Below are 57,671 nucleotides of genomic sequence, written 5' to 3'. Positions count from 1 at the left end.
GCCGGCGGTAAAGTTGTCGGCGCCGCCGGCGCCTCCCTCGGCGGCCTCATCGGCAGCGTGGTGCCCGTACTCGGCACCGCGACAGGTGCAGTGATCGGTGGTATAGTGGGCGGCGTGATCGGCGGCGCACTTGGCTACTTCGCCGGCAGTGAAGCGGGTGGTTTCGCCTTTGACCAGGCGAGCGGTTCACAGGACTAGCGCCGATTCACAAGGCCGGCATTACCATCTCTCCATCTACCGACAGCTGGGGTTGTTAATTGACTGACTTGGCAATGGATTTTTCATTCCTGGAAAATCCGGTTTTAGTGGGGCCGAACAACGAGGTTTACTGTGTAAACACAGGCGGCGCACTGAATCGCATCGCCGGTTTTGGCCCCGATCAACCACTGATTGCGATTGAATGTGGGTCCAGCGCCATGGTCAACTGGCTGCTGGCGAACAGGGCCCTGGGTCTGTTCGACAAAACCAGCGGCGAGTGGCATGTCAAAGACCTGAGCACTTTAAATAAACAAGGCGAGTGCAGAGTCAGACAGTTCCAGGCGGACTGCCCACTCGTTTTTTGGTTGTGCATCAGCTTTGGCGACGATCTCTACACCCTGTCAGTTTCAGCGCAGGGGATACAGGAGTTCGTGATTGAGCGCCCCCTCAAGCTGGGTTGCTTCTGGCAGGTTGGCAAGTCTGTGATCTCTTATCTCGGCTATGCCGACAATGCCGTGCAACAGCTCATCACCACGGCCGATACCGGTGAGGCCAGTCTTGTTTTTGGCGATGGTGACGAGGCGTTTTTCGAGTGGCTGGGCGGGCAACTGTCGCTGCGAAACAGCCTGCATTTCCCGCTCGCTGCTGCAACGGAAAATATCGTGGACTGCCTGGCAGGCTTCACCAAAACCGGTGACAGAACTGTCCTCCTGCAGGTTAAAGCAGGTGAGCAAGCGCAGGGAATCCTGCTGGTCAAAATCGGTATCGACAACCTAAAACACCCGCTGCAGTATTTTCCCGATACCCGCTTTATCAGCCAACTTGACATCGATGCAAAGCTCTGCTTCTTCTACCTGGCAAAGGAAAACACCAATAACATACTTTGTATTAAGTACGATAGTGGCGACTATCAGTGGGGAGACTGCCATATCGATGGTGAACCAAACTGGGATCTTAGTATCGACAGATTCCTCCATGCAGAAAGCGTAGGCATTTTCGCTCTCGCCATCCCGAAAACGACACGACCAGACCCGTCCGGAGAAAAGCTTTCCGAAAAAATGGCCATCGTAAAAAGCAACGACGGGCTTGATTTTGAGACTGTTTTAAAATTGCCTCGGACTGACCATTGATTCCAGGTGCGTATTCCACCCGCAACATCCAAAAAAATTGACACTATGAAACAGACAAAAGATGAGCTTGCAAGAATCTACGGCGATGTTGAGAAGCGATGGAGAGAGACGCTAAAAGAGGAAAAAAAAAGCCGTCCCTCAGACACCTACCCGAGCGTGCGTTTAATACACGACGGCTATACCTTGGCGGTTGGCGCCTATTTACTCGAGAACAACATCGCGGCTTTTGTAGAAAAAGTCAACTTGGTTTTACAGACCATTGCGAAATTGTATCAGCGCCACGAAGCAGGTGAAGTGATCGATTTAGTGCGCGACTGGCCGTTCCAGCATGAATTTTTCTTCTACGCGCTGTGTATTAACGACCTGGATTTTGCGACAGAGCTGGCAAACAAGTGTGACCCGGAACAGTTACAGCCTACCGAACAACAACACCCCTTTAATGAAGAGTTCACTTACGCGTTGCGGCTGTTACTATTGGACAACAATACCGAGGCAAAGGCCTGGATAGATAAGTTCGAAAAACGGTGTCAACACAAAAAGAACGCCATGTATGCGGGCTACGCTGCGGCCTTTCGCGCAATTAGCGATAAAGATCCCAAGGCACTCGATAAAGCCTTACAGAAAATGGTCGACGACTACCCGAGGCAAAGTAAAAGCGGGGAATTCTTTCACCACGTGCACAAAGCGCTCCTGTGCTTCTATGGGGTTGGTATGATACATCTGGCCCGCCACCATGGGCTGTCCGTATCATTTGATCACCCATTGATTCCCAAAGCACTTAGTGACCTGCCGCCACACGTCTACGTGCCGCCTAAAACGGGGTTGTTCAACACTCTGCTAAAGGGCTCGTAACCGCTGGCATTCACCGCGGAGGTTACGCGGTGCACCCACAGCAAATCACTGAGGTGATCGAGTGCCGCCTCAACGGTCACGCAGACACTGGCGATCAGGTTGTGGCCGCCGGCATTTTCAGGTGCGCGGCTCAGTGAATGCATGTCATGCCAGCGCTGGCGATACCAGCTCAAATCGGTGATTTCAATCGAGGCGCTTTCATGCTTTACCGCCCGCGTGTACTCCGTCTTCTATATATCTCGACTTTGTCGGCACGGCCCTGCACCTTGTGACAAGCCGTGATACTACCAAATATAGGCATTTAAATCCTTAGTTGTTTTGAGTGCAAAAGACTTTTTGCCGTTTGCTACTGCTCAACTATAGTCCTATTATGTAACGGCCTGGTCACTATTACGGACCGGCGTGACGTGCAGTCAGGTACCTAGTCAAAAAGAATAATCATGGAAGCGATTCTCAGTTTTATCGAAAAGCATTTCCGGCATCCAATGGTTCCGCTGTTTTTTATGCTGGGAGCCGCCCTGAGCTTGTTGGGTATCACCTCGGGGCTACCCATAGAGGGTTATAAAGAGCTGGTTACTACCAATGACTTTCGCTATCTCAGCGTGGCCCTGGGTGTCATCTGTATTGCAATAGCCATATTCATATATTACAACCCCCCGGGTGCACCTGCGGCCGGCGAAGGCGGCCCCGCGGCAAATCCTGCCGGCGATATCAACTCCCCGATTGCCCTGCCCTCCGAGCTGCTGCTGCCCTGGCCCGCTCGCAGGGACTATTTGACCCAGTATCAACGCCGCCTGCTGACTTATCTGGAAGAATCCGGAGATATCAGGTTTTCAGCGATATTAGAAGCATTTCCCGAACGAGCGAGTGAGGAACTGTTTTACCGCCTCGAGCAGCTCCGCTTGCTCGGATTTATCGTCTACGAACAAATAGGCGCTAAAAAAGCTGATCCCGATGCGCATTGCTATCGCCTGAGTGAAGCCTATGCGGCTGAAGTCCGCGAAATGTTATCGGGAATGACGGTGCGGGCGACCAAAAAATAGACTGACAAAGTTGCTGACAGCCCCCGTTGTTATCTGCCTGTCTCTTGTGTGCTTACACCACCGGGTATCCGGTGTGGCGTTTCTATTCGTTAACCAGCCGAACCTGAAACGCCTATCGGGCCTTGTGACACCGGCGTCCAGCTGCTCTCCAGCTTGGCCCTCTCAACCCGTTTTAGGTATCCTACGACAAATACTGGAGATCATAGATGAGAGTCGCAATCATCGGCGCAGGACTCGCAGGTCTGGTCGCCGGCGCCGAATTAAAAAAACGCGGTGCGCAGGTAGTGATATTTGAAAAATCCCGCGGTAACGGCGGCAGACTCGCAACCAAGCGGCTGGATTGGGGACATTTGGATATCGGTGCCCAGTATTTCACAGCCCGGTCGGAAAGTTTCAAAAGTGAAGTGCGGCGGTGGGAGCAGCATCAGACTGTCGCCCCCTGGCCATTGACTCCTTTCAAACTGATTAATGGCGTTTTGAGCCCGTCTGGCGACGACCAGCGGCGTTATGTCGGCATACCCGATATGAACGAGATGGCGCGCTATCTGGCCGATAGCCTCGAAGTACACGTCGAAACCCGCATCGATAAGCTGCAACACCGGCATGCAGGTTGGACACTGGTCTCGGTGACGGGAGAATCCCACAGCGATTTTGACTGGGTTATTTTAAGCTTGCCGGCGGAGCAATCGAAAGCCCTGTTGACAGATACGAGTGATGTGGCCGACCTAATTCCCGCCACTGTTCACAGCCCCTGCTGGGCACTGGGTTTGGCGACCCGGGGAGCGGTCGCGGAGCATATTCAGGGTATCTTTGGCGACGACACCATCTCCTGGGCCTCGCGGCTCTCCTCACGGCCGCAGCGGCAAGCGCACCGGGGTTACGACGATCTGTGGATGCTGCACTTCTCGCCGGCCTGGTCAACCGCTAACGGCAAAGATACAAACCTGGATATCGCCGACATCGGACTCGACTGGCTGCAGTCGGTTTTGCAAACGCCGTTGACCGCCGCGCACGACTACCGCCACTTCTGGCGCTACGCCAATATCAAAGATACCGCGCTGTCGATACCTCCGCTTGTGGACAGTCATCAACAGCTTGCGGTCATCGGCGCCTGGTGCCGCGGCGGACGTGTGGAGGGCGCCTATTTGTCCGCCATGGATTTGGTTGAGGACTGTTTTTTGAAGGTATGAGATTTGGAAAAATACGCCGCCGGCGACGCCATCCCCACGGCTGGAACAACATCAAAATCATTTATTTATCATAAGCTTATGCCCTTTAACAGCAACAGATATCCCTGTCTGACGTCACCTGACCCAGCATGGTTCCAATGATATAAACACAACCCTTGTATGACACCGTCATACGGTATATAGTGACTGCGCAAAGATCGACGAGTCGGACAGGAGAAAGCAAGATGCGCGTCAATGCCAGACTGGATGAAGAGCATCAAAAAAAGCTTGAAGCGCTGAAACAGATGGATGGGGTTAGCGTGACTGCGGTAGTTGTAGAAGCTATTGATTTGCTCTACGAAAAAAAGGTAAACAAGGCAAAAAAGATGAAAGATTTTTTGGCGAGCGACTTTATTGGCTGCGCGGAAGGTGCCGAAGATTTGTCGGAAAACTATAAAGACTACCTGGACCAAACGTTGAGCAACAAGCATGATCATAGCTGATACGGGTTACTGGCTGGCCCTGGCCAATCCGAAAGACAGGTATCACCACTTGGCTATTGATGTGAGTCACCAGATTACAGTCCCCCTGGTGGTTACCTGGCCGGTACTCACAGAAACTTGCCACTTACTCATGAGCAGACTGGGGGTTAGCGCACAAATTAAGTTTATGGCTCAGCTCCAACAAGTTGCCAAACTGTTTCAGTTGGAATCGAAGCACCTTAATTTTATGCAAATACTGATGGAAAAATACCGGCAACTGCCGATGGACTTGGCGGATGCCTCACTGGTCATAGTGGCGGAAACACTGGGACATGGAGAGATTCTCTCTACAGACCGAAGAGACTTTGAGACGTACCGCTGGAAAAACCATAAGCCCTTTAACAATCTCCTGCTTTCAAGTACCTGACGCGCACGCGCCGCCAAATGTTGTGTACCCGAGATTTTTAGCACATAAACATTAATGAAATCAACCTGCTGTCGGCGATACCCATAAGACGGTATGACAGCAGAGTTGCCGCCAACCGCCCTGCCCGTTGCGCAAAACGCAATAAGATTGACCCGGTTCCGTTATTGTTACCGTCAGGTAAAACTGGTCGAATACCCAAAAAGTATGGGGTAAACGCATGTCCAACAAGCCTGCTTCCAAGATTCTGCTCTCCGTATTTATTTTTTTCTCGAGCTTCTCGCTCAACGCTGGTGCGACGACCGACTTCCAGGCGTTAACAGATTCTTATATCAAATCCTGGGCAGAATTTTACCCAAGTGCCGCTTTTAGCAAGGGGTTGACATCGGCAGCATTCCAATTTGAAGACTTCTCCGGCGACAGAATTGGACACTGGTTGCAATACAACCGCGAAGTCGCCGCCCGGATTCAGGCACAGAAAAGCAACTTGTCTTTAGAACAGCGGCTCAATGCAGAGGTACTGCAACGCCAGATAAAACGCGAGTTTGAACGCTGGGAACACGATAAAGTACAGGCTAACCATCCTATCTGGTATGCGGAATTGATCTCCCAGGCACTAACCTATATTTTGGTGGGTGATCAATTAGCGCCGCATGAAAAAGCACGGGCATTGAAAAAACGCCTGCAAGGCATCGATAAGCTTTGTCATTATGCGATCAACACCCTGCGCAACGGCAGCCCGGAAAGAACGAGGAGATCGTTGCAGGTATTGGAGCGCACCCTGGCGTTTTATCAGAACAACCTGCCGCAGTTAACCCGTGATTGGGCCGGCGATGACAAACAGAAACAACTCCAGACGGCAACCCGCAATACCGCAACCCGAATCAATGATCTGCTGGACCATATTCGCCAGCAGGTTCTCCCCAAAGCCACCCTTTCAGATTACTTTGGCGTGCAGGCATACACCCGGAAATTACAGATAGATGTCGACCTGACACCCGCGCAGCTCGCAGCGCGCGCGGCACAGGAGATCGACGACGTGCGCAGGTTGATGGCAGTGGAAGCCCGGGGCTGGTGGGAGGATAACGGGAAAAAAGTCCCTGAGAAGTCCCTACTGACCGCTGCCATAACGACCATGGAAGAGAATCGTGTCGATAACCGCGAAGACTTCCTTGACTCTTTCGTTAAACTGACACACGCGGCGGAGGCGTTTGTTATTAAGCACGACCTGGCAACCGTCCCCCAGCCCAGAACGCTGTATATCGGGCTGTCTCCCGATCACTTTTCAGGTGCCGCCTACGGCGGCGTTTACCCGGCGGGGCCATTTAATCCGGAAGCTGACACACTCTTTTATCTGCCCACCATACCCGACGCTGCGCCCGAGCAACAAAAGGCAGGGTTCTATCGCTCCTTCAACACCCATTTCAATACGATGATCATTGCCCACGAGATGCTGCCCGGTCACTATATGCAGTATAAGATTGCCGTCCAGCAGGCACCGCCGGTGCGCGCACTTTTTGCCGATGGCGTATACGTTGAGGGCTGGGGAACATTCAGCGAAAAGCTGATGCTCGATGCGGGCTGGGGTGGCGGGGACCGGCTGACCAGGCTGGCACACTTGAGAAAGCGGCTGGAAAATGCAACTCGCGCCTATGTCAGCGTCAAAGTACATACAGAAAACTGGCGCAAACAACAGTTACTGGACTTTGCAACGACTCGCGGGCTGCTGGCACCACAGTTTGCCACCAATCTCTGGCATCGGGTAATAAACAATCCGCTACAAATTACCACCTACTTTCTGGGCTTTCATGGCTTCAAAAGTTTATGGCGTGAGGAGCAGGACCGGCTGGGCGAGAAGTTCAATACTAAAAGCCTTGTCGACGCCGTGTTAGCCGCCGGTCCTATTCCCATCGATGCACTGGGCGGTATTGTCCGATAGCGCTGCCTGCCGGGCTACTTGCTAATGATTTCCTCGGCAACATTGGCCTGCGCCGCCGCCACCCGCGCAATGGGTACCCGAAACGGGCTGCAGGAGACATAGTCCAAACCGAGGTGGTGACAGAAACGAATCGCCTGGGGAGCACCGCCGTGCTCACCGCAAATCCCATACTTGATGTTTTTCTTGCGTGCCCGCGATTCTTTCACGGCCATTTCCATAAGGCGCCCTACCGCTCGTTGATCAAGCGAGACAAACGGGTCGTTTTCGATAAGTTTTTTATTGAGGTACTCGGGGATAAACCGGCCGGCATCGTCGCGCGAGAATCCATAAGTCATTTGGGTCAGGTCATTCGTACCAAAACTCATAAACTCCACCTCCGAAGCCAGGCGGTCGGCCCCGAGGCAGGCCCGCGGGGTTTCCATCATGGTGCCAATCTTATAGGGAATGGAAATACCCTTGTCACGATGTACCTGGTAAACGCTGCGGTCGATGATATCCGCCAGCAACCGTATCTCGCGCACGTTAATGACCAGGGGAATCATAATTTCAGGAAACGGGCTGAAACCTTTTTCCATCGCTTCAGCGGCAGCGCCGATAATCGCTCGCACCTGCATATCGGTGATTTCCGGGTATACGACAGAAAGCCGGCAACCTCGAAAGCCGAGCATGGGATTTACTTCACTGAGATTCTCGGAGGCCTCGCGGATTTTCTCGAAGGACTTCCCTATCCGCTCGGCAAGCGCCCGCATTTCCTCGGTGCTATTTGGCAGAAATTCGTGCAATGGCGGGTCCAGCAGCCGTATCGTAACCGGTAAGCCATCCATAATCTTGAACAGCTCAAGCATATCCTCATGCTGGTACTTGATCAGCTTATCCAGGTAGTGTGTGCGCTCTTCCTGCGACTCGGAAAGAATCATAGCGCGCATATGATCAATGCGCTCGGCCTCGAAAAACATATGCTCGGTGCGGCACAGGCCAATACCCTCCGCGCCCAGTTCACGGGCCTTTCTGGCCTCCTCCGGCGTCTCGGCGTTGGCGCGCACTTTAAGGCGCCGGTGCTTATCGGCCCAGGACAACAGTATCTGAAAATCCTCGCCGGAGCTGGCCTCGATTTTCGGAATCTCCCCGAGCATCACTTCCCCGGCCGCGCCGTCCAGCGTGATAACATCGCCGCGCCTGAGGGTAACACCGCCAGCGGCTACCGCCTCGCCTTTCTGGTAGTCAATATGCAGACTCGAGCAGCCCGTGATTGCACACACGCCCATGCCCCGGGCGACCACGGCCGCGTGGGACGTCATCCCGCCATGTTGGGTCAGAATACCCTCAGCGACTTTCATACCGTGTATATCTTCCGGGGTAGTTTCCCGGCGCACCAAAATCACCTTATTGCCCTTGGCGGCCACTTCGACCGCCTCATCGGCGGAGAACACCACGACGCCGGTGGCTCCGCCGGGACTTGCGGGCAGGCCGCTGGCGACAATATCCGACTTGGCGGTGGGATCGATCATCGGGTGCATAAAAGCTTCTACATGCTCGGGAGAAACGCGCAACAGCGCCTCTTTTTCAGAGATCACCCCCTCATTTACCATCGCCACCGCAATCTTGATGGCGGCACGTCCGGTGCGTTTACCGCTGCGGGTCTGCAGCATATAAAACTTGCGTTCCTGCACGGTAAATTCGATATCCTGCATATCGCGGTAGTGCTGTTCGAGCAATACCTGCGTCCGGTGGAGTTCGTCGTAGACCTCCGGCAAACGCTCCCTGAGAGCCTCGATGGGTTCCGGCGTGCGAATACCGGCCACCACATCCTCCCCCGCCGCATTAAACAGAAATTCACCAAAGAACTCGTGCTCACCGGTGGAGGGATTGCGCGTAAAGGCCACGCCTGAGCCTGAATCATCGCCAAAGTTGCCGAAGACCATGGCCTGCACATTGACGGCGGTACCCAGCGTGTCCGGTATATTGTTCATCTCGCGGTAAACCACCGCCCGCGGGGTATGCCAGGACAAGAACACCGCCTCTATCGCCATGCGCAGCTGAATAAACGGATCCTGGGGGAAATCCGCCAATTCCTTAAATATCTTAATGATGTGTTGCCAGTCTTCGGCCTCCATGTCGGTATCCAGCTTTTTGTTGTGCTGTTGCTTATACCGGCTAATCTCCTGTTCAAACTTATCGCCCTCGATGCCCAATACCACGTCCGCAAACATCTGTATAAAGCGCCGGTAGGAGTCATAGGCAAAACGCGGATTACCGGTTTTTTTGGCCAGGCCGGCCGTGATTTCGTCAGTCAGGCCGAGGTTCAAAATGGTATTCATCATGCCGGGCATGGAGACCGGCGCCCCGGAGCGAACGGAGAACAACAAGGGGTTTTCCGGGTCCCCGAAGCGGGCCCCCATTTTCTTCTCAACCAAGTCAAGGGCTATGCGATATTCCTGTTCGAGCAAGATAGGGAGCCGATTTCCCGCCTCGAAGAACTCCCGGCAGGTCGATGTCGTAATCACAAAACCGAAGGGTACTGGCAGCCCTAATTTGGTCATTTCACAGAGGTTGGCGCCTTTGCCACCGAGTAGATCGCGATCATCCTTGCTACCCTGATCAAATAAATACACACGCTTGGCCATATCTCACTCTCAATTAAGGGTTAATTACATTGCAACGCCGCCCGCAGGCCCGGTCTTACCAGACGGGCGGCAAACCGCTATTTATACCGCGTTAACGCTCTCGAGACAGCCTTTGGTTGTCTGCCCCTGGCAGGGGGGACAAGCGCCCGGAGTGGCGTCAGTGCCGGATAGTTTACAACGGGTGCACAGTATGCCGTACAACGACGAAATCGACACATTCCTTAATGCCTGAGGCGCGGGAAATTATCCAGCAATGTGTAAGGTACTGGATGATGGCAGCGGCTGGATATGGAGGAAGATACCGACAGCCGCTGCCTGTGCGGAGTCAACTTTATTTAAAAACCCCTTATAGATCAATTATTTATAGAACTATAATAAATATTATCTGTAACCTGTCACGAGATATGGTACGCCTGCCTGGTTTGAGCACACTATTGCCTACAGTGGGAATAGGCTATTTTTTACAGTGAGGGGAAAGAAAGAAATAGTAACTGGCTACAAATACACTTCTATATATAGATTTTTACTATTTGAGTTACCAGGGCGCACGTCCTTTTGCCTCGGGACAGTTCCATATGGCACTGACTTAGGGGGTTCACATCATTTTATCGATCCCTGCTCTAGTCGTATCTATCTTGATTAAGAGTACTGCAGATAGGTCTGCCTTTGGCTGGGGCTTTCAGAAACTCTCGACAGCAGGGATGCTGTCGGGACCACCAAGAGTAGGCGCCTTAAGCGAAAGTAGGCGCTTTCGGCGAGTCCCCAGGGGTGGAGCGGGAAACAGCGAGGCGCTGCTTCGCCCCGCGCAACGCCCAAAACCTCTGGTTTTGGGCTGGACCCGCTTGCGGGGGTTCATCGAGGGGACGCCGAGTCCGTGTTTCTGGAAGCCCCAGCCTGAGGCAGACCGGTCAATTAGCACGTTTTCGCTTAAACAAGTGCAAGTCGAAACAGCCCCTCTGTGTCAGGACTGTTGTTCAAGCTGAAATGCCAACTGTAAAATTTTTTTCGATCTTTAGACCTCCATATCAGCATAACCCTCTTTTGCCAATGGATGGTGCGCCGCCGCGAACTCGTCGGAAACAAGCGCCGATAGTGTCGATAAATCTAAAGCTAACGCATAGCCGCAAATAACTTCGGCAAGCCGGGGCGACTTCCCGGCGCCTTCACAGCCGATCATTTGCAGGCATCTATTCTGCTGCGGCAGCCGGGTTCCACCGCCGACCGTACCGATCAGCAGGCTTGGCATAACGAGGCTGGCATAAACCGCATTGCCATTGTTGACAAGTTCGAGCGTCAGATGCCCTACCCCGGACTCGTGCACACTCCCAATGTCCTGCCCGGTAGAGGTAAAGACGGCAGCCACCATATTGGCAATATTAATATTGATGCCGATCATGCCGCCCGCTACCCCGCCGGCCGCGAGACTGTGATAACCCCGGACCAGTTGCTCCGGAGTAACATGCAGGATGCGCTTCATCACTTCGCCGGACACCGTGCACTCTGCGACCGCTCTTGTGCCGCGACCATAGATAAAATTATTAAATGTGACCTTCTTATCGTTTGAGAGATTGGACTCTATGATAAAGCGCTTAACTTTTAATCCCAATTTGCGATCAAGCTTATCCATAATCCAGTGGCACGCCCGCCAGGTGCATCCGGTCACCATATTCTGACCTGCCGCATCCGCGGAATCGTAGACAAAATGAAGGTGTAAATCCCGGCCGACCACCTGTGGCTCAATACTTAACAATTTTGCATGACTCGACATAAGCTGCGTCTGGCTGTTGATATCGGCAAAATGCGATTGTATCCACTGACTGACGAAAAGCGCTTCGTTGAGGTTAGCCAGTTGAAAGAGTGGCACACGGGTAATCCGTCGATTCAAAAACGCCGTTGTCATCCCTCCGCTGACTGTGACCGCAGTTGCACCGCGAGTGGCCGATGCGACCAGCGAGCCTTCGGTCGTTGCCATCGGAGCGAATATATGTCCCTGTGCATGCTTGCCATTGAATAATAAGGGTCCGGCCGCTCCGATAGGCACTTCGACGGTACCGATAAACGATTCTGTAACACTCGGCAGGCTTTCAGGGTCCACGGATGAGCTTGTGATGCAATCGAGATTGACGCCGGTGTAGTCCTGTAAGAAAGCTTCCCGTTGCCGGCGCGCTGTCTCTGTAAACAGCGCGCGTGCCGGCAAACGTGGTCGGGCACCAGGTGCAAGGGGTGTATCCTCAGGTAGAACCTGTTGGCGCAATGTGCTCCAGAACTCGTCTTCGTCTTCCGGTTCTGAGAACCTGGCGATAACGATCGACTCGTTATTGTCAGTTCTTACACAGTCAACGATATCGGTCTTAATGTTGACCTCGATATCTTTCTCGAAGAAGAAACGGGTTGACTCAGATTCAAAGTTACTTTCAGTCGAGTCAATAGTATCTTGGCAGTGCATTTTTATATGATCGGAAGTGATTTCTGCTAAGTTTAAGCGGGTTGAAAAATACGGGTGTTTCACTTGGACGGGGTAATCGCGTAGAGTACTTCCGGGATATACGTTAGTCATATAAGCCTCAATCGTGTGTACTTCACTCTGCTGGACAACTGCATTTAACGGCTATTGCCACAATAAATGCGGGGAACGCCCCTGAACCCGAAAACGCACTTACCTTCTGGCTGGTCTTGTAGCGAACAAACTCAATCTCCACTTGTGCGCAAGCACTCATTAAAACTCGACAGGTTCAGCCATTCAGTAGATGACCACGTCCTTCGGGCGGGGTTTTGATTTACGGTAAAATATAGGTTATTGGCACTTATTATAATCCCGAGAGGCCGGTAAAAGGCCTCTCGGGACCAACTGCACCTGTAAGTGGTTATTTCCTGTTATTAGTTCCACCCAGTTACAGATAAATGGCCATTTCTCTCTGAATTTAATCCGCAAATCACCCGGAGACTGTAAACAGGCCGAAATGCAGAGTTACTTAGGGTCTGCCTACACTAATCAATTGATCAGCGATAAATGAAAAGTTGATAAAAAAACCTGAAAACAGTATCTAGTGCTTCGACCAGGAAGTAATTTCACTTCGGTGGCATTAGGTTTCGATCCGAGTATGTGGTAAAGGGCTACTCTCACCAACTTGGACGCACGGATGAATTTAGGGATGTCGCCGGAAAGCAGCGCTAAACCGCGCCGCGTGGTTGAATGCCATGCCGGTGCGCCGGCTGCTCAGTTTACCAGGTATTCCTCGCGATCCAGGTAATCGACGATTTCGGCGGCGATTTTATCCGTGGTTTTATCCGCGGTTTTGATATGGATCTCGGGGTTTTCCGGCGCCTCGTAGGGGCTGTCAAGGCCGGTAAAATTCTTGATTTCACCTTTGCGGGCCTTTTTATACAGCCCTTTCGGATCGCGCGCCTCGCACTCTTGCAGCGGGGTATCGATAAATATCTCGATAAAACCGGTGGCGCCGCACAACCGGCGCGCCTGCTCGCGGTCGCGGCGAAACGGCGAGATAAAACAGCTCAGCACAATCAGGCCGGCATCGGCCATCAGGTTGGCCACCTCGCTGATACGGCGGATATTTTCCACCCGGTCGGCTTCGGTAAAACCCAGGTCCTTGTTAAGGCCGTGGCGTACATTGTCGCCGTCCATGGTATAGGTATGGTTGCCGCGGGCGAACAGTTTTTTCTCCACCAGGTTGGCGATGGTGGACTTGCCGGCACCGGATAAACCGGTAAACCACAGCACCACCGGCTTTTGCTGCTTGGCGGCGGCGCGCGAGGACTTGGTGACATCGTGGGCGTGCCAGTGCACGTGGGTGGCGGTGTCGAGGCTGTGACGCAGCATACCGCAGCCGACGGTTTTGTTGGTGATTCTATCGACCACCACAAAGCAACCGGTGCTGCGGGTCTGCTCGTAGGGGTCGAAGGCAATACTTTCCGACAGCGCCAGCTCGCAGCGCGCCACTTCGTTCAGCGTCAACACCTCGGCGGCCTGCTGCTGCAGGTTATTGACATCGACCTTGTAGTTGATGGCGGTGATATTGCCCGGCACGGTGCGGCTTTCCAGCCGGATCAGATAGGGGCGGTTAAGCACCATTTCATGCTCGTCCATCCACAGGATATCGGCGGCCAGATCGCCGCTGACTTGCGGGCGCGCCTTACAGGTAGACAGGGTATCGCCGCGGGAGATATCGATTTCGTCCTCGAGGGTGAGGGTTACCGCCTGCTCGCAGATAGCCTCCGGCAGCTCGCCGTCATAGGTGACAATACTTTTTACGCGGCTGGTTTTGCCGCTCGGCAGCGCCACCACCTCTTCGCCCACGGCCACCCTGCCGGCGGCAATGGTGCCGGAGAAACCGCGGAAGTCCAGGTTGGGGCGGTTGACCCACTGTACCGGCATACGAAAGGGCTTATGGGTCTCCTCGCGGCTCACGTCGACACTTTCCAGGTGCTGCATCAGGCTCGGGCCTTGATACCAGGGCATGGCCTGCGTCTTGCGCAGCACATTGTCGCCTTCCAGCGCCGACATCGGAATGGCTGTGATATCGCTGAAATTCAGCGCCTTGGCGAACTCGAGATAGTCGCGCTTGATGTTGTCGAACGTTTTTCGGTCGTAGTCCACCAGGTCCATTTTATTGATCGCCAGCACCACATGGCGGATACCCAGCAGCGATACGATATAACTGTGGCGCCTGGTTTGGGTCAGCACCCCCTTGCGTCCGTCGATCAGGATGATCGCCAGCTCCCCGGTGGAGGCGCCGGTGGCCATATTGCGGGTGTACTGCTCGTGGCCGGGCGTGTCGGCGATAATAAACTTGCGCTTGTCGGTGGAGAAGAAGCGATAGGCCACATCGATGGTAATGCCCTGCTCGCGCTCCGCCTGCAGGCCGTCGACTAAAAGCGCCAGGTCGATTTTATCGCCGGTAGTGCCGACTTTCCTGCTGTCGACTTCCAGTGCGGCAAGCTGATCTTCAAAAATCATCTTCGAATCGTACAACAGACGGCCGATCAGCGTACTTTTGCCGTCATCGACACTGCCGCAGGTAATCAGGCGCAGAAAGCTCTTGTGTTCCTGCTCGGTCAGATAAGTCTCAATATCGGTTTCGATCAAGTCGGATGCGTGAGCCACTAGAAGTACCCCTCCTGTTTCTTCTGCTCCATGGAAGCGCCGTGATCCTGGTCGATCACCCGACCCTGGCGTTCGGAGGTGCGGGTCAGCAGCATTTCCTGAATGATTTGCGGCACGGTCTGCGCCTCCGATTCCACCGCGCCGGTCAGCGGGTAGCAGCCCAGGGTGCGAAAGCGCACTTTTTTCATCTGTACTTCTTCGCCCGGCTGCAGCGGCATACGGTCGTCGTCCACCATAATCAACGTGCCGTCGCGCTCCACCACCGGGCGCTCCCTGGCGAAATACAACGGCACCATGGCAATGGATTCCTGGTGGATATACTGCCATACGTCCAGCTCAGTCCAGTTGGAAAGGGGGAACACCCGCATGCTTTCGCCCTTGTGAATACGACTGTTATAGGTGCGCCACAATTCCGGACGCTGGTTTTTCGGGTCCCAGCGGTGCTGATTACTGCGGAAGGAAAAAATGCGCTCCTTGGCGCGGGACTTTTCCTCATCGCGGCGCGCGCCGCCGAAAGCGGCATCGAACTGGTATTTATTCAGCGCCTGCTTCAAGGACTGGGTTTTCATAATATCGGTATGCACCGCGGAGCCGTGGGTAAAGGGGCCGACACCCTGCTCAACACCCGCGCGGTTGATATGCACAATCATCTCCAGCCCCAGTTCCTTGGCCAACCGATCGCGGAACTCGATCATCTCCCGAAACTTCCAGGTCGTATCGATATGCATCACCGGGAATGGCGGCAGCGACGGGTAAAAGGCCTTCATCGTCAGGTGCAACAGCACCGAGGAGTCCTTGCCGATGGAATAGAGCATCACCGGGTGGCGACTCTCGGACGCCACCTCGCGAATGACATGGATGCTTTCCGCCTCCAGGCGCTGCAGATGTGTCAGGGTGTTCATAGGTCACTAACCTCTATCAGAGCAGGCTCGCGGCTGGGCCGCCATTTGATTCAAACTTCTCAATAAAATCTATAGAATTATAGAAATTCTATAGAACGACAGAAATTCTATAGTTCTATTTATAGCTTGGCAAGATTTTTCTATAGGTCTATTTATAGAAAATAGTTATAGTAGCCCCGCGACTCCCGCCGGAGTTGCCTTTCCTGCCGGGGTACAATTCCCTATAATCCCCGCTGTTTTGGCCCTGGAACGGCGTTTTCGGGCACGGTGGAAGCCCTGGCGGTCAATAGTGGAGCCGGTTTTGGCAGACAAGAAATCCAAGTACGATCAGCGCTATATGGCGGCCGTGGATGCCGCGGCGGCGGTATTTGCCGACAAGGGTTACCACGGTGCCGGCACCCTGGATATCGCCGAAAAGCTTAATATCAAACAGGGCAGCCTCTACTACTACTTTCCCTCGAAAGAAGCGGCGCTGGAGGCAGTGTGTCTGGAGGGGATCAAATACGGGGTGGCTTACCTGGAGTCGCTGCTGCAGGAGGAGCGGTCATTTGCCGAGACCATTAAGGCCATTCTGCACCATACCCTGAGCTCGCTGCACGATCGGGCGGATTATATGATTGTGTTTGACGATGAGCGCCAGTGTATCCCCGTGGAGCGACGCGGGCGAATTCGGGAGCAGTCGAGTTACTACCATAAACTGCTGGAGCAGATTTTCCGGCGCGCGCAGCAGCGCGGGGAGATGAAGCGGCATTTGGATATCTATATTTCGGTGCGGGCATTTACCGGGTTGTTATCTTCGATTTCTTCGTGGTATCACACACAGCAGGATATTGATAGTGAAGCGGTGGCGGAGCAGTATAGTGAGATGTTTTTGGGGGGGAGTTGTGCGTAGGTGCGGTCGTTTGGACTCGGCTTAACCGGCCGCCAAACTCATCTCCGCCGCCTTCTCACCAATCATGATCGCCGGCGCATTGGTATTGCCGCCGATCAAAGTCGGCATAACGGAAGCATCCACAACACGCAGCGTATCAACCCCGCGAACGCGCAGCTGCGGATCAACCACTGCCAGTTCATCGAACCCCATTTTGGGCGTACTTACAGCAATTTGCAAAAAGCCCCACGCGGCAATCCATGGCCACTTGCGCCTCCACATCTACAAGAGATTGCACGAAGTTTTGAGATCGGGGCCTCGGCGTGCCTCACTCCGCTCGCAGTGCCATAGTGTTCCAGCAGGAACGGATGGTTTCTCAAGTGCGCCGGCAACTCTACCCGCTCGACAATTTCGTCTGGTGTCAGTTTCCGCTGCGACGGCTGTGTTACGCTTCAGTCCATTAATCCGGCCAGTTAGTGGGTGCCTCATACTAGTAAAGTGACCGATCGAGGACCGGTGCCAAGGCGACATCTATCGGTGTCTGGGTACCTACCGTAAGCGGGCCCGATAACAAGACGATAATAATTGAGATGACAACGCGCAGTACCACCCTCGCCACCTGGGCTGGCGCCATCGCCTCAGCACTCGAACACCGCGGCCTCGACAGTCAGGCGATCTTCGCTAGAGTCGGCCTGGATATCGCACAAACACAAGACCCCGATGCCCGTTACCTGGTCACCGATATGACCAATCTGTGGCATTTTAGGAAGGTGGTCTAACCTATCGGCAGTGCCTGAACCAGGCAAGTACAGCAAAGATCTCTTGCTGTTAAAGCGTTGTCGGGTCCGGTTTACTGGCGGTGAGCTGTACCTTGCTGCCGTTTCGATAAACCGTAATTTCCATGGTATCGCCCTCCTTCAGGCTTTTCGCATAGCGCCTCGCTCTTCGCATCCCATCGGGCGTCGCACTGACCTCCTCGCCGCCAATGCCAATAATCACATCGCCTCCCAGCAGCAGGTTTTGTCCGGCAATGACGGCGGATATGCGGCCTGGTTGAAGACCAAAGCGGTCGCCCATGGAACCATAGGCGACCTGCTGGACCAGAATACCATTGGGAAAAGGTACATTGATGGCATCGGCCAGTGTCTTCGACATAGGCACAAATTCCATTCCTGTCCATACCGGTGGGTTATCCAGCAACAGGCGCTTTACCATGTTGATACTGGCGGCAAAACCTAAGCCTTCACTGCCACCGGAAAAGCTGCGAATATGACTGACAATACCGACCACCTCACCCTTTGTATTGAACATAGGTCCACCGGAGTTACCGCGGTTAATCGGCGCGTCGGTTTGCAAAAACTCTGTTTGGATAAGAGCAGTGCTATCTTCACTTGTGCGACGGCCGCTGAGGTGGCCCACGGTCAGCGTTTGGGTCAGTCCGTAGGGGGCGCCGACAATGAAGACCTCTGCACCGATATCAATGGCATCTGAGTCACCAATCTTGGCGGTGGGCATATTTTTGAGGGGCGTTATCAGACGAATAACGGCGAGATCCGCCAGTGGAATTGAACCTACGGTCCTGGCGGGGTAGATTTTTCCATCGACGGTTTTTACTTCAATACGGTCAGCGATATGCACCACGTGGGAAGCGGTCAGAATAAACCCGTCTTCAATCAACACCCCTGAACCCAATCCACCTTGCCGGCTTTGAACAACACCTTTTTCCGTCACCTTTTCAACGTACCGGTTGGTTTTAATCAACACCACACTGGGACTGACTTTTTTATAAAGTTTGCTAAAGTCTGTAGCATAGCAAGGCCTTGGGGAGAAAAAGGCAAGTAGCAGTAGAACGAAGCCGATTGATTTCATCGTTTATATACCTTTGGAAACTGAACATTGAGAATGATTCAGCCTGACCTGCCCCTGACCGGCTGAATGAAGGCGCAGGGTGTTTAGCTGTTGTGTTGTGAGACAGGCTGCGGAAAATCGACCAGAGTTATCATATCCGTTGGTACTTACCGGCAGCGTTGCCGTTACTTTCACGGCTTGCCCGCTTCGGGGGTGAATTATAGACAGCGTAATGTGAAGCACCGCCACAAAATGAAAAGAAACGTAAAACTATAGGAACGGACCGGAATAGCCCTTGGGGCGGGTCGCGGCGCCCATTAACATTTCTTTGCATTTTGTGGCGGAGCTTCACATTCCGGCCTCTATAATCTCGCTCTGAACCCGTTGAGGAGCCAACTCATGACATACCGTCGGATCAAAACTACGATCGCGGCATGCTGCCTAAGTCTGCTTGCCGCCGCCGTCGCAGCCGATGTTCAATTCGAACAACGCCTGGCTGAAACAAAAGCGCGCCTGAACCTGAGCGACGAAAAGGTTGAGCAAATCAGGCCTGTTCTGGCATTGAGTTTCACTTCCTCACGGGATATATTGGCCAGCTATGGGATCGACCCCGCAAATCCGGACAAGGGCGCCGGCAAAGTCCAAGACAACAAGCCAAGAAGGCTCGGCTTCAAGAGTGTGCGAAAATTAGGCGAAGAGCTGGGGGCGGTGCGAGACAGCACACTCAAGGCGCTCAGCGGCATGCTCACTGACGATCAACTCGTGCAATACCGGGAACTCCAGGCGGAGCGGGCAGCGGCACTGCGTCAACATATCCGCGAGCGCCGCCAGGGTTAACCGCAGGTAAATAGTCAATGACGATTAATGAAGCCGTGACACGCATCCTGATCGTTGATGACGATAAGGAATTCGTACAACTGATCGATGAATTTCTAACCGCTGAGGGAGGTTTTGCGGTAACCGCCCGCCACGACGGCGAGGCGGGTGTAGCGGCCGCCCTGGACGGCTCTTTTGACGTTATCGTCCTGGATGTGGGCATGCCCAGGCTTAACGGCTTCGAAGCGCTCAAGTTGATTCGCCAACAATCCAGCACTCCCGTCATTATGCTTACCGCGCGGGGCGATGATATTGATCGCATTCTCGGACTCGAGATCGGCGCGGACGATTATGTGCCCAAACCCTGCAATCTGCGCGAGCTGACAGCGCGAATTCGCGCTATTCTGCGCCGCGCCCAGACCACGGAGGCTGTGGAGGAGACCGGTCTGACGGTCGGCGATCTGAGAATCGAGCCGGGCTCCCATTCGGTTTTCTGCGGCGACACCCTGGTGGCCTTGACCGGCGCCGAATTTCTGGTGCTTGAAACCCTGGTGCAAGCGGCCGGTGAAGTTGTCGACAAAAATACGATTATGCGCAGCGCCCTCGGCCGGCGCAGCGGGCCCTTTGACCGCAGTGTCGATGTACACGTCGCACATCTGCGAAAAAAGCTCGGTCCACTACCCAATGGGCAGCAACGTATCAAAACCGTGCGGGGTCGCGGTTACCTCTACGTGGCTTGATCATGAACTACGTGGCCTGATCATGAACCGTTTTTTTCGACGTATCTTCCTCGCATTTTGGGTGATGGGCGTTGCCACGGTCATCCTGGCCTACCTGGTGGCCAACCTGTTACACCTGTCGGCGGCTTCAGTAGGCAAAGACCACTATGAAAAGCAATTGGTGGCCACGATCGCCCGGGACTTGAGAGGCCAACTGGCTACCGGCCCAAGCCCCGCCGCGGCTGTCGCCACCGTGGGGCAGCGGCACCTGCTCGAGGTAGGTGACCTGTTGCGTATTTTTATCATCGACCCCGAAGGCCGGGACATTGCCGGCCGGCCGCTGCCGGCACCGGTGGCTCGCCTGATGCGTCCCGAGGGCGCTGAGCCTGCCGGTACCCTGGCGTTCTGGGCACCTCCGCTTACCGTACAGAGCGAAGGGCTGCACGGCTATCGGATCGTTGGCTACCCCATTGCCCCACCCGTCGGTCGCACCCTGCTGCAACCACACGGACGCGCATTGATGATGGTCGTCAGTATACTGGTCAGCGCAATTATCTCCCTGGTACTGGCGCGCTTCATCGCGCTGCCGATACAGCGCCTGAGGAAAGCCGGGCAACGGGTAGCGGCGGGCGATCTCAGTGTGCGCGTCGCCCATACCCTGGGCAGGCGCACCGACGATATCGCCAAGCTCGCCCAGGATTTCGATGTGATGACCGGACGGGTCGAACATCTGATCGCGTCGCAACAGCAGTTGATGCGTGACGTTTCCCATGAACTGCGCTCGCCGCTGGCTCGCATCCAGGCAATATTGTCCATCGCCCGGCAAAAAGCGCGACAGGACGATATGGCGAATATCGATCGGATGGAGCACGAAGTAGAGCGACTCAACGCGCTGATCGGTGAAATCCTGTCCTTCGCACGGCTGCAAAGCCGGCAACAGGTTGAACCCTGCGCTACCGATCTGGTCGACCTGGTCCGCACGATTGTTGAGGACGCGCACATTGAAGGCAGGGAGAGCTATAAGGATGTGCGCATGAGCGGTCCGGACCGCTGTGTCGTTTCAGTAGACACCGCACTGATTCACCGGGCCGTTGAAAATATCGTCCGTAATGCCCTGAAATACACAGCGGAGTACACTGCCGTGGAGATCGCCATCACCGTGCGGGATGACGCTGTCACCGTGACCGTCGACGACCGCGGCCCCGGGGTACCTGAAGCCGCGCTGGAAAAGCTGTATATGCCCTTCTATCGGGTCAATGAGGTGCAAAACCACTCCCCCGCCGGCAGCGGTGTCGGCCTGGCGATTGCCGAGCGCAGTGTCAGCCTGCACGGCGGCAGCATCCGCGCCAGCAATCGAGACGGCGGTGGTCTGAGCGTCGAAATTAGCCTACCCCAAGAATCCGGGGGATCGCAATCCCCTGCTTCGTGACGCCTGCCATAGGTGATAATGCCACCGTAGCAATCCACAGTATTTTCCATGCCAGTCCCTCATTAGGGCCCTTTTGTCGCTATCATGCGATAGCCTCGACCGCGAATCGTCCTGATCAACTCAGGCTCGCCATTGGGGGCTATCTTGACGCGAAGACGGCGGATATAGACCTCGACAATATTCGTCTGCGGGTCCGTGTACAGACCCCACACATTTTGCAAGATTCGGGTTCGCGTCACGACTTTACCAACCTGTGACATCAATAGCTCCAGCAGCCCATACTCCATGGAAGTCAGCTCAATCGGCGTTGCACCGCGTTTCAGGCTTAAGGCGTCACGGTCAAAAACGAGATCGTCAACGGTAAGAATCCAGTCGTTGAGAACCGCTGTCTCGCCGCAGCTGCGTCGTATCACCGTCCCAAGCCGTGCCAGGAGTTCCTTGAAATCAAACGGCTTGGTCACATATTCATCCGCACCGAACCGCAAGCCGCGTACAATGTCCTGAGTAGAGCCGAGCGCCGTCAACATCACGATCGGGACGCGTGAGCCCTCCTCGCGAAGCTTGCGACAAATCTCCCTGCCGTTCATACCGGGTAGCATAATATCGAGAATCAGCCCATCGTATTTGTTCCTCTTCAAGAGAAGGTAACCATCCTCACCGTTCAAGACGTGTTCGACGTTATATCCTTCAGCTTGCAGGGCTTTTGAGACTAAACCGGCGATCAGGGAATCGTCTTCGACCAATAGAATTTTCATGGCTTGGTGAACCCCAGCGCCTCTGATTTGGCATGTGGGCAGCCAAAGAGCACAATCGAGGCGGTGGTAAGACGTTTGCGGAACCTATTCATTCTTCGCTTTTTCCAGTCCAAGGGCCTTGAGTTATCACGTTCGTCGGCCACTGTATTTTACTGTTGCTTGACTGTGATATTACCCGGCAGATGCCGCAACATTGATTTTATGGTTGCTTGCTCTGGGGGAAGATTATAGGTGCAGGAATGTGAAGCACCGCCACAGAGTGAAAAGAAACGTAAACTTATCTTTATTTGGTGTGAGACCTGACCCTTGACCGGTGTGACCCGACCTTGATCAGACGCGCCTGCCCGCCGCTCACCGGGGTCGGGCGGGAGCAAGCGGTTAACAGTAAGACTATAGAGATACAGGCGAGGGGAAAGCGCTTCATTTTATTATTGCTCTTGTGGGCATGCCTGCTAAGGCTGCCTGAACCGACACACAAAGAAAGCTGCGAATTTGACAATGGCTGCCAAAAATTGACTGGGGACAGTGTCTCGAATCCCTAAACCGGTAAGGGCCGAATCGGTTAGCAGAGTTTTCCTTAAGGACCAACAATCGGCGCCATAGGCGAGTGCCATTCGAGATAGTGCTCCCATTAGCAAATCAGGAGAAACGATATAACTCCGCTAACGTGGCAAAGTAATCTCTGCCCTCACCGCACGCGAAGCCATTTAAAAACTTTCTGAAGTTGTCTATGCTGGTTACGCCTTGAAATTGAACGACACCATAATTAGGCTCGAAGAAAATAAGCAGGCGAAACCCGGTAGTAGGATGGACCATACTTCGAAGAGCCATCGCATGACCGACCATAAGGGAGTTTGTTGCCGCTATCAACCAGTAAGCATTGTCAGTATCAGAGTTTATATGCGGTCGAATTAACGGAATAACTTCCTCACCACTCCAGTGGAACATCTTGGATTGTTTATATTTCAAACTGACGTTCCACATACCGTCCTCAAGGGCCCGTGTTCTGCCGGCGAGTGTTGACAGAGCACCCTGGTCTTGCATGACACAACCTATAAATGTTTGCAGATCACTGACGTTATGAAAGTTACCTTTGTCTTCATAGCCACTGCTGGTGTCGTCGACAAACTCGCTAATCCATCTGAGTGGTTGTTGGTAGGAGAAACGCCTGGAATAAAGAAGGAACCCCATCGCCAAGCCTAAACAGACCCCACTATTATTATCTGGGCTCATTGCCAAATACGGATTAGTGTCCCTATTGCCTGTCAGGATGTCCGACTGGCTATAAAGCAGGTATCCTGAACCGTAGTTTCTAGCCAATGTTTCAAACCTCATACTTGCTTCTCCTACTCTTTTAGGCCTCCGCGGTGGCAGAGAGTCTGTATCGAAGTATTTACGGATAGGGTTAGAGATATTATCGCTACATACGATTGCACACGCCTTACATAAACCTGTGACACCGTTATTGATGTACGGCTTTTAACTGATTTAGTTAGAAAAATAATAACTGACTTGCATTTAGCTGGTGCGATTATAATCGCAGTCTTCACGAACTCAACTGTTATAACCTCGCGTTAATACTCTGTTAATTTTCGAATAAAAAGCGACCGCGCTTTGGCTGAATTCACTTATTATGAGGTAGATCTCACACAATAAATTAGTGTCTTCTATCAATAATTTGGTACCATAAAAATAGTTCTATGTGTTTAGTAATAGAGTAGAGACAAAACCAAACACGCCAAGACGGCTTCCACTTTGATTCGACTTCAGCGCATGTCACGCATTTTTTGAAAAACTTATGATCTTAGTCAATACCATTGATAGTCATGATCAGTGAGTTAGTGTTAGAAGCGATTTTAAAACGGATAATTTCGATACGCAGCTTGATTAGACATTTTTTAGTCGACTGGACTTAAGATAATCAAACACCAAAACTTTGGAGGTATCTCAATGGCTTTGGGTCTCAATGATTTAAATATATATGAATGCATATTAGAGGAGGAGTAAATATATGTATACTTCAATTGACTTATTCAGAGAACATTATGAACTAGCATGCGAGATAGAGCAGGAGAGAATACGTGATATAGGTCTTCCTGATATTCGCGGAACTGTAGGCAACATAAATGCAAGTGTCGATAAAGCTTGGCGTCTCTACGAAAATGCTCAAAATCCCACCCTCAGGCTTACTTTATTCGGGCGTTTCAGTCAGGCCAATGGCGGCTGGATTGATACTTCGCCGAGGGTTGTAAAGCCTGCATCTGGCCCTACAATACTCAACCCGTGCAAAAAACGCAGTGCTAAGCAAACCGCACCGGGGTGGATAGAGCATAACTTCGGTTTTGTCGATGGCCGGATTGCCCAGCCTGACGGGAGCGGGGGGCCGGGCGGTTCCGTTCAACACATGCCGGCTAGTGAATTTAACCTGCATGTCAATGATGCTTGGTTACTGGGAGGAGTGCATAAGTACCTACCGTTCTATGCGGCATCCAAACTTAGTGAAGAAAATATGTTCCGCAATAAATACAGGAGGTTGGGAATTACAGGAAGGGAGCTTTTTTGCTTATTATTGGCGGGTTACAGACCAGTGACTAATCCTAAGTTAGGAACAGTTATGACATGTAGGGATAGGCAACAGGCTGATGCACTTAATCTGGTTAACATTGAAGCTGAGATAGATGACTTAGAGAGAAAACATAGGAATGGCACATCTGAGCTAACCAAAATGGCGCGGGCAGCCGGCATAGAGCTGTATTAGGGATTTTCAAAAATTAGCAATTCGCCATGCACAGAACATGGATGGTGATGCCCTCCACCGCAGGCATCACCATCATTACCTTAGATCAAGCTGGCGACAATACCAATATAATTCCCCTTCGGATTTAACGGCTCCCCGCTCAACTCTCCAACCATCTGGTCAAGCTTGAATCCAGCGTCACTCAACTCGGCCTCAATGCTTTCCGGAGTGAAATGCTGAAACCAGTTGAAGACTTGCCACGTTTCGGTGGGTTCTACAATCAGATAGCGATCCAACGACAGGCGCTCCTCCGGATAAACAAAAGATCGCTGAATCCCAACATAGTCACCAGCGGCCCAGAACCCATCCATAAACCGATCCTCCATAATAGTCAGCTCCTCTTTGCTGGCAAAAAGCCCCATCCCTGCAACATCAATCACAATCTGCCCACCAGGATTAAGCATTTCTTTCATGCGGGAAAGTAAGGTTTTCCTTTGTTGTGACGACAGAACACAGAAGTCGCAATAAATCAGTGTTAATACATCGAAGCCAATAGGCAGGTCATCTGACAGGTAGTCAGCATGAATATAACGGATGGGCTTTTTAGTCTGGGATTTGGCGTGCTCTAATGAATGTGTTGAAAAGTCCACACCAGTTACCACAGCGCCTCTGGACGCGAAACGCTTAGTATATAGTCCGGGCCCGCAGCCAAGATCACAAACGTGTTTACCCGAAAGACTCAACTGCTCGTCAATCCAGCTAACTACACGATCGATGGTTTCAAGTTTCCGCGAGGCAAGATCAGTTTCCTGGTCAAGGTGAAAATTCAGCATCTGCCGAGCAAGGTGGGGGCGGGTCCATAACGCCTTCGCGGTGTAGCATGAGAAAGGCTCTGGACGTCGAGAAAAATCAAATAACAATTCATACATAGCAATAATCCTTCAAAGCCGTAAGGCTCTAAAATAATGGGAAAATAGGATTAAAGGAAACACAGGTCAGCGCTGCTCAATGAACTCAGATCTGAACAGGCTTGAGGGGCGTGCTACCGCATTTATGTAGATGTCATTTCATAATGCCGCGAGGATAGCAAATTCGTGTATCTCCAGCAATGGGTTGCAATGATAGCCGCGTTAAAAACTGACACTGCCGTGCTTGTCCTGGTAGTTCCTGATACCCGCTGCTTCTGCTCAGTTAAATAGCGTTTCACCCCTCGCCTCGCTGCCTATTATTTAAACAGCCAAGGGGACAAGACAACGACTCTGACAGAAGAGTGAACTTAATAGCTGAATTTACCACTTGTACAAAGCGTGTGCTTTTGCATGCCGTGTGTGGCTGAGTTGCAACACGAGAGTTGAGAAACTTTAGGTTCTTAAATATATGGCAATAAGCGCCATTATCTTTTTCGCCGTTGTCAGAAGCGATCAAGCAAACTTTTCCCCCAAAAATCCTTGTCAAGGCCTTCTTTCCAATTATTCCGAACAGTTACAATTTTTTAATGAAAATGAAAAAAATAGACCATAAGGGCCGCCCCTAGTCTGGGCGCTTTTCTAAAAAACTTATGAGGCATTTATGATAAACAACACAAAATTTCCAATTGCAGTAATTGGCTTAGGTTGTAGATTTCCAGGCGGGGTGTCCAGCCCAGAACAGTATTGGGAAATGATACTAAATAAAACGGATGCTATTTGCGAAGTACCTGAAGGTCGATGGAACCACAATATGTTTTACGACGCCAATGAGAAAAAAGTCGGTAAGAGTCATGCAAAGCTTGGCGGCTTTCTGCAAGAGGATATCTTTAATTTCGATCCTATTTTCTTTGGTCTTTCACCTCGCGAATCCGAAGCGATGGATCCACAGCAACGTTACTTATTACAAACAACCTATGAAGCACTGGAGGATGCCGGCCAAGTATTAGATAAACTAAAAAAAACCAGTACAGGCGTATTTATAGGTGGTTTCACTCTGGATAATAAACTGACCCAGTTTGGGTATCTTAACCGCGACAGGCTGGATTCAAACACTGCCACCAGTGCCACAATGACGCTGCTCGCAAATAGACTGTCTTATGTATTCGATCTCAATGGCACAAGCTTAACTGTAGATACCGCATGCTCGTCTTCTTTAGTTGCAACTCACCTGGCTTGTCAAAGTATCTGGATGGGTGAAAGCGAATTGGCAATCGCCGGCGGCGTCAATATTATGAGCCGCCCCGAGTATTCTATCGTGATGAGCAAAGGTAAATTTTTGTCTAAACATGGTCTTTGCAAAGCTTTCGATGAAAGTGCCGAAGGATATACCCGCGGTGAAGGTTGTGGCATTGCGATTTTAAAACCACTCAATAAAGCGTTAGCAGACGGTGATCATATCTATTCGGTTATTCGTAATACGGGCAGCAATCAGGATGGCGCGACCAAAGGCATTGCTATGCCTAATGGCAAGTCGCAAAGAAAATTGATGGAACGTGTTTACGGAGAGGTCGATTTAAGCTCTGCAGAGATTCACGCTGTTGAAGCGCACGGAACAGGTACACAGGCAGGAGATACGACAGAAGCCAACGCGATAAACCTCGTCATGAGTAAAGCCCAGCGCCAGACGAAATGTCTTGTGGGCTCAGTAAAAACAAATATAGGGCATCTTGAAGCTGCTGCCGGTATTGCCGGCCTAATAAAAGCAAGTTTAATGGTCAATAAGGGCAAGATACTACCCAATATTCACTTTGATACACCCAATCCAAAAATTCCGTTTGATGATATGCATATTCGTGTTCCAACCGAAGCTGAGAGCTGGCCGGTTGAAACTGACACCCGGCGGGTTGTGATTAATTCGTTTGGTTATGGGGGAACCAATGCTCATGCGATTGTAGAAAGCTTTACTGTCAATAAAGGAAAGACTCTAAATAAACAGTCTGTTGACAAAATGCTTATACTCCCGATAACAGCACAAGATGAGGCGGCGCTGAGAAAGCTGTGCGAAAAATATGCGAAACAAATTAGTGAAACGTCAAGCCTTGCTGATTTTTACGATATTCTACATTCGGCCAGTGCTCGACGTACCTTTTTTAAAAATCGTGCTTGTATTATAGGCAGAGACAAAGAAGAAATTTGTGAGAACCTACTGAGCTTGAGTAAAGGTCAGCTATCAGAGAATATCGTCCTTGACAGCAGCTCTTTGGAAGGAGAAAAAGCTACATTAGCTTATGTATTTACCGGCATGGGGCCACAGTGGTATGCAATGGGTGCAGAATTATACGAAGCCTATCCTGTTTTTAAAGACTTTGTTGATAAGGCAGATACTATTTTTACTGAAATAAGTGGCTGGTCAATTTTTTCCGAAATGCAAAAGCCGGAATCCAGCTCACTTATATCGAAAACCCATATTGCCCAACCGGCCAACTTTGTGCTGCAGGTTGGACTATTTAAGCTACTCGAACAATATGGGGTAAAACCCGATGTGATCACAGGTCACAGTGTAGGAGAAGTCTCCGCTGCTTATGTCTCTGGTATGCTGAATTTGGAGGACGCTTTACTTGTCAGTCATCATCGCAGTCGTTTGCAGGGAACTTTAGCAGGTTGCGGCAGCATGTTGGCTGTAGGGCTTTCAGAAGCTGAAATTCTCCCATATATCATTCAAGTAGACAATGTCGAAATTGCTGCGGTGAATAGCCCAAGTTCTTTAACAATAGCAGGGAAAACAGAATCTTTAACTCAATTACAATTGCTATTTAACGATGCAGGCATATTTAGCCGTCCTCTAACAGTTGAAGTTGCTTATCACTGTCCAGAAATGGACCCTATTCGCGATGATGTTTTAGATGCATTAAAAATCATAAAACCAAAGACCGCTCACACACCTTTATACTCAACAGTTACCGGAGAACTAGCTAATGAATTTGAATGGGACAATAACTATTGGTGGAAAAATATTCGCCAAACAGTCAATTTTTCAAAAACGATAGAAAACATTAGTCAAAACTACCACAATACCATCTTTATTGAAGTTGGGCCCCACCCGGTCCTGAAAAACGCAATCAAAGAGACCTTAAGTAACGCCGGGCAACCTGTGTTACAGGCACATACTCTAAATCGAAAAACCAATGAATGCATCAGCATTAGAAAGAGCATAGCAAGACTATTCACGCTGGGGCACCGGCTGGACTGGAGAAAAGCGAATAGTGTTTCTGGTCAGTATGTCAAGCTTCCTTCATACCCATGGTCATTGGAAAAGTACCAATGCCTCTCCGAGAAAACAATAGAGGAACTATTTGGTAATGAGGGACATATATTTTTCAACCGCCGTATAGACAGCCCTACGCCTATGTGGGAAGTAGAATTTAGCCATTCACTGTTTCCTTATGCGGTTGACCACAAGGTAGAAAAAAGCGTGGTTTTACCCGGGGCCGCCTACGTCGAAATCGGACTGGCTATAGCTCACTATCACCTCCAGAGCCAAACTATTGGTCTGGAAGATATCCAATTTCACAATATGTTAGCTGACCAGGAAACGGTGCAAACTTTTATCAACACGAGCTTTGAGCCTGTAAGCGGTAAGTTTAAAGTGCACAGCCGAGTTATGGGGCAGAGAGACTCTTGGAAGCTTCATGCCAGCGGGCGTATTATTACCAATGCCGCACCCAATCTCGGTGAAATATCTCTCGATTTAAGTCATGCAGAAGAAATTAATGTAACGGATTTTTACGAAAAATTAAGTGCTGTTGGTTTAGATTATGGGGCGGCGTTTCGCCCTATTACTCAACTAAAAAGGCTATCTGCAACACAAGTCGTTGCGCAGATACAGCAAACAGATAATCAAGATGACTACGACAAATATTACCTCTTACACCCAACTGTGCTGGACGCTGCTTTTCAAACGATGGCCGAAGGCAGCGAGCAGCCTTATGTACCGGTAGCGATTAAAAATATTTATGTAAACCAACCACTACCCAAAATGCTTAATAGTTTGATCGAAATTACGGAAAGAACAGATGATGCTGTTTATGGCAATATCATTCTATTTGATGAAAATAAGAATATTCTAGTTCGGTTAGATGGCGTAAAAGCCCGGAAATTTGGTCAGTCTATTAACGATAAAGACTCTCTCCACCATCATTTTTACGACCTAAAATGGGTTGAATCCAGAACAGCGGAAATAGCTCCACCAAAAATCTCTACTTGGTTAGTAATTGGTGGCGAAATGGAAGCGCACCAATATATACAGTTTTTTCAAGAGCACAAGATGAGTTGCCATAGCGCGACAGGTATGAACATGATAGATGTTGATACTGTACTGGAAACGACACCAGAAATCACCGATATTATCTACTTGGAACAACTATACGGCAGCGACCTGTTTGACAACGATAAAATCCTTGGCGCCTTGACTGCCGTTAAAAATCTTGTCCAGATCATTATAAGAAAATACCCCCAACGAGCTGTTCGCTTATTTGTGCTGACTCAAAACAGTTATCAGGTTTTACCAGAAGATTCTCCAATAAATCTATTGGGCGCTTCCTTTGGCGCCCTGGCTCAAGTGGTTGAAAATGAGCATGCAAATATTGCGTTTTATTGCATTGATGTAGACTCGGACAAAACTTTAAGCGCCAATATGGAAAACATCTTTCTATCCAAAGATACAACCAGAGAGCGTGCTTTTCGAGGCAAAAAACTATTTAGGCATGTGCTAGATAAAACACAAAAACTTACTGGTAAAAACAGCAAATCTTCCAGTTTATCCGCTCAAGAAAAGCCGATCGCTTTACGTATTGCTGAAACAGGCGACGTTATGAGCCTGCACTTTACTGAAATTGCAATGCAACCTTTGCAGGCTACTGAAATAAAAGTCCAAACTACTGCTGTAAGTCTTAATTTTAAGGATTTATTAAAGGTATATAATAAAATTGATTCTTCCATTACTGACAATACATACTATAAAGACACTTTGGGTTTCGAGGTCTCTGGCACTGTCGTTGAAGTAGGTACAGCAGTTAAAGGTTTTGAAATTGGAGAACAAGTAGTCGGCCTGGTTCCGGATGCTTTCAGAAGTTACGCCAATATCCCCGCTCACTTTGCAACCAAAATACCCAGTGCACTATCTATCTATGAAGCACCAACGCTGATTAGTTACATGACCGCATATCATAGCTTGATAACTTTGGCACAGTTGCAAGAAGGCGAAAAAGTTCTTATCCACAACGCTACTGGCGGCGTCGGACTTATAGCGTTGCAAGTTGCACAATGGAAAAGTGCTGAAATATATGCGACAGCCGGCAGCGATGAAAAACGTCAATATCTGCGCGATATGGGTATTCATCATATCTACGATTCCCGCAGTTTACAATTTGCCGAAGAAATACGTCGCGACACCAAGGGTTATGGCATTGATGTAGTGCTTAACGCCATGGCCGGCGAGGCGGTTATCCAAAGCTTTAACCTATTGGCACCTTATGGCCGTTTTATTGAAATAGGCAAGAAAAATATTGCTGACAATAATGACTTACCCATGAAAGCGTTTAATGAAAACCTGATGTTTGCCTCTGTGGATATTGATCGCATTCTGAAACACAAACCTGCGTTGGGCGCTGAGATTATTAGTCAAGTTTGCGGATGCTTTGAAAAAGGTCACTTCAAGCCCGTTCCCTCAAAAGTGTTTCCTGCCAATAACGTCATCGACGCATTCCAGTTTATGTCACATTCCAAACACATAGGCAAAGTCGTTCTTGATTTTAAAAGTCAGAAGGTGGATGTACTGCTTTCAAAAAATGAAAACAGTAAAATAAAATCTGATGCCTCTTATCTTATAACAGGAGGAACCAAAGGTTTTGGTTTGGAAATCGCGAAGTGGATCGCCTCACAAAAAGCGGGCCAGTTGATATTGGCGAGCCGAAGCGGAGCGGATGATAAATATTCACAAGAAGAAATCAATAAGCTAAGAGAGCAAGGGGCAAAAGTTGAAGTTATCGCGACTGATGTAAGCTCTGAACGAGAAGTGCAATCACTGATCAATACCATAAAACGAGAAATGCTGCCACTACGTGGCGTCTTTCACGGAGCGGTTGTGCTTGAAGACAACTTTTTGGCGCAACTAACGACCGAAAGTTTATACAAAGTATTAGGACCCAAGTTAATCGGGGCTGTCAATCTCCATAAATTCACTGAATGTATACCGTTGGATATTTTCTTTTGTTTCTCATCAGTCTCGGCCTTGATCGGCAATAAAGGGCAAACCTCTTATATTCTTGCCAATGCTTATCTGGATGCGCTATGCCACTATCGTCGCTCAAAAGGTCTGGCGGGCACCTCGATCAATTGGGGAGCCATTTCAGACGTTGGCATATTAAGCCGAAAAACAGATGTCGCTGCTTTTTTTGAAAAGTTTGGTTTATCCGGTATCAGCCCGGAAGAAGCTTTTACGATTATTGATCAAGTATTGGAAAATGACGTAACTCAAATTGGCGCATTCCGTGGCGATTGGTCAAAACTGGTGAAATCCATGCCCTCTTTAGCGTATCCGTACACTCGATTTACAAATTTTCTAAAGCAAGATAATAGCGATAATGCCATTGAAATCGCCCGTTCTGATTTTTTTGCCAAATGTCCCAAAGATGTTGAGTTACGCGATTATATTACCCACAACATTTTGGAATCCATATCCCAATTACTAAAGTTTCCTATCGATAAGCTTAACAAGAATACCAGTATCAATAATATGGGGGTTGACTCTCTGGTTGCTGTAGAGCTCGCTATGATATTCCGTCAAAAAATGGGCTTTGAATTATCGACTGTCGATATACTGGCAGATCCAACGCCGGAACAGCTATCCACTAAGCTATTGGAACTACTACCAGCAGAAGCAACTGTATAGGTTATTCATTAGTATTTAGGGCGCATTAAAACCTGTTTAATATAGCTGGTTTTAATGCTGTCCCTAATATTGTCTTTTCTGAATCTTTACATACCCACCAACTACCGAAGCGTCGTCAAACCATAAGGCAGCCTGGCAACAGTTGATGGTATTTAACTATCTGATATTCGAGGCACCGGCTCAAAACACAATCCCCTTATACGGGTTGTCGGCCCGTGCCATGGATACGGATGAAAGGGAAGTGGTTGGAGAAAGCGGGTTTGGTATTGATACGCCGGTCAAGGTTGAAGTGTCTGAGGGGCGGCTGGTGTTGATTGTGGAGTAGTTGCAACAGGACTGTGGTTTAGCCCAGACCTCTAGAAAAACACTACGATCATTTTTTAACTTAATACACCTCTGGATCAAGTGACTCCGCTCCCTTGGTTTTACTGCACATACTGGCCCGTCACTAACCACTTAGGGATATAATCCGAGTCAATCTGAGGTGCCCACCCTTTATCATCGTAAGCTAGGGATAAGACCGCCAGCAAATCCATGGAGACCCAGCCATCAATATCGTGATAGTTTTTGGGATTGTCTGCCCAAAAAACTTTGTGCAGCATAACAGCTTCATTCAGTTTTTCATTAAATTCCGCTTGATCGTTGGATAAAAAACAGCGGTATAAAGAAAGCAAGGGAACGCGGATATTTAATAGATAACCTGTACGCTCCTTACTAATACCCGGATAATCGGTTGCCTTCATAGCAGCAATCAACAATTCGCCAACATCCACTTTTTTATCAAACAGTCCTTTAATAAAGTCTACATACAAGTAGTTAGCTTCATCGGTTTTGATATTAGCATTTCTTAGAGCTTCCGTAGAAATACGTCCCATAACCCCCAGAGCATCTTGGTTACGCAAAATAATTGCTAGATAAACAACATTTAGCCATGCATCTGGGTCAGTATGAACTTTAGAAGATTTAATCGCGTAAGCATACCGCTTACCTAAATAATCAACTCCAAATTTTTCAGGCAACTCCAATGCGCTGATAAAATGGGCTACACCAAGCTCCAGTGCTAATTGCATATACTGTATCGTTAGTTCGTCGTTTTCGCCTAAGGCATCGGCTCTGGTGGCAGAGCGAAGCGCATCATTAAATTGCGTAAGATTTTTAGGACGCTCTTCTAAAGATAATAATACATCTTCAATATCTTCTTCAAAATCATTCAAGTATTCTCTTTCTGCATCAGGGCATTCTGCCTCAGGACGAATTCTTTTAACCATTTGGTTTTCTCTATTCATACTTTGAAATTTGAACATGTGGAATAACATCGTCATCATTAGCTTTTTGTACTATCTCCAGATATTCTAACTTTCCTTGTTTAACTGCCTTCTTCAAAGCACGAACAGTTTTTCTTAGTTCGGGATCTTTTTTGGCCTCTTTTTCCATATTCTCAATAATTTCGTCGCGATACTCTTCAGTGCCCTGTTCGACAGGATCTCCTTTTGAATTATTACGTGTAGTTCTTCGCCCCCCAGCTCCTTTGGCCTCGATAATATATATTTTATCGCCGTCCTGATACACACTGTCAAACTGGCCTTGCTTACCATCACCCGGCGTATCACTGTGCAACTTTTTGGCGTTAGGAAGTTGCTGATTAATTGCGGCATTCGCCGCATGTTCACCAAGCTTCTCGCTGATCTTTTTCAAATCATGATCCGCTTCCTTCCAGGCTTTAACATCCTTTATCCGATTATAAGATTGCCCGTCAATCGTGTCGCCCCCCTTTTTGAGCGTATCCTCAATAGCTTTTTTCTGTTTTCGGGCCCGCCTTCGCTCTTCTTCCAACTTCTTTAATTTACGTTGCTGCTTCTCGGGTAGGGTGTCGTGTCGAACCTTGATTTCATGAACACCATGGCGACGCGCGTTGGTATTTGAGGTGTCTTTAAGCGCAAATTCTTCTCGGCTTAGCTTGGCCCGATTCTTAATAGCACCTTTGCCGCCATCAATAAGGTTGTAGGTATGCGTTTCCGTATTGTAATAATATTGATCAGAATGATCGAGTACACTCTGGATAGGATTGCCGCCTTCTTTTCTGCGCTGCGCTATCGTTTGTCCATATTGGCATACAGCAGCGACTTCTCCGATCTCCTCTTGCCCGCCAACTATACCACGTTCATCCCCTCCCATCATAGCAATTTAGGGGCCTCCGTGTTAAAAACATTATCCTTACAGTATTGAAAAGCTGCCTCTACCCGTTGACTGAGATCGCCCAGTGCAATATTTTCAAGAAAATCACGTCTTATTACTCCATAGCTGGCTGACTCCATAAAATCCCAACCCATCAACACACACATCTCAACGCAGTAGTAGCCATCCTGACGTTTTTTCACACCCATTGACCGAAAGGTTTGCAGGGCTTGGTCAATCCGCCGGTACAGTACCGTGTTATCGTAAGCGGCCAACCTCTTCGGGTAACACCTTTGCATATCGCCAACCAGCATGCGGACAAAAGCCCGGTAAGCCGTCTTTGCCAGCAATTGAACCTGATCCTGCCGAATTCTCAATATCGAAGACGCGTCCCCTTCGCCGGCAACCTGTGGATACTGCCTCTGTGCCGAGACCACGCCCTCCCAATCCCGGTTTTCAATCCGCAGCTGCGCCGGTCCACGATCAAATTTAACCGCGTACTGACCATCTTCACTTTCCATCCACAAAGGCCCTATGGATCCCATTAGCAGGTACTGCTGGGTACCATCACTGCTGGGCAGAAAATCCCGCAGTATTCTCGGGTCATAGTAACGAAACAACCAGTTCTCCAGCCCAGGGCCTCTGACTTTATTGACCTGCCGGAAGTGCCGGAGAATCTCTACCAGGTTTTTGTCACTGGCGATATAAATGCCCCAGCTTTGTCCCCAGCCCTCGCTAAACAACCAATCGCAAAAGCCTCCCGCTTTGAGTGACACCACATGGGGAGCGACTTTTTCCAGAACCTCATCAGTGTTGCGATAAAGACACTGATGCCAGTGGCCACTGCCTTTAATGGCTGGATAGATACAGTTGTCAATCGCGCAGTCAAGCAACGCATAGTGGTGTTTAAAGCCTGGGCAGGCCCGTTGCAGGCTGGAAAAACCGGGTGTTGCTACCATTGACTGGAGTTCCTATGCTGACCCTGTTCCGATAAATGTGGAGCCGCTTTTTGACAAACTTCACAAAACGACATGGCACACCGAGCCGCCAGCACAGCCGTTTCCGCTTGCGCCACCGTGTCGGGAACCGGTTCTGTATTGGATACTATCTGCGGCGATGCTGCCGAAGGCGCGCTTGCTACCGATATTGGCGCCGATTCCACCGTCGCGAAATCCCCGAGGGAGGACGCCTTTGCCACCCGGGATCGGCTTTTCCGCGCCGGGGGTAATTTGGCTATCGCCAACTCCCGACAACAGCAACCCAGTTGCCGTAGCACTGAGATTATCTGTCCGCCTGTGGATTTAACCGCCCGGCCCCTTTCATAGAGCGCCGCCGTCAACAGCACTGCGAAGCCGGTTTCAGTCACCGGGCCCTGCCCGGTCGGGTCCCGACCCAAAGTTATATCGCCCACCAGCCATTTCAGCCGTCGCTCCAGATCTTCCCAGCACAACCGGGCGACAGCGTAAGCGTCGGCAAACACAGCCCCATGCACAAGCTTCGGATCAACCCCCAAGAGGGTCACCAGCTTTTGATAGCTAACTGACTTCAAACGGGCTTCACGGAGCACCATCTCCTGCCTAAGCCGGTTAGAGTCACGACTAGCGAGAGACAAAGTCCAGAGTTGCATGTCCATACGCCATAACTGCCGGTGCAAAAGTGTTAGTGTTTCGGAGTCAGGGCAGTCGTGCAGTAACGGCAGAGGATCGCCCCGGCCCACTGGGGCGACCCGTGCCAGAGAAGTCAGAGTGGTCAGCAAGCGGTTGATACGCAGAACCAGGCTGTCAGCGCTAGCAATCGGCGGTAAGGGCTTTGCGGCTGTTAACACGCTATAGCAGCGAAGATCACCACGAACTAGCAAACGGCAAATCAAGTCCTTATTGGCGCTTGCCAATGTGGTTGTCAGCGGACCGGGGGGGCAAAGACGTTGTGTGAGTCGGTTCAACGCAGCGCCCACATCGGGGGGAAGGCGCCGGATAAAACGGCGGGCATTGCCTTCGTCGGCCAGCCACAGACGGTGACCGATCGCCGATCTTAGGCCCGACCGATCCGTGATGGCAAAGGTCTGCCCTAGGGCGTCATAGTAAATTGGCCAAAAATGGTGATGGTGTGTCACTGCTCCGTGTATCCAATCAAATTGAGGCGACAACTGTCCTGAAAGACACCGTTGCCGCCTCGCTCTGAATATCGCTACTCCGCCTCGACATGAGTGGCAAGCGTAACTAAGGCCTTGTTTGCGGTGGAGCGAGACACTTCATTATATCCAGATTGGACAGAATCGCAGTGTCTTTGCCTTCACGCAAACAGATATAGGCACGAAGAGCCACACGGCGGCATGTCGAATATAATTTGAAATACATCTACAGTTAGGAGAATAAAAGCAAATGGAATTACTCTGCAGCTAAATAACTGACACAATAGGTGGAGCTGGGAGCGGCAAAGCAACGCTTTGCCGCGCGGAACACTCAAAGCTTATGATGCTGGGCTGGGTCTGCTTGCTGGGATTGAGAGGGGGCGCCCAGTCCGTGTTTCTGGAAGCACAGTCCAACAGCAGACCGGCAATTGGCACCTCTTTTACCTAAATATAGCGCCATGCCGATCTACCTCCAGTTTTTGAATCTGACGTACTGGTTCAGTCGATTCTTAGAAATTTTTTATAACAGGATCAACAATGGTTTTTCTTATAACCACCCCAGCCGCCGATGATACGCTTTGACTACTGCCGCTAGTACCATTCGCTAAACCAGAGATAAAATCAGTCCCTGCAACATAAGGGTTAGTCCTCACTTCATTCACCAAAGCTTTGCCTAACGAACGAGTAGAAGATATGAACCGTGAGTTTCTTAACGTATTAACGGCACGCACCGTCAACGCGCCTTCTGCGAATACAACACGTGAACCCATTTTTGGTAATGAAAAAGATGTGCTTGCGACAGCGACAGGAGGACCAATCACTGCCAATCCAATGGATCGCTCTAATTGCTGCGCTCTTTCTCTACGACTAGGGTTTACGAAAAGCGGTGGTGGATCTGTCGGCTCCAGGACATGTCGATTTGACGTCTGTGCCAACAGCATCGGGTCTGCCCCCGTTGGATTACGGGCAGTATTTACATAAGCGAGAACAAATTCTGTGTAATTTCGATCATTATCCTCTATTCTAACCGGGAAAGGAAAATCATCTGCTAACCCTGTTACCACATTCTCAACATCTCTATTCGCACCACTGAGGAATTTTCCTTCTCGGATAAGTGCTTCAGCTTCTTCAAAGGTAACAATTCGAAAATAACTATTTTCACTATCCAGGAGCCTCGGTGAGGATTCGTCGCTGGATAACTCCGCACTGGAATTGGCATTGACGGCAGTTTCCGAAGCCGCAGCGCCCGTTCTAGTGCGATCACTATTGCTTTCATCGCGCCTGTTCGTTGAATTTCGTGACCTTGAAGAAGACCCTAAATTACGAAAGAAGTTTATGACTGACTTAACGACAGCCATGATACCCGGCTCAGCGGCCTGGCTGGCGCTGCGGAGATACCCTGTAGGATCGGTATACTTCATCGGATTATTCCACACATAGCTGTAGCGATTATAGCTCTGGCTATTGCCGGCGGATTCAATATACGGATCGGCACTGATAAAGCGTGCCAAGGTAGCATCGTACATCCGACCATTCATATGAATCAGGTCCACTTCCTGTACACTTTCATGGCCGGTATAACCTTTGTTGGTATATGGAAGCTGCGTTAAGTAGAGCGGGTCGTTTACGCCCGCTTGCGCTTGCCACGGAAAATGTCGCAATTTACCCCATGCATCAAAACTGCGCCTGTCGACGACGTTTGCATAGGCATCCGTAATAAGGTCGACACTCCCCAGAGCATCTTTGTGCAAATAACGAGTCTGTATGCCATCCGTGCTGGAGACGATATGTTCTGCCACTAACTGACCCGCGGCATAGATATAGTGTCTATCTTCGGTTGCACCATCCGCCTTAATGATTTTTTCCAATAAACCAAGATATAATGTGGTATCCCCCAAGTGATTCACTTTCTTAAAGCGCGCACGATCGGGGCCGTAGCTAAAGGTCGCGGAGCGGCCCTGCTGAGTAATTCGCGTAGGCTTATTGAAACTGCTCCACTGAATCGCGCGACCATCACCATTGATCATATCGCCATTGGCATCATACGTGTAAGTATTATTGCCCGCTCGGGTCACCGCATGAAAACCTGCGCCATTTTGACCATAGGTATAATCACCCACGTCGGACTTATGGGTGATATTGCCGTAGATATCGTAGGTAAGGGCTTGCGTGGCATTCAGGCCCGCCGTGGTGTTGTAGAGATCACTACTGACGGTACTGGTGATTAAGCGATCCAGGCGATCGTAGCCGAACTCCTCTCGAATATCATTGACCATGTCATGACGCAGAGTGACATTTTGGTAAGCATCGTGTTGGTACTCCAAGTGACGAACCGCGTCAAAAACGAGCAAGCTGCTATGAATGCTTTCCAGTTGACCTGTCCCTTGATGATAGACATAGTCATTAACGATACCGTTACCGTAAACTTCGGCACTGATACGACCAGAGGCGTCAACATCCACCGCGCGCCAATACGTAATGGTATTGGTGCCGGCCTCATTGGCAAAATCGTCGTAAACACTGGCAGCGTTATTAAGTGTCGTCGTTACTTGAAAGCTATTGTCAGCAGAGGCTAGGGCCTGCTCGGCCAAGACGACGAGCTGCTCAGCAATAGCTTCGTAGCTTTGGGCCTGGGTATTGATGAGTTCGCTAATACCTTGCAGTTTATCAATCGTATTATTTAAGTGGCCCAGAAAACTTCTAGGTTCGCTTTCTCCTTGGCTTATCACGGCTGACAAAAGGTCTTGGTGAATCGCCAAATTTTCGCTCAGTATACTATCGATTTGGCCATCACCAACCAGTGCCTGGTAGTGTGTCGCTTGTGCTTGGTAGTATTCGCCTAAAACGCGTAAATTTACTGATTGGGTTACGTACTCTTCTGCCAGTGTTATCGCCTCACTCACCAAGGGAGCGAGTTGTGCATAATCGTGGGGCTCCGCCTGGCTTCTGTCACCCGCAACCGCTGAGAGAAAGCCATTACTATTGTAGATATTGGTTATTGAAAAACGCTCGGCACCGGGATATTGCACACGCTCAACACGACCATAGGCGTCGTAGCCGGTGCGCGCGGTAAAACTACCGACATCTGCAATTCGAGTGGTGGTTGCGATTGACCGGCCGAGGTTGTCGTAAGCATAGTCTTTGGTAATACCCCGGGCTTTCTCCTGTAATAGTTTACCAATACTCCCTTGAGGGGACCGGCTATCGCCATACGTCCAGGTGCTTACGCCTTCGGGTTCAGTGCGCTTAACCATCCGGCCCAACAGGTCGTATTCCATGGTCATGGTTTGGCCTTTGGCATCAGCCTGGCGGATCAATTCGCCAAAGGCATTGTAGGTGTACTGCCACTGCCCCATATCCGGGTCATCCATCCCGACTTTGCGGCCAAATTCGTCATAGTTGAGGGTAATCGTGGTAGCTGGATCACCGTTTACCCGGGTGGTCAGTAAATTGCCATCGCTGTTGTAGGTGTACTCGATAGTGCTGCCTTCTTCTTCCTCAACACGGACTTTTTGATCCAATGCATTGTTAAAGATCGTCGTCGTCAAGGCATCAGGGCCACGACGAACAGTGGTGCGTAAGCCGTGGTATTCTGTGAGTACCTCGCTCGCAGTACCCTGCGGGCCAGGCTCGCTCATGTGAGTGGCGCGACCCAGTGCATCATAGTGTGTCTGCGCCCATACGCGATGGTCGCCTTGATAGTAATCACGACTGATACGGTCTACGAGACCGCGGTTATTGTAAGTAGTGTCCCTAAAGATCAAGCGGCCGTCAAAGCCCACGTTGATGGTTCGCACTACGCGATCCAGCGCATCATACTGGGTGATCACCGGCTGATCGCCGGAGGTTTGGCTGAGAGTACAATGATAGGCGCCATCGGCCACGTCGCCACACCAGCCGCTACCGGCAAGGTAGCGATCTGTCTGCGTGCGCGTACCATCGGCACGGTTTTCAGCGACTTTGCGACCAAAGCCATCGTAGTCCCAGGTGGTGGCAATACCGTTGGGACCGGTGCTTGTGGCCAGCCAGCCTTCCGGGGTGTAGTTATGGGACTCACATTCGTTGTAGACATTACAGGTTTCGGCCAGCCGACCCGTACTGGTGTAGGCATATGTGATGTAGCGAACACCATCATTGGGAGAATGCATCTCTTTACGCGTGACCTGACCATAGCGATTGTAGGTATTGTGAGTCGCAGTCAGGGTCTCGCCGGTCTGCGATCCAGTAAGAGTTTCTGACAGGCGTAAACCGGTGGCACTATCATAACTGTAGTTTTTGATACGGCGCTCATCAGGAGCGTCCGGACTGTTATAAATAGTCTCCGACGTAAGCACGCGCCCAAGGTGCCACCGACTTTCATCATTTTGATAGTTATTGATGAGAATGGTAGAGAAAGCGTTATCCCCGGCAAAATTCACTACATCGGTGCGTTCGACGTTGCCGTAGCGGTCAATGCCACGCCGAAGCGTGACGGTTCTTTTAAAAGCTTCGGTACTGCCCAATTCATAGTGATGCTTCTCCGAGCGCGTTAGATTGAGCTGGTAGACACCGGGAAAAGTCTCCAGGGCTTCAGTCGTATCTCGCTTTAGGGTCGCACGCTGAAAGTCACGCCCATGCCTGTACTGTTCTTCCTCGCTTGAGAGACTACCCGTATAGGGAAAATCGCGCTGATCGAAGGTAAGATTAAGCCGGTTATTAACGGAGTAGCCGCTACCAGTGGCGAACGCGTGGGATTCCGTAATGCTTGCATAGCCATAGCTACCGCGACCTAAGACATGGTGCTTCAGCCCTTTGTAATGATACAGGGTTTTCTTTTGCAGGGTCCGCCCATACCGGTCGACGCCGTAATCGGTTTTAACGCTACCCACCACATGCTGCGACCCGATCTGATCAATCAGTGGATACTCGGCGTCATTATCTTTGGTGTAAATAGCTCGATTACTGAGGGGGTAATATATCAACGAGGTCCGCTTCCCCTGACCATCAACGATATACGTTATTCTGGAAACCCGGCTATTGGAATGCCTGACATCGATATCTTCGCTTCTTGTCCAAACCACATCATTGCTGCCGTCGTTATTGACATCATAGAGTCCCCTGAATGATGAGTGTTTGTTGGCAGATCTTGAACGGATAGGCCCATAAGATCCGCCGCCGATACCCAGGCTGTAGGAAATAGCCCGTGGGGGATCATACTTATTTTCATCATCGTCATACGCTTTAAGCTCCCAGAACATATCCGGCAGGCCATCGTTGTTAAGATCATAAGTACCCACAAAGCTCGATCTTCCGCTGGCAGAAAGATGTCCTCGCCCCAGGTTTCTACTGGTGACTACCGGTCGATAACGACCGTCACCCATGGCCAAGCGCGTATAAATCTTTACAGAATTTTTCCAGGTGGCACGACCGGAGACCCAAAGGCCATCCGCCAAACCATCACCATTCACATCCTGCATACCAACAAAGTGCCCTTTGATGGCGCCATGCGTATCAACAAGCAAATCACCGTAACGGCCATTGCCGAGCGAGAAGCTGGTTGCGAAACTACCAACTTTTCGCCATATCGCATCGGGTAGGCCATCACTGTTGGTATCGTACAGGCCGGCAAAAGACCACTTGCTGTAATCGCCATTCTCTGTGGTGTGCGTGTTAATCAAGTCACCGAATGACCCATTATTCTGCGACAAGCTCACCCCGACACGGGTACCCTCCTCCACAAGCTTACCCTTTTCATTAACGCCACGATAAACCCATACCGCATCCTTAGCACCATCACCATCGGTATCCTCCATACCGGCAAAGGACCAGGTACTGTAGTCGCCCGATTCAGCCACAACAGTTTCAATAAGATCGCTAAAACTGCCATCACCCTGAGCCAGTCTGGTTGCGATGCGTAAACCCTCATCTTTATGTTGGTACTGCCAGATCGCATCAGGTAAGCCATCGCTATTGACGTCATGCATTCCGGCAACCTTCCATGTTCTCTCGTTATCAACATTCGAGGCTTGCGTAATAATGCTACCGTATCTACCATCGCCTTGAGCCAGACTAACTGCCAGACTAGGACCTCTTACAGGACTGTTTAACCAAACGGCATCTACCAAACCATCCCCATTCACATCGTACATACCGGAAAATGACCAACGTGAATAGTTCCCATTTGCCACCCTACTGTAAGTGGTTTGCCGGAAAGTCCCATCACGTTGATTGAGTGCGACCCGCATAGCGATAAGTGACTTGGTGCGCTTCTGCCATACGGCATCGAGGTAACCGTCACCATCCACATCATACAGACCGGCGAGCCCATAACCACCGGTTTTGGTGGATCTCTTGAACATCCCACCCAAACTTCCGTCACCCGCATCCGACCAGCCGAAACTCGTGGCAGGAAGGCAGTTATTTTGCGCATCACAGACAGTAATAGCGGTCAATTTAGAGGGTGTTGTTACCGTGTCGCCGCCTTCGTAGGTCACCCGATAGGTTTTCAGTAGCGTCGAAGGCGAGTAGGTGTTGATTTGTTGCAGGCGTTTTTTCATAACGAGCGTCTGGCCACGGAAAAAACTGGCGGCGGCATCAGCTCTGGCATCACTGTATACCATCTCAACTCGTCCACCGCTGTAGCTGACCTCATCCAGATAATGGATATTTTGGTCTACTACGTACTGGTAGGTAACGGGATTATTACCGGTAGTGTCATTTAAACTGCGCAGAAGCCAGCTACTTGTTCCCTGAGGTAGCGTTTGGGACGCATTACCCCCGCCGCCGTAAATCAATACCTGGCCCGCTTTGGTTTTTACAACCCAGTAGTCCGGGTTGTAGTCACTACCACCATAGGCAATAATTTGCGAGTAGCTATCAATTTCTGTTCGATATTCCGTGCCCACCTCGCCACTATCACCCTCGATTGGAACCAGGCGTTGTCCATCGAGACAATAGCGATCTCTCGCGCCAAAACTGATGCCGCCCCAAAAACCATCTTGCGCTATGGTCGCCGCACAGCGGGAAATGGCTGATAAACCACCCAGGCCCCAACCCATACCCAAAACCCCGTTACCACCTGCATCAGAATAATGTAGAGATAGCTCTGGCTGCATTCCACCGCGGCCCGGCGCCACCTCAATAGGCACTGAATAGTTGGCTGTGCCGTTAGCGACGGTCAAATCACCGCCGAGGGTACCCACCGTTGCATCTTGGGCTGCAACATTATCCGTCAGCAGAAAAAGGCAAATAGAAATAAGAGAAAAAGCGTGGAGATTCATGGAGTTCCTTCCCAGAGATTTCAACGGGGCACCCGCAGTGCCAATGGTATTGCGGTCTAAAGCGAACTGTGTGTATTGATTAATCAAACAAGCCTAATTACTTTACGGTTACCTTCTATTTGGACACGCACACAAAAACTGATTGCGCGATCTTACTGACTCTCACAGGGTAAAAGCCACTACGCGATCTCGTAGTTTTAATGGAGTGTAACAACGCTGGCGTTTTTGAAGACACGATCAACCGGCCAGGTTTGAAGACGTCAACCATGGAGAAGTAAATCGCAGGCTCACGATAGATTCGAGATGGTTCTCATACTTCTCAAAAATCATTCTTTCTCTGAGAGCTTCTGGAACGTGGTCTTTTCTGCAACTATTTCAGCCGCAGTTGCAGTAGTACCCGGCAAGAACCACACCCTTGACAAAAGCTTTCAGCCGATAAAACCCGGATGTCACCGGCAGGCTCCATTTTGAAAAATAGTTAGCATCATTTAGTGAATGCCCGGAAGACCATGAATAGTCATAGTTTAAGAAGACTCTGTGCAGGTTGATAACCGCTAGTCGCGCTTCTTGGCGGCACTCTGCTAATTTTCCTTGGCGTCTATTTGATTATCGGGAGTTTCACAACGCATCGGGGTCTGGCTTTCAAGGCGATTCAGTACCCGACTCTGGCTACGTATGGTGTTTTATACAGCGCCCGCTTTGGTGCACCGGTAGCTATCCACTCTCTTCCTTCTCGAGATTTCCGCCATTGGCAGGTAAAGCTTTTCAACGGGTATTCTGTACTTCCTTTTCAAGGTTATGCATCAGCCGCTGCTATGGGTTTTTCAGAGGCCTAGGCCGACTGCAGGATGAATTGTGACTTATACGTAGCAAAAAGGTTATTCTTCTACCTAAAGATACGTCAATAAAAGCCATATATAGATAATATATTTTTTGCCTTATACGCGGCCTTTTCCTAATGTAAATATTGGTAATACCGCTCAATAACGTCCCTTCAATACAAAGCGGATAGCATATAAATAAGACAGCTTGATGAGAAAATTTTTGTGGCGCTGACCTGAAGGTTGCACTCGGTTCCGACGCCGGGTCTCAATCCTGGGATCTTAGCCAGGCAGGTGAATTCCAACCTCTACAAACCCATGCAGGTATGCCTGCAATGGAGGCGATCCAGAGTGGAACTCACGTTGCCACCTCTCTTTTAGGGCAGGAAGAGAAACTAGGTTCAATAAGACCCGGCATGCTTGCCGATATAGTGGCTATTAAGGGTGACCCTTTGCAGGATATAGGCGCTTTGACAAATTTCGACTTCGTTATGAAAAACGGCGTCGAGATTTCTCTACATTAGAAGAGCAGTAATGGCTCCGATGTTTCAGTTTAATTTAGTAAAACCATCTATAAATTGAATAGAAGAGATGGCTGCCATTTGTGTGGCGGGGGACTAATTCCTTTGAGTGTAACGGAAATGTCAAGTGAAAAAAAAGTAATTCGATTGACCATCCTGTCCGGTAAAGAGTTCAACTTTTTCTACCAAAGTTGCACCTTTGAGATGTTCGTCAGAGCAATGCCCAATGAGAGGGATTATTACGCCGTTGATGTTATCGACATAAATTCTTTGAGGAAGCGAAAAAATAAGGGTGCCTGCGGCCGTTTTAGAGATATCGGCACTCTAATTATTCCGGATATAACCAATGTTGATTACAGCCTGGATTCGATATCTCGTAGCACTATACGAGAGTTATACAAAGATAGCACCAGATTGATAGCTTTTAACCTGGGAGGGCTGTTATTAGCTCAAGCCGGGTTGTTGGACAACAATCGCACGGTATGCGATAGAGATTTCAGGGAAAGGTATTCTCAGCGTTATCCGCAGGTAAACGTCATGGATAACGTCCTCTTTACGGAGAATGAAAATATATATTGCTCAATCGGTGGCATAGCCGCCTTTGATTTGGGCCTGCATATTATCGAAAAAGACTTTGGCGTGACGGTCGCTAATTACGTTATGAGAAAACTCTCACTATATCGCAGAGCGAATTCGGTATATGGAGAAGATCTTACAACAGGTTTAAATACGAAGCACGAAAAAATAAACGAAATTATCGACTGGGCAAAGAGTAATCTGGGGCTCATAAACGATATTGACTGCCTGGCGAAAAAAGCTTACTTGTCTCGGCGTAGTTTTGATAGAAAATTTCGAAAAATTATCGGACTTAGCCCAAAAAAGTGGCTGTCCAACCAACGGTTAGTCTATGCAAAACAGATTCTGGAGACCAGTGATCTTAGAATTGACGAGATTGCCCATATTACCGGTTTTGGCACTGGAGTGAACTTTCGAAAGCACTTTATTCAAGCCGAAGGCGTGACTCCCACCCAATACCGAAATATGTATAACTCAAACATGCTGCTACGGAAGCAAGAAAATGCCATATAGGAAAATCTATAAGGGTGATCTTGCCGGCTGATTGGCGTGATTATGTTTCTCAATGGCCGGATTGGTGTGGTTAGGCTATCCCAGTCGAGTTAGGATCAGTCTATAAGGCGGGTCAGTATAGCCGCAATTTTAAACTTTCCACTTAGTATGTTATCGGTGAATGTATTGATTTACACAGTAGGTAAAAGGCACATATACCTCGCTCAGTTAGAAGTGGGGAGCAAAGTTATCAAAAGAGGGAAAGATGTGGGCTATCAGGGAGGGTGTGCCTTTGAGACGATAGAGGCGGCCGAACGCTATATTGTAGAGAAGTTTTCCGCCGAACGGGAGAACTACGGGGTTTTCGGCCTCGACGCCATTTGGGGAATCGACACCGAGCCTTCAGCGGAAGTGTGGTACCACAATTTAATAGTGCCACGCCCGATTGTAGCGCTGGATATATCTTCTATGGGAGTTTGCAAGCATTAATAGACCCGAATTTTCATCAATAACGCCGCGCCTGAAAGCGCGTTTGGGCAGCTACCTTGTCAGGAAGAAGGCTTTTGGCTTATGAAAAAAAATAGGTCTGTCGCTGTATTTTTGGGTCCGTCTATGCAGCAAGAACATGCCCAACAGATTCTGCAAGCCGAGTACCTTCCACCGGCGCAACAGGGTGATATCTACCGTATACTGCCTTCCGGCATCCAAACAGTCGTGTTAATCGACGGGATGTTTCATTCGACCCCATCTATATGGCATCGTGAAATTGTTGACGCCATGAGCGAAGGTGTGCAGGTAATAGGTGCTTCCAGCATTGGCGCCCTGCGAGCTGCGGAACTCGACGGTTTGGGTATGCGGGGTATCGGCAAAGTATACGAGTGGTATAGAGACGGATTTTTGGACGGTGACGACGAGGTCGCTTTGCTGCATGCCAGTGAAGAACTCGATTTTCGCGCCCTATCCGACCCTCTGGTAAACATTCGGTTTACCCTGGGGGCCGCTGATTGTGCTCTGCCGGAAGTGAGAGTACAAGAGCTGCTTGCCTACGCAAAGGCGCTATTTTATGGCGACCGCTCATGGCCCGGCCTGCTCGATTCACCTGTCGTGGCAAAGTGGTCCGACGAAGAGCGCAACATACTTGACACTGTGATCTCCCATCGATTGGTGGATCAGAAACAAATGGATGCCACAAACGCGTTGAAGTATGTGGCGCAGCAATCCCGGCATGAGGCGGTTAGTGTACCTGGATGTTATGTTCCTCTAGTGAATATACCCGCGCGCCGCCAATCTCGCTTTATGGCAAATGGATTCAACGGTCTCAGGGATGCCGCTACGGGCGCAGAACTACTGAAAAAGGTATATCGAGTAATCGATAAGCAATCTTTAGAAAGCATGATTATGCTGCTGCGTCAGCGGCAATACGTGGGGGAATGGGCAGTACAAAACGGGCAGGCTTGCCCGTCAGACTATCTGGAAGATTTCAACCACAAATGGAATGAAAAGCTATCCGAACAACATGGTGCCGAGTGGATGCAAAAAAACGGACTAACCTTATCCCTCTATGAAACACTGATCGCCGAACGCGCATCGGTGGAGTGGATTCTGGAAAACGGGCCGTGTTTTTTTGGTATCCCGCGAGTGACCCCGGCGGACGAAGCCGATAGCACAGTGCATTTTATCGAGGACTGGGCCCGGCAAAAAGGTATTACCTCCCCGGATGCACACCCTCTCAGTTCGTGGGTACTCGAAATGGGTCCGGCATACTTCGGTGTCGGTTGGAGTGCACCTGCCGCCCTACTGACAGAACTGCAGCTCACAGGCCGGGCATGTGAAATCCTGGAAGGTAGAGGATAAATGGAAGAATTATCAAAAGCGTGGCGAGAGAGGACCCATCGCTTGGTTCCCCCCGAGCAAACCTACGATAAAATTCGGCCGCTGCTGCCGCTGGCCGGCATTACCCGATGCGCCGATGTTACCGGGTTGGACTATCTGGGGATTCCCGTTTACTGCGCGATCCGGCCGACCGGGACCCTCCTCCAGGTTTCCAATGGTAAAGGTTTGCGCCATATTGATGCGCAGGTCTCGTCGCTGATGGAAGCTATAGAACTATTTCATGCAGAGAATCCCACAGGAGAGAGCCGGTATACTTCGCTTTCCGATTTAACCAGGGATGGCGAGGAGGTTGTGTCACCGAGAGATCTCACGGGATCATGGCGCCACCGATATTTTTCCGCTGACTTTAAGCTCGACTGGGTCCGGGGTCAAAACCTGCCTGACGGAAAAGCGGTATGGTTGCCTTCCGATGCCGTGTATTTTTCAGGCTTAAAAAGCTATATGTGGACATCCAATGGCCTGGCAAGTGGAAACCATCTGGTTGAGGCCACCTTACATGCCTTATATGAAGTAGCCGAGCGTGACACGATCAGTCGATTGGGGGTCGATGGTAAGATCACCATGAAGCGATGTCAGGTGATCGATACGGGTACGATTGATGACCCGATGATTCTTGATCTTCGTTTAAAGCTGGATCAGGCCGATGTTACTCTGGTCTTAATATCGGTACAGGGTGAAATTGACCTCCCCACTTTCTGGGCGATTCTCCTGGATGGAAATCCCACCAGTTTTACCTCACAGGTGAGAATGGGCTATGGTACACACCTGAGTGCCTCGCTGGCTGCAACCCGAGCCATCACCGAAGCGGCTCAATCCCGGCTGACTTTCATACACGGCGCTCGTGAGGACCTCAAAGACTCCGCCTCCTACAAAAAGGCCGACACGTTCAGCGGTCTCTACAAGTACTTTAATAAAATGAAAGGTGAGGTACCCTGGTCCACTTTCGAAGACAAGTCCGATAGAGACCTGCAAGTTGATTATAGAAGAGTGATCAGTGAATTCACCGATGCCGGCTTTGATCGCGTTTATCGGGTCGATTTAACCAGGCCGCCATTTGATATCCCGGTTGCAAAAGTGTTCGTACCCGAGACTAGCAATAACCACAAGTTATTCTAACCAATAGTAACTGGCAGTTTTATCAGGAGACTGAAGATGAATGTCAAGATTAGAATACCCGCGTCACTCTCCGGCTTTGTGCTGGGTAATCGTGAAGTCGTAGTATCGGGGAATACGGTTCAGGAGAATCTCCGGAACCTGATTGATAAGCATGGCAGCATCGCCGACAAGCTATTTGACTCCTCCGGGAAATTAAGGCGCTTTATTAACTTATACTTGAACGAAAGAGACATCAGAGAGTTGGACGGTGTAGAAACAGTCATCAGCGATGGTGATGTTATTTCAATAATTCCGGCTTTTTCCGGCGGATGAAAATTCTCTTTTTAAAAACCCGTCAGCTGTTTTCAAACAGGAGGCAAAGGATATCGTGGCTGAAACATTTACCGACCTGTTGGATCGATTAAAAAAGGATATCCCGGCAGTATCCGTTGATCAAGCTGCACGAGAAGTAGCGAATGGAAATCCGGTAACATTTCTCGACGTCAGGGAAACCGATGAACGCCAGCAAGGGTGCATCGCGGAGGCAGTTCATCTCCCTAGAGGTTTTCTGGAACTTAAAGTCGAAAGTATAATTAAAGACCGCACGGTGAACCTGATTGTCTATTGCGCCAGCGGAACCAGATCCGTGTTGGCCGCCAGTTCACTGCTGCAAATGGGCTATACTCGCGTGCGATCCATGAGCGGTGGCTTTAATCATTGGAAGGAGAGTGGGAACCCTGTCAAGATACCCATGGTCTTGTCCACCGAACAACGCAAGCGTTATGACCGACATCTCCGTATTCCTGAGGTGGGGGAACAAGGACAGATTAAGTTACTCGAAAGCCAGGTACTGCTTATAGGCGCCGGTGGACTGGGCAGTCCAAGCGCCTATTACCTGGCGGCAGCGGGTATTGGAAAACTGGGGATTGTAGACTTTGACAAAGTGGAGGCATCGAATCTGCAACGGCAGATTTTGCATAGGGCCGATAGCGTCGGTGAAGCAAAAGTCAAATCTGCCTGTAAAACTCTGACGGAGTTTAACCCCGGTATTTCCATCGAAGCGTTTGAAGAACGTCTAACCCCGGAAAATGTCGAACGTATCATGACGGGTTATGATGTCGTGGTGGACGGCAGTGATAATTTTCCCACCCGGTATCTCATCAATGACGCCTGCTTGAGGCTAAAAATTCCATGTGTACACGGCAGCGTGTTTCGCTTTGAAGGCCAAGTCAGTGTACTGGACCCCGCGCGCGGAGGGCCCTGTTATCGCTGTATGCACGCGGAGCCGCCGCCTCCCGAGTTAGCGCCTTCTTGCGCGGATGCCGGTGTTTTGGGTGTTCTCCCGGGGGTCATCGGTCTGTTGCAAGCGGTAGAGGCTATTAAGATTGTCCTGGATAAAGGGGAATCGCTGATCGGTCGATTACTGCAGTACGATGCGATGGAGTGCAAGTTTCGTGAATTCCAGTTACACAAAGATCCGACGTGTCGTTACTGTTCAACAGAGGGAGAGTTTCCTGGTTATATGGAATACCAACAGTTTTGTGGGGATCACAATTAGTAGTCGACCGGATTCATCGTCAGCAAACCCTCCATGACGAGGTGCTGAACCAGTTCCAGTTTGTCGCGATCGTCACGCCCACCTGGTAGGTCCCTCGCAGCGAAGGTTTTATTGCGAGTGATGAACTGTACTTCCTTCTCGAGATCGGCCGGCAACTCAATCTTCTTGCCGTTAAACCTCAAGAACACCAGATCTTTTTCTTTCGTATGACTGACCGCCGCCTCAAGTCTCTTTGTGACAGTAGTGTCCAAGCCCAGGCGCTCCAGTTCCACCAGGTCAACCAAATGGCCGCCCAAAGATGACTGTGTACTCTGCCAGGCCTCCTCAGCGGCTTCGTCGATAAGTTGTGTCGGGTCGATTTTTTGACATAGGTTGTCGATCAAGGCGCTTAGCTGCTCTTCAGCCTTGCAGCGTAGCGCCGGATCGCTATTGAACCCAATAGGCAGCGAAGCTCTGAAGGTTCCATCTCGTTCAAATATGTCGACAATCGCTCCGCGCAACACATGTTCCCAGGTAAGATGATGTACGCCCAGAGTGATATGAGCTGACGTGGTGTTCAACGTTCTCGCATCGTGAACCCAGCCTCTGGGGATGTAAAGCAGGTCACCGGTATGCAGATCAAACTCGGCTGAAGGTTCACCAATCTCCAGCTTCTCGCTCTTGAAGGATAGACTTTGCGTAGGCAGTCTAAAAGGTGAATCGTACAATCGCCAGCGCTTGCAGCCTACTGTCTGCAACACAAATACGTCATGCGTATCATAGTGAGTATCCAGACCTTGTGCATTAGGTGGTGTCAGGTAAATGTTGGTGTGAAATGACGCGGATAACTCGCTGGCGAGAGTTTGGCAGAGTTTCTTCAAAGGTGTCCACTGCTCGTGGGCGAAATGAAGATTGATAGTGGCACCATTTCGATATCGGCTATACAGCCGTTCGAGTAAATTAGCGCGGTCGATAAGGTCATTCGCACTGGTTTTTTTTTGCGTAAGTCCGCCGCCGTTCTCCCCACCTCTCGTTACTACCAGAGGCGCGCGGATACTGGTCGATGAGATAAGCTCGTCTAAATCCCTCAAGGACATCAGTCCGTCGAAGTAGCCGGGGACTTCTCTATGAATCACCAGGGGTTTTTTCTCCCAGTATTCATCCCGAAATGTATCCAGACTGACCGGGTGAATCAGGCTCGCCAAATCATATCTACTCTCTGTCATCGACACTCCCCCGCTTTTTCCATGAAGTCTTCCATTCAGAGTTTTCCCTATGAAGGCAAATCCTGTGACGGTAACTCAGGGAGCTGCCGCGTCCCGGGTAATGACTTTCAGCTTGAATGCTATTGCTACTCTTACACCCCAGAACTCTCGACTGGGTGAGCGGCCGAAATGCGGTATTCGCCCGTCGAAAAAGACCACTCGAGATGGCTTTGGCATTACACTGTGAATAATGTAGTTGAGATCGTCACTATAAAACTGTGTCTCACCACCGAACTTGGGATGCCAAACAGGATTTGCATAGTAAAGCATCGAATAGTAGTCATCAGTATTGTAGTCCTGATGAATTGCTCCTCCAAGGCCATGGGTGTGACCACTTGCGTTAACTTTACGCAAGGCAAGTTTTGTGTGAGCGGCGATATCGAAGTGCGGTCGCACCGACTCGAACAGCTCCTTCATAGCTTCTTCGCCATTCAGATCCATAGCCCAGAACTTTTGTGGGGCAGATTTTCGAGACATATGTCCCCAATGCCACTTAGGCCTGTTTACTATCTGCCATATTCGCTCTGCAAGGTCATCGCCTACCGCATTGTCAATTACCTGGAGGGTTTTCTCTTGCACCTGCGGAGGTTTTTCGATGTGAATGATATTTTCCAGCATAGTTGCACCAGTCGAGTCAAATGATTGCCTAAATGTATTTATTAGCGAACTCCTGGGTCTACAGATACTAGGCCATACTAAAAAACCGGACACTACAGCTTTCCAGCCCCTGGCCATTACCTATTGGCCAATTTGCAAATTATCGTCGCGCCATAGTAAGAACAGTCTTAATTGGGGTTGACGTTGGATTGATTCAAAGCCTGGTAAGCATTGCCGTCAAGCGCGCCCTGTCCCAGCCGTCCGGCCTCGTTGATCAAAAGCGCTTTTGCCCTCTCTAATACGGCATCCTCCCTGGAAAGATAGTAATCCACGTCCCTTACAACCTTGATATCCGGCTGGATACCATAACCCACAAAGTCTCTGCCATCGCTAAACATGTCTCTCTTGGTGCAAATATAGGCCCGGCCGCCTCCCGGCAACTCCACCAAGAGAGGTTGTCCGGTGCTACCAAAGGTCGGTTCACCGATTGTGGTAAAGTGCTTTAGTGAATCTGTGTAGACCAAGAAATCTTCCGCCGCACCGGATGTTTCTCTACCGATAAGCAATATTGTCGGGATAACAACCTTATCCACTCCGTCAACGGATACGATTTCGGGCTCATTGACCAGCCAGGCGTCGCCTTCAAAGTAGGGCCTGTACTTTTCCGCCCAACTAAAATCCTCTGCGTAACGTCCCCAGGCTTTAAAGGTTGAATTATGAATCCTCATTCTGGTGCGGGCACCCGGTATATCATAATAGCTTAGGTGCTTTACGATCTCCTCGGCGATGTATGTATTACCGCCGGCGTTATATCGAAGGTCGATGATTAGGCCTCTTACCAGTTTCAGTCTGTGCAACACATTTCTGAACTTCTCAATCACCTCTTCATTGTCGAAGCTATTGAGTGCCAGATAGGCCATACCATTGTCCAGCAATTGGAATTGAAAGTCGTCATCACTGCCTAGGCCTTTGACACTATGCCAGCCTATGGTGCGGTCTCTGGCGTCTCTTCTTATTTTTAAGGTTTTTTCTTCTCCATGCGGGTATTTGACCTTGATCTCTGCCCAGGTGCCAGGAACCCCGGCCAAAAGTCCATAGCCGAACGCAGAGCTTCCTCTGATACCTTTATGCCATCGAATATGCTCAGTCGAGCTGCTAATGTATGGAAAAACATCTTGTTTAACCTTGTCCTCCACTGCTTTACCGTCAACTTTCAATATTACGCTGCCCAGTGGAAGCTCCGTTTTATATCGCTGATCGACAGCAATAACAACCGCTTGCCGGTTAGCCTCAGCAAGCTTTACGGCCGGAAAGTCAATGTGATTTTCCACCAAACCCTCTGGCATCTCAACACTAGTCATACCGTCGCTGAGTAACGAGACAAACCGTGTTAGCAGGCGATAGTAATCAAAGTTGCTATTTGCGTTGATGACTTTCGGAATAAACTCCAGGTAGGTGGCATCCCAGTCTAGATCCGGCACCTGGTCGAAATAGGCAAAGTTATAACTCGCCTCTTTCCAGATCAGTGACAATCCGTGTATCCGTTCTTCGACAGACAATAATTTCTCAGAAGAAGCGAGGCTACTTGAGTTAGCTAACAAAAATAGAGTCAAAAGACCTATTGTACACCCTATTGTCTTCATATATTTCTCTCGATATTAACTATCGGAAATTTTTCTCTCAATACCACAACGTATTACTTCACGACCTCCAGCTTTGTGCTGCCTGTTGATTTCTTTTGATTCTCCTCCTGCTCGCGCTTGAGATGTAAGATATCTATAACCCTATCTGCCATATCGATAGTCTCTTTACGATGGGCAATCATGATGCGTGTAATTCCCATATTTTTGAGAACCATATTGATTTTCTTCTCAGTATTCACATCCAGGGCGCTGCTGGCTTCGTCCAAGTAAAGAATCTTTGGCTGCTTGTATAATGCCCTGGCCAGCAGGACCCGCTGTACCTGCCCTCCCGAAAGCGTGCTGCCCATATCCCCGGCCAGGGTATTAAACCCCATAGGCATGGCCATAATGTCATCATAAATACAGGCGTCTCTGGAGGCGGCCTCCAACAGCTCCATATCCTGCTCGACGGCGAAGAAACTGATGTTATCACCGATCGATCCGGATAATAGGTAATCGCCTTGCATCACTGCAGACGTCATCTGGCGATAGTTATTCAAACCGATTTGGGTTATATCCCTGCCGTCAACCAACACCGATCCACCAGATGCTTTTAACAGGCCCATCAATACTTTCATAAGTGTGGTCTTACCGAACCCTGAAGGCGCAACGATAACAACGCACTCTCCCGCCTCTATGGTGAAAGACAGGTTTTCAAAAATGTAGGGTTCATTTTCGTTGTAACGGTAGGAAAGGTTTTCAACTTCGATTTTCCCCATGACATTGGTCGGGGCGGGAAACTCGGTTTCCAGGGCTTCTTCCTGGTCCTCAAGGGCTATATCGGCAATGCGGGACAGGTGGAGCCCCATCATCCTAAACTGGATAATCTTATCCAGCAGCGTTTGGGTACTCATTGCGAATTGTTGCCGATAGGACAAAAAGGCAAAGAACACCCCTAAGGTTATGTCTCCACCCAGCACTAAGTAAGCGCCTATCCAGATAATAAGGACCAACTCCAGGCCGTATAGGAGCTCTTTGAACGTCGCCTGGGTAATCTCCAAACGACCAAGCTTGATATCGGCATTCATCCATTCCGCATTGGCATTTTCCAGCTTTGCTTGACTAATGGATTCACCGCTAAATACCTTAATCGGCTGAACTGATCGAACTGATTCATAAAACATCCCGGTCGCCACAGCTTTTAGCTGTATACCTTCCTTTGTCCTATTTCTCATGGGTTGATATAGAACGAGCCTGGATACGACATAGAGCGTGACGGCTATCAGGGATATAGTGGCGAGCGTCGGACTAAAGATATACATCATCGTCAAGGTTAAGACAGCCATTGCACCGTCGATAATACCCTCAACAAACCCTTCGCTCAGCAAATCTTTGATGTAGTCAAGTGAGCTGAACCTGGAAATAATGTCGCCGACGAAACGCTTGCCAAACCACCCCATGGGCAACCGCAATAGATGTCGAAACAGGTTCGTAATTAACTGAATATTTAGTATTGTTCGCAGATAGACAATCACCCACGAACGGAATGCTTGAGTGAAAACCCGCATTAGTGTCAACAGTGTAAAGCCAACACCCAGTATGACCAGGAAGTTTCTATCGTTGGTTACAATGACATTATCAACTACCAGCTTAATAAAGTAAGGAAAGATCAGAACAAAAAGCTGTAATAACAGTGACAGTATTAAAATCTGCAAAATGCTGCCGTTCAACCCTGTTACACTGCTCCAAAGTACGGAGAACCCAAGGCTGGCCTCTTCATCTTTCTCTTTGAATTCGTCAGTTGGCCTTAACTCCAGGGCTATGCCGGTGAAACTGCGACTCGCTTCCTTCCAGGTCAGGTTTACCAAGCCTTTGCCGGGGTCGTGAATGGTTATGCCGTTACGATTAACCGACGCCAGTACCACGAAGTGGTTCATATTCCAATGTAGAATAACCGGTGTATTCAGGCGCTTTAACTCATCCAATTCGACTTTGAGGGTTCTACCGGACAAATGCAGCATATTGGCGATATTGACCAATTGCTTTAAGGTTGCCCCCTTGAGACTGATAGGATATTTGCGACGCAGGCTTACCAGATCGATATTATGGCCGTAGTAGTTGGCTATCATACAGATAGATGCCAGACCACATTCCGAGGCTTCACCCTGTAGCACAACCGGTAAGGAGTGCCGGCTGCCAAATTTTAGTTTACCAAGTACACTGTCGCTCATAAGTCAGCTTTCTATGCTACGAAAGACATCTAAAACAGGGGAGAAAAACCAAGCCAATAGACTTCGTCTCTCTCCAACTATATCGGCATTCAATAACATACCCGACTGTAGTCTGATGGATTTACCGTAGCCATCGACCTCCTGTTTTTCCAATTCTACTATTGCTCGGTATGAAGGTTCTGTAACCAGCTCCTGAACCTTGGCTTGGAAGGGCTCTATCAGCGACTTTGAAATGGATTGAATTTTCCCTCTATACAGACCGTAGGTCTGATAGGGGAACGCGGCATACCTGAGGTTAATCGGTTGCTCGGTATAAACCTGGGCCACTGATCTGCTGGGAATATATATTTCAGCGACAATTTCCGAGTTCAGCGGTAACATTGTCATCAGCGGTTTATTCGTTTCTATGAAGTAGCCGCGTAAGAAAAATATACTCGCCACGGTACCTGACGACGGTGCATTAATAATATAGAATTTCTTGGCTTCAACATCGGCCAGTTGTCGCTTCAGTTCATTCAGGGTCTGTCTGTACTCGGTGA

Annotated in this window: 40 protein-coding genes and 1 pseudogene (2 of these 41 running past the window's edge); 23 read left to right on the top strand and 18 right to left on the bottom strand. The window is 49.9% G+C overall.

From position 1 onward, the window contains the following. From FKG94_RS06495 to FKG94_RS06460, 8 genes are all read left to right on the top strand, one after another. Nucleotides 1-198, top strand: the 3' end of a protein-coding gene (locus tag FKG94_RS06495) for a hypothetical protein (RefSeq protein ID WP_218943453.1). It extends 17,451 nt beyond the left edge of the window; only the last 198 of its 17,649 coding nucleotides appear in the window; its start codon lies beyond the left edge, outside the window; the stop codon is at nt 196-198. 59 nt (nt 199-257) lie between these two features. Further along, nucleotides 258-1,328, top strand: coding sequence for a hypothetical protein (locus FKG94_RS06490; RefSeq protein ID WP_142903378.1), 1,071 nt, complete (start codon nt 258-260; stop codon nt 1,326-1,328). A gap of 45 nt (nt 1,329-1,373) precedes the next feature. Next, nucleotides 1,374-2,180 (top strand): hypothetical protein, encoded by an 807-nt coding sequence (locus tag FKG94_RS06485; protein ID WP_142903377.1) that lies wholly within the window; start codon nt 1,374-1,376, stop codon nt 2,178-2,180. A 440-nt stretch (nt 2,181-2,620) separates the two neighbouring features. Next, a complete protein-coding gene (locus FKG94_RS06480) occupies nt 2,621-3,223 on the top strand; it encodes a hypothetical protein (RefSeq protein ID WP_142903376.1) in 603 nt (200 codons plus the stop codon). 206 nt (nt 3,224-3,429) lie between these two features. Beyond that, nucleotides 3,430-4,413, top strand: coding sequence for an NAD(P)/FAD-dependent oxidoreductase (locus tag FKG94_RS06475; RefSeq protein WP_142903375.1), 984 nt, complete (start codon nt 3,430-3,432; stop codon nt 4,411-4,413). 224 nt (nt 4,414-4,637) lie between these two features. After that, nucleotides 4,638-4,895 (top strand): ribbon-helix-helix domain-containing protein, encoded by a 258-nt coding sequence (locus FKG94_RS06470; RefSeq protein ID WP_142903374.1) that lies wholly within the window; start codon nt 4,638-4,640, stop codon nt 4,893-4,895. Further along, nucleotides 4,882-5,301: a type II toxin-antitoxin system VapC family toxin gene (locus FKG94_RS06465; RefSeq protein ID WP_142903373.1), complete on the top strand. Its 420-nt coding sequence runs from the start codon at nt 4,882-4,884 to the stop codon at nt 5,299-5,301. The genes FKG94_RS06470 and FKG94_RS06465 overlap by 14 nt, the downstream gene beginning before the upstream one ends. A gap of 217 nt (nt 5,302-5,518) precedes the next feature. Then, complete coding sequence (locus FKG94_RS06460; protein ID WP_142903372.1) at nt 5,519-7,237, top strand: DUF885 family protein; 1,719 nt, start codon at nt 5,519-5,521, stop codon at nt 7,235-7,237. Between the two features lie 14 nt (nt 7,238-7,251). Here the strand turns inward: FKG94_RS06460 and ppdK are convergent, their stop codons facing one another. The 4 genes from ppdK to cysD form a co-directional block, all read right to left on the bottom strand. Continuing rightward, nucleotides 7,252-9,861: a pyruvate, phosphate dikinase gene (gene ppdK / locus FKG94_RS06455; protein ID WP_142903371.1), complete on the bottom strand. Its 2,610-nt coding sequence runs from the start codon at nt 9,859-9,861 to the stop codon at nt 7,252-7,254. A 1,012-nt stretch (nt 9,862-10,873) separates the two neighbouring features. Further along, on the bottom strand, nt 10,874-12,418 hold the full coding sequence (locus tag FKG94_RS06450; protein WP_142903370.1) for a hydroxymethylglutaryl-CoA reductase: 1,545 nt from the start codon (nt 12,416-12,418) through the stop codon (nt 10,874-10,876). Nucleotides 12,419-13,078: 660 nt separating this feature from the next. Beyond that, complete coding sequence (gene cysN / locus FKG94_RS06445; protein WP_142903369.1) at nt 13,079-14,983, bottom strand: sulfate adenylyltransferase subunit CysN; 1,905 nt, start codon at nt 14,981-14,983, stop codon at nt 13,079-13,081. Beyond that, the gene (gene cysD, locus FKG94_RS06440) at nt 14,983-15,885 is read right to left on the bottom strand and encodes a sulfate adenylyltransferase subunit CysD (protein WP_142903368.1); all 903 of its coding nucleotides are present in this window, start codon (nt 15,883-15,885) and stop codon (nt 14,983-14,985) included. Before cysD ends, cysN begins: the two co-directional genes overlap by 1 nt. Before the next feature lie 301 nt (nt 15,886-16,186). Between cysD and FKG94_RS06435 the strand changes: the two genes are divergently transcribed. Then, on the top strand, nt 16,187-16,777 hold the full coding sequence (locus FKG94_RS06435) for a TetR/AcrR family transcriptional regulator (RefSeq protein ID WP_142903367.1): 591 nt from the start codon (nt 16,187-16,189) through the stop codon (nt 16,775-16,777). 21 nt (nt 16,778-16,798) lie between these two features. Here FKG94_RS06435 and FKG94_RS06430 read toward each other — a convergent pair. Further along, nucleotides 16,799-16,984: pseudogene (locus FKG94_RS06430) on the bottom strand (GMC oxidoreductase); the annotation flags it as partial. Nucleotides 16,985-17,346: 362 nt separating this feature from the next. Between FKG94_RS06430 and FKG94_RS06425 the strand changes: the two are divergent. Further along, on the top strand, nt 17,347-17,535 hold the full coding sequence (locus FKG94_RS06425) for a hypothetical protein (RefSeq protein ID WP_142903366.1): 189 nt from the start codon (nt 17,347-17,349) through the stop codon (nt 17,533-17,535). 49 nt (nt 17,536-17,584) lie between these two features. On the opposite strand, the gene FKG94_RS06420 is transcribed toward FKG94_RS06425, so the two are convergent. Next, the gene (locus FKG94_RS06420) at nt 17,585-18,523 is read right to left on the bottom strand and encodes a S1C family serine protease (protein WP_179957512.1); all 939 of its coding nucleotides are present in this window, start codon (nt 18,521-18,523) and stop codon (nt 17,585-17,587) included. A gap of 480 nt (nt 18,524-19,003) precedes the next feature. Here FKG94_RS06420 and FKG94_RS06415 point away from each other — a divergent pair, with 480 nt between their 5' ends. From FKG94_RS06415 to FKG94_RS06405, 3 genes are read left to right on the top strand one after another with little or no spacing between them, the layout of a single operon-like run. Next, nucleotides 19,004-19,441 (top strand): hypothetical protein, encoded by a 438-nt coding sequence (locus FKG94_RS06415; protein WP_142903364.1) that lies wholly within the window; start codon nt 19,004-19,006, stop codon nt 19,439-19,441. Between the two features lie 17 nt (nt 19,442-19,458). After that, nucleotides 19,459-20,160, top strand: coding sequence for a response regulator (locus FKG94_RS06410; protein ID WP_246124978.1), 702 nt, complete (start codon nt 19,459-19,461; stop codon nt 20,158-20,160). 22 nt (nt 20,161-20,182) lie between these two features. Next, complete coding sequence (locus FKG94_RS06405) at nt 20,183-21,568, top strand: ATP-binding protein (protein WP_179957511.1); 1,386 nt, start codon at nt 20,183-20,185, stop codon at nt 21,566-21,568. Between the two features lie 62 nt (nt 21,569-21,630). Here FKG94_RS06405 and FKG94_RS06400 read toward each other — a convergent pair whose 3' ends face one another. Then, a complete protein-coding gene (locus tag FKG94_RS06400) occupies nt 21,631-22,323 on the bottom strand; it encodes a response regulator transcription factor (RefSeq protein ID WP_142903362.1) in 693 nt (230 codons plus the stop codon). A 639-nt stretch (nt 22,324-22,962) separates the two neighbouring features. Next, complete coding sequence (locus tag FKG94_RS06395; protein WP_142903361.1) at nt 22,963-23,658, bottom strand: YopT-type cysteine protease domain-containing protein; 696 nt, start codon at nt 23,656-23,658, stop codon at nt 22,963-22,965. 676 nt (nt 23,659-24,334) lie between these two features. Here FKG94_RS06395 and FKG94_RS06390 point away from each other — a divergent pair. Then, nucleotides 24,335-25,081: a hypothetical protein gene (locus FKG94_RS06390; protein WP_142903360.1), complete on the top strand. Its 747-nt coding sequence runs from the start codon at nt 24,335-24,337 to the stop codon at nt 25,079-25,081. Nucleotides 25,082-25,161: 80 nt separating this feature from the next. On the opposite strand, the gene FKG94_RS06385 is transcribed toward FKG94_RS06390, so the two are convergent. Next, nucleotides 25,162-25,989 (bottom strand): class I SAM-dependent methyltransferase, encoded by an 828-nt coding sequence (locus tag FKG94_RS06385; protein ID WP_142903359.1) that lies wholly within the window; start codon nt 25,987-25,989, stop codon nt 25,162-25,164. 640 nt (nt 25,990-26,629) lie between these two features. Here FKG94_RS06385 and FKG94_RS06380 point away from each other — a divergent pair. Next, nucleotides 26,630-32,917, top strand: a complete 6,288-nt coding sequence (locus tag FKG94_RS06380) for a type I polyketide synthase (RefSeq protein WP_142903358.1) — start codon at nt 26,630-26,632, stop codon at nt 32,915-32,917. Between the two features lie 145 nt (nt 32,918-33,062). Continuing rightward, nucleotides 33,063-33,242: a type I toxin-antitoxin system SymE family toxin gene (locus FKG94_RS06375; RefSeq protein WP_142903357.1), complete on the top strand. Its 180-nt coding sequence runs from the start codon at nt 33,063-33,065 to the stop codon at nt 33,240-33,242. A 100-nt stretch (nt 33,243-33,342) separates the two neighbouring features. Here FKG94_RS06375 and FKG94_RS06370 read toward each other — a convergent pair whose 3' ends face one another. The 4 genes from FKG94_RS06370 to FKG94_RS06355 form a co-directional block, all read right to left on the bottom strand. Further along, the gene (locus tag FKG94_RS06370; RefSeq protein ID WP_179957510.1) at nt 33,343-34,185 is read right to left on the bottom strand and encodes an immunity 49 family protein; all 843 of its coding nucleotides are present in this window, start codon (nt 34,183-34,185) and stop codon (nt 33,343-33,345) included. Between the two features lie 10 nt (nt 34,186-34,195). Continuing rightward, nucleotides 34,196-35,095, bottom strand: a complete 900-nt coding sequence (locus FKG94_RS06365; RefSeq protein WP_142903355.1) for a hypothetical protein — start codon at nt 35,093-35,095, stop codon at nt 34,196-34,198. Further along, a complete protein-coding gene (locus FKG94_RS06360) occupies nt 35,092-36,051 on the bottom strand; it encodes a DUF4123 domain-containing protein (protein ID WP_142903354.1) in 960 nt (319 codons plus the stop codon). The genes FKG94_RS06365 and FKG94_RS06360 overlap by 4 nt, the downstream gene beginning before the upstream one ends. 1,681 nt (nt 36,052-37,732) lie before the next feature. Next, a complete protein-coding gene (locus FKG94_RS06355) occupies nt 37,733-44,482 on the bottom strand; it encodes an FG-GAP-like repeat-containing protein (RefSeq protein ID WP_142903353.1) in 6,750 nt (2,249 codons plus the stop codon). Between the two features lie 1,057 nt (nt 44,483-45,539). Between FKG94_RS06355 and FKG94_RS29480 the strand changes: the two genes are divergently transcribed. The 7 genes from FKG94_RS29480 to moeB all read left to right on the top strand — a co-directional run bounded on the left by FKG94_RS29480 (nt 45,540) and on the right by moeB (nt 51,438). Continuing rightward, the gene (locus tag FKG94_RS29480; RefSeq protein WP_142903404.1) at nt 45,540-45,827 is read left to right on the top strand and encodes an amidohydrolase family protein; all 288 of its coding nucleotides are present in this window, start codon (nt 45,540-45,542) and stop codon (nt 45,825-45,827) included. A gap of 102 nt (nt 45,828-45,929) precedes the next feature. After that, nucleotides 45,930-46,913, top strand: a complete 984-nt coding sequence (locus FKG94_RS06345) for a GlxA family transcriptional regulator (protein ID WP_142903352.1) — start codon at nt 45,930-45,932, stop codon at nt 46,911-46,913. A gap of 156 nt (nt 46,914-47,069) precedes the next feature. Next, the gene (locus tag FKG94_RS06340) at nt 47,070-47,381 is read left to right on the top strand and encodes a hypothetical protein (RefSeq protein WP_142903351.1); all 312 of its coding nucleotides are present in this window, start codon (nt 47,070-47,072) and stop codon (nt 47,379-47,381) included. Nucleotides 47,382-47,462: 81 nt separating this feature from the next. Then, the gene (locus FKG94_RS06335; RefSeq protein WP_142903350.1) at nt 47,463-48,746 is read left to right on the top strand and encodes a TfuA-like protein; all 1,284 of its coding nucleotides are present in this window, start codon (nt 47,463-47,465) and stop codon (nt 48,744-48,746) included. After that, nucleotides 48,747-49,901 carry a YcaO-like family protein gene (locus tag FKG94_RS06330; RefSeq protein ID WP_142903349.1) on the top strand — a complete coding sequence of 385 codons (1,155 nt, stop codon included), beginning with the start codon at nt 48,747-48,749 and terminating at the stop codon, nt 49,899-49,901. Between the two features lie 36 nt (nt 49,902-49,937). Beyond that, on the top strand, nt 49,938-50,213 hold the full coding sequence (locus FKG94_RS06325; protein ID WP_142903348.1) for a MoaD/ThiS family protein: 276 nt from the start codon (nt 49,938-49,940) through the stop codon (nt 50,211-50,213). Between the two features lie 55 nt (nt 50,214-50,268). Then, nucleotides 50,269-51,438, top strand: coding sequence for a molybdopterin-synthase adenylyltransferase MoeB (moeB, locus tag FKG94_RS06320; protein ID WP_142903347.1), 1,170 nt, complete (start codon nt 50,269-50,271; stop codon nt 51,436-51,438). Here moeB and FKG94_RS06315 read toward each other — a convergent pair. The 5 genes from FKG94_RS06315 to FKG94_RS06295 all read right to left on the bottom strand — a co-directional run. Continuing rightward, nucleotides 51,435-52,643 (bottom strand): cupin domain-containing protein, encoded by a 1,209-nt coding sequence (locus FKG94_RS06315; RefSeq protein WP_142903346.1) that lies wholly within the window; start codon nt 52,641-52,643, stop codon nt 51,435-51,437. The two genes, moeB and FKG94_RS06315, sit on opposite strands and share 4 nt — an antisense overlap. Before the next feature lie 75 nt (nt 52,644-52,718). Continuing rightward, complete coding sequence (locus tag FKG94_RS06310) at nt 52,719-53,300, bottom strand: 2OG-Fe(II) oxygenase (protein ID WP_179957509.1); 582 nt, start codon at nt 53,298-53,300, stop codon at nt 52,719-52,721. 167 nt (nt 53,301-53,467) lie between these two features. After that, the gene (locus tag FKG94_RS06305; protein WP_142903344.1) at nt 53,468-54,922 is read right to left on the bottom strand and encodes a S41 family peptidase; all 1,455 of its coding nucleotides are present in this window, start codon (nt 54,920-54,922) and stop codon (nt 53,468-53,470) included. A 53-nt stretch (nt 54,923-54,975) separates the two neighbouring features. Next, the gene (locus tag FKG94_RS06300; protein WP_142903343.1) at nt 54,976-57,132 is read right to left on the bottom strand and encodes a peptidase domain-containing ABC transporter; all 2,157 of its coding nucleotides are present in this window, start codon (nt 57,130-57,132) and stop codon (nt 54,976-54,978) included. Between the two features lie 3 nt (nt 57,133-57,135). Further along, nucleotides 57,136-57,671, bottom strand: the end of a protein-coding gene (locus FKG94_RS06295; protein WP_142903342.1) for a beta-barrel domain-containing protein. The gene runs 649 nt beyond the window's last position; 536 of the gene's 1,185 nt are visible here — the last part of the coding sequence; the start codon falls outside the window, past its right edge; its stop codon occupies nt 57,136-57,138.

The organism is Exilibacterium tricleocarpae (assembly GCF_007004655.1).
GTDB lineage: Bacteria > Pseudomonadota > Gammaproteobacteria > Pseudomonadales > Cellvibrionaceae > Exilibacterium > Exilibacterium tricleocarpae.
This window is presented reverse-complemented; position numbering and strand designations above follow the sequence as displayed.

Excerpts from the sequence above, each read along its gene's own strand:
- FKG94_RS06395 (WP_142903361.1), bottom strand. The coding sequence starts at position 23,658 with ATGAGGTTTGAAACATTGGCTAGAAACTACGGTTCAGGATACCTGCTT.
- FKG94_RS06390 (WP_142903360.1), top strand. The coding sequence starts at position 24,335 with ATGTATACTTCAATTGACTTATTCAGAGAACATTATGAACTAGCATGC.
- FKG94_RS06335 (WP_142903350.1), top strand. The coding sequence starts at position 47,463 with ATGAAAAAAAATAGGTCTGTCGCTGTATTTTTGGGTCCGTCTATGCAG.
- FKG94_RS06300 (WP_142903343.1), bottom strand. The coding sequence starts at position 57,132 with ATGAGCGACAGTGTACTTGGTAAACTAAAATTTGGCAGCCGGCACTCC.
- FKG94_RS06325 (WP_142903348.1), top strand. The coding sequence starts at position 49,938 with ATGAATGTCAAGATTAGAATACCCGCGTCACTCTCCGGCTTTGTGCTG.
- FKG94_RS06310 (WP_179957509.1), bottom strand. The coding sequence starts at position 53,300 with ATGCTGGAAAATATCATTCACATCGAAAAACCTCCGCAGGTGCAAGAG.
- FKG94_RS06360 (WP_142903354.1), bottom strand. The coding sequence starts at position 36,051 with ATGGTAGCAACACCCGGTTTTTCCAGCCTGCAACGGGCCTGCCCAGGC.
- FKG94_RS06370 (WP_179957510.1), bottom strand. The coding sequence starts at position 34,185 with ATGGTTAAAAGAATTCGTCCTGAGGCAGAATGCCCTGATGCAGAAAGA.
- FKG94_RS06365 (WP_142903355.1), bottom strand. The coding sequence starts at position 35,095 with ATGATGGGAGGGGATGAACGTGGTATAGTTGGCGGGCAAGAGGAGATC.
- FKG94_RS06425 (WP_142903366.1), top strand. The coding sequence starts at position 17,347 with ATGACAACGCGCAGTACCACCCTCGCCACCTGGGCTGGCGCCATCGCC.
- FKG94_RS06475 (WP_142903375.1), top strand. The coding sequence starts at position 3,430 with ATGAGAGTCGCAATCATCGGCGCAGGACTCGCAGGTCTGGTCGCCGGC.
- cysD (WP_142903368.1), bottom strand. The coding sequence starts at position 15,885 with ATGAACACCCTGACACATCTGCAGCGCCTGGAGGCGGAAAGCATCCAT.
- FKG94_RS06315 (WP_142903346.1), bottom strand. The coding sequence starts at position 52,643 with ATGACAGAGAGTAGATATGATTTGGCGAGCCTGATTCACCCGGTCAGT.
- FKG94_RS06460 (WP_142903372.1), top strand. The coding sequence starts at position 5,519 with ATGTCCAACAAGCCTGCTTCCAAGATTCTGCTCTCCGTATTTATTTTT.
- ppdK (WP_142903371.1), bottom strand. The coding sequence starts at position 9,861 with ATGGCCAAGCGTGTGTATTTATTTGATCAGGGTAGCAAGGATGATCGC.
- FKG94_RS06355 (WP_142903353.1), bottom strand. The coding sequence starts at position 44,482 with ATGAATCTCCACGCTTTTTCTCTTATTTCTATTTGCCTTTTTCTGCTG.
- FKG94_RS06400 (WP_142903362.1), bottom strand. The coding sequence starts at position 22,323 with ATGAAAATTCTATTGGTCGAAGACGATTCCCTGATCGCCGGTTTAGTC.
- FKG94_RS06305 (WP_142903344.1), bottom strand. The coding sequence starts at position 54,922 with ATGAAGACAATAGGGTGTACAATAGGTCTTTTGACTCTATTTTTGTTA.
- FKG94_RS06480 (WP_142903376.1), top strand. The coding sequence starts at position 2,621 with ATGGAAGCGATTCTCAGTTTTATCGAAAAGCATTTCCGGCATCCAATG.
- FKG94_RS06405 (WP_179957511.1), top strand. The coding sequence starts at position 20,183 with ATGAACCGTTTTTTTCGACGTATCTTCCTCGCATTTTGGGTGATGGGC.
- FKG94_RS06330 (WP_142903349.1), top strand. The coding sequence starts at position 48,747 with ATGGAAGAATTATCAAAAGCGTGGCGAGAGAGGACCCATCGCTTGGTT.
- FKG94_RS06410 (WP_246124978.1), top strand. The coding sequence starts at position 19,459 with ATGACGATTAATGAAGCCGTGACACGCATCCTGATCGTTGATGACGAT.
- FKG94_RS06385 (WP_142903359.1), bottom strand. The coding sequence starts at position 25,989 with ATGTATGAATTGTTATTTGATTTTTCTCGACGTCCAGAGCCTTTCTCA.
- FKG94_RS06485 (WP_142903377.1), top strand. The coding sequence starts at position 1,374 with ATGAAACAGACAAAAGATGAGCTTGCAAGAATCTACGGCGATGTTGAG.
- FKG94_RS06450 (WP_142903370.1), bottom strand. The coding sequence starts at position 12,418 with ATGACTAACGTATATCCCGGAAGTACTCTACGCGATTACCCCGTCCAA.
- FKG94_RS06470 (WP_142903374.1), top strand. The coding sequence starts at position 4,638 with ATGCGCGTCAATGCCAGACTGGATGAAGAGCATCAAAAAAAGCTTGAA.
- FKG94_RS06375 (WP_142903357.1), top strand. The coding sequence starts at position 33,063 with ATGGTATTTAACTATCTGATATTCGAGGCACCGGCTCAAAACACAATC.
- FKG94_RS06415 (WP_142903364.1), top strand. The coding sequence starts at position 19,004 with ATGACATACCGTCGGATCAAAACTACGATCGCGGCATGCTGCCTAAGT.
- FKG94_RS06465 (WP_142903373.1), top strand. The coding sequence starts at position 4,882 with ATGATCATAGCTGATACGGGTTACTGGCTGGCCCTGGCCAATCCGAAA.
- FKG94_RS06380 (WP_142903358.1), top strand. The coding sequence starts at position 26,630 with ATGATAAACAACACAAAATTTCCAATTGCAGTAATTGGCTTAGGTTGT.